This is a genomic window from Variovorax sp. AC194, from assembly GCF_979257995.1.
In genome coordinates, this window is sequence record NZ_OZ409823.1 from 3,535,546 (window position 1) to 3,592,367 (window position 56,822).

The following is a 56,822-nucleotide window of genomic DNA, read 5'->3' on the forward strand; positions in this document are numbered from 1 at the left end:
CTGACCAACGACGCCGGCCGCGGCGCACGCTTCGACCTGCGCGCGGTGCCGCTCGAGGAGTCGGGCATGGCGCCCAAGGAAATCTGGTGCAACGAAAGCCAGGAGCGCTACGTGCTGGCCATCGCGCCGGAATCGCTCGCGCAGTTCAAGGCCTTCTGCGAGCGCGAGCGCTGCCCGTTCTCGGTGGTCGGCGTGGCGACCGAAGAACGCCAGCTGCTGGTGGCCGATGAAGGCGCCGCGGTGCAGCCGGTGGATATGCCGATGGACGTGCTGCTCGGCAAGCCGCCCAAGATGCACCGCGACGTGAAGACCGTCGCACGCACCTTCAAGCCGCTCGACCTCACGGGCGTCGATCTGCAGAAGGCGGCCATCGAGGTGCTCGCGCATCCGACCGTGGCCTCCAAGCGCTTCCTCATCACCATCGGCGACCGCACCGTGGGCGGCATGAGCCACCGCGACCAGATGGTCGGCCCGTGGCAGGTGCCCGTGGCCGATTGCGCCGTGACGCTGGCCGACTACAAGGGCTTTGCCGGCGAGGCCATGAGCATGGGCGAGCGCACGCCGCTGGCCGCGCTCGATGCGCCGGCCTCGGGCCGCATGGCCGTGGCCGAGGCCATCACCAACCTGCTGGCCGCGCCGATCGAACTCTCGCGCGTCAAGCTCTCGGCCAACTGGATGGCCGCCTGCGGGGAGCCCGGCGAAGATGCCGCGCTGTACGAGACCGTCAAGGCCGTGGGCCTGGAACTGTGTCCGGCGCTGGGCGTGTCTATTCCGGTCGGCAAGGATTCGCTGTCGATGCGCACGCAGTGGAAGGACGGCGACGAGGCCAAGAAGGTCACCTCGCCCGTGAGCCTGATCGTCACCGCCTTCGCGTCGCTGGCCGACGTGCGCGGCACGCTCACGCCGCAGCTGGATGCCGAAGAAGCCGACACCACGCTCGTGCTGATCGACCTGGGCCGTGGCCAGCACCGGATGGCCGGCAGCATCCTTTCGCAGACGCTCGGCCAGAGCGGCGACACGGTGCCCGACCTGGACGACCCGGCGCAACTGGTCGCGCTGGTCAACGCCGTGAACGCCCTGCGCGCAGACGGCAAGATCCTCGCGATGCACGACCGCAGCGACGGCGGCCTGTTCGCCACCGCCTGCGAAATGGCCTTCGCCGGCCACGTCGGCGTGGCGCTCAACGTGGACATGCTGGTCACCGAAGGCGACGGCATCTCCGACAGCCGCATGGAAACCGGCGACGCCAAGAACTGGGCGCAGCAGGTGAGCGCGCGGCGCGAGGAGCTCACGCTCAAGGCGCTGTTCAACGAAGAACTCGGCATGGTGCTGCAGGTGCGCACGGCCGAGCGCAACGACGTGATGCAGGTGCTGCGCGCGCACGGCCTGAGCGCACACAGCCATTTCGTCGGCAAGACGCGCCCGGCCAGCTCGACCATGGATGCGGGCAAGGGCAAGCTCGAAGTCTGGCGCGATGCCAAGTCGGTGTTCAGCGCCTCGCTGCACGACCTGCATCAGGTCTGGGACTCGGTCAGCTGGAAGATCGCCCGCGAGCGCGACAACCCGGTCTGCGCCGACGCCGAGCACGCGGCGGCCGGCGAGCCCTCGGACCCGGGCGTGCATGTGTTTTTGCCGAACGCTCAGCCTGCGGCGCCGGCCATCCTGCAATCGCGCCCCAAGGTCGCGATCCTGCGGGAGCAGGGCGTCAACTCGCATGTCGAGATGGCTTATGCGTTCACCGAGGCGGGCTTCGAGGCCTACGACGTGCACATGACCGACCTGCAGACGGGCAGGGCGGACTTGGCCAATTTCAAGGGCGTGGTCGCCTGCGGCGGCTTCAGCTACGGCGACACGCTGGGCGCGGGCATCGGCTGGGCGCGCAGCATCACCTTCAACCCGAAGCTGGCCGCACAGTTCAAGGCCTTCTTCGGCCGCGAAGACACCTTCGGCCTCGGCGTATGCAACGGCTGCCAGATGTTCGCCGAGCTGGCCGACATCATTCCCGGCGCCGAAGCCTGGCCGCGCTTCACCACCAACCAGAGCGAGCGCTTCGAGGCGCGCCTGTCGATGGTCGAGGTGCTCGAATCGCCGAGCCTCTTCTTCGCAGGCATGGCCGGCAGCCGCCTGCCGATCGCGGTGGCGCACGGCGAGGGCTATGCGAACTTCAAGCATCGCGGCGACGCGGCCAAGGCCATCGCGGCGATGCGCTTCGTGGACAACCACGGCAACGCGACCGAGCAGTACCCGTTCAACCCGAACGGCAGCGCAGGCGGCTTGACCTCGGTGACGACGCCGGACGGCCGCTTCACCGCCGTGATGCCGCACCCCGAGCGCGTGTTCCGCAACATCCAGATGAGCTGGACGCCGGGCGACCGGAGCGAACTGAGCCCCTGGATGCAGATCTGGCGCAACGCGCGCCGCTGGGTGGGCTGACCCGGCCCACGGCCCATGCTGGACCTCGATCACCCGCAAAGCCGGCATGTGCTGGAGGCGGCGCGCATCGAGGACCTGGTCCGCAAGCTGCTCCTCGCATGGCGCGAGGATGCAGCCGTCGCTCCGCCGGCGCGCACGCAGATCCTGCAGACGCTGATCCCGCAGCTCGAAGCGCTCAATGCCGCGCACTTCGGCGCCTCGAAAAAGATCTACCGCACGCTCGACGCGTTGGGCCGCGCAGTGCAGGGCGCCGATGCCGACAAGGCGTGGCAGGCATTCACGGCGCTGGATGGGCCGGGCGACAACTTCGGCACCTGGGCCATCTAGAAAAGAGAAAAGACGCCCATGAAAAAAGCGGCCCATGGGCCGCTTTTTCTCTGGCTGGATCGACTTACTCGACTTTGGCCTTCGCGCGCAGTTCTTCCTGGTACTTCTGCAGGCGCTGTTGTTGCAGCTGCTGCGTGACCTGCGGCTTCACTTCTTCCAGCTTCGGCAGTTGCGCCTGGCGGATGTCGTCCACGCGGATGATGTGATAGCCGAACTGCGTCTTGATGGGCGCGGGGGTGGTCTCGCCCTTCTTGAGCTTGATCATCGCTTCGGAGAACTCGGGCACGAAGTTCGCCGGGTTGGCCCAGTCCAGGTCGCCGCCGTTGGCGCCCGATCCCGGGTCCTTGCTCTGCTTCTTGGCGATGTCTTCGAACTTGCCGCCCTTCTTCAGGTCGGCCAGGATCTTCTTGGCCTGGTCTTCGGTCTCCACCAAGATGTGGCGGGCCTTGTATTCCTTGCCGCCATTGGCCGCGACGAACTTGTCGTACTCGGCCTTCACGTCGGCGTCGGAGATCGGGTTGGTCTTGCGGTAGTTGTCGAACAGCGCGCGGATCAGGATGGCCTGGCGGGCGAGCTCGAGCTGGTTCTTGTAGTCCTCGTTGGCATCGAGGCCTTGCTTTTGCGCTTCCTGCATGAACACTTCGCGGGCCACGATTTCTTCGCGCAGCTGGCTTTGCATCTCGGGCGTCACCGGGCGGCCCGCGGCGGCCAGTTGCTGGGCCAGGACGTCCATGCGGGCCTTGGGCACCGGCTTGCCGTTCACGATGGCTGCGTTCTGCGCCAGAGCCGCCATGGGAATGGCACCGATCAGCGCTGCGGCCGCTACGGCCTGCAAGATGTGTTTTTTCATGGAATGAATATCAGGCTGGAGAGGAAATGCGCGTGTAGGAAAAGGCGCGTGAAGGAAAGCGGAGAGAGGCGAACAAGAAGGGGAGAGGAACGACGGCTGGGGCATCGCGGCGAAGGCCGCGTGCAACCCCATTCAACCAGTACGGACGACTCAGAGCACCTCGATGGCGATGGCGTGCAGACCCTGTGCGATAAAAACCTGGAGGGCATCATACACAAGCCGATGCCGCGCCACGCGGGGCTTGCCGTCGAACTTCGGGGAGGCGATGCGGACCCGGAAATGGGTGCCGTAACCCTCTGCATTGGCGCCTGCGTGACCGGCGTGCGCGGCGCTTTCGTCGATCACTTCGAGCTGCGTGGGGGCCAGCGCCTCGCGCAGCGCCGCTTCGAGCGCGGCCACGGTCGGAAGGGGAATGGTCGTGCTCGTCATGCGGTCGGCTTGTCTTCTTTCAGGTGCGGCGCGATGTACAGGCCCTGCGCCACCAGGAAGACGATCGGGAACACATAGCCCCAGAGCTTGAAGTTGACCCAGGCTTCGGTGGTGAAGTACGCCGCCACGTAGCCGTTGATGAGCGCCATGAAGAGGCAGTAGCCGATCCACGCCACGTTCAGGCGGCCCCAGATGCGGTCGGGCAGTTCCAGCTGCGAGCCCAGCAGCATCTTCAGGAAGTTCTTCTTCAGCGCCCAGAGCGCCACGGCCAGCGCGATCGCCATCGCGCCGTAGAGCACGGTGGGCTTCCACTTGATGAAGCGGTCGTCGTGCAGCACCAGCGTGAGCGTGCCGAACAGGAGGATCAGCACCAGCGTGGCCTTCTGCATCGCCTGGAGCTTGCGCTCCATCGCATAGATGATGGCCATCTGCACCACCGTGGCGGCCATCAGCACGCCGGTGGCGGTGTAGATGTCGCCGAGCTTGTAGGCGCCGAAGAACAGCAGGATCGGGAAGAAGTCGAGGATCAGTTTCATTTTTTCTGGAAATCGAGCGACGCCGAGTTCATGCAGTAGCGCAGGCCCGTTTCGGTGGGGCCGTCGAGGAACACGTGGCCCAGGTGGGCGCCGCAATTGGCGCAGACATTCTCGGTGCGCACCATGCCGTGCGAGCGGTCGACGATGTTCCTGATGGCGCCGGGCACCGCTTCTTCCGAGAAGCTGGGCCAGCCGCAGCCGGCGTCGAACTTGGTGCCCGACTCGAACAGCTTGGCGCCGCAGCACACGCAGTGGTAGGTGCCGTCGTCCCAGTGCGCTTCGTACTTGCCGGTGAAGGGGCGCTCGGTGGCGGCGTGGCGGGTCACCTCGAAGGCGGCCGGCTCGGCGCCTTTTTCAGCGAGGAGGGCCTTCCATTCGGCGTCGGTTTTTTCAACAGGAGTGGTCATGATGAGCAGCTGATTTCAATCGTGGAAGCCCAGTCGGGCGGGAAGCCGGCGTACGCGTCGGCGCCGGGATGTTCTTCACATGGGGTTTGGAGCAGCGTGAGCAAGGTTGCCACACCCGAGAAGTCCTTTTGCGCAGCCGCTTCGATGGCTTGCTGGCCCAGGTGGTTCCGCAGCACGTATTTCGGGTTCGATCGAAGCATCAACCTCCCGGCATCGGCCCGCACCGACTGCGCGTGGCGCTCTGAAAATGAGAGCAACCAGGCATCGAAGCCGGCGCGGTCCAGGAACAGGTCACGCACCGGTTCGGCATTGCGGTCGGCCATGTACTGCGAGAGGCGGCGCCAGAAGATCGTGTAGTCGACCTTGCCCGCGGCCAGCAGCTTGAGCACGCCTTCGATCAGCGCGCGGTCGCTCTCGGCCGCATCCGCCAGCCCGAGCTTGGCGCGCATGCGGGCCTCGAAGGCGTTCGGGAACACCGTCTTGTACGACTCCAGCGCGGCGACGGCGACTTCCTGGTCGCCGATCAGCGGCAGCAGCGCCTGCGCGAGACAAAAGAGGTTCCAGTACGCCACGTTCGGCTGCTGGTTGAAGGCGTAGCGGCCGCTGGTGTCGCTGTGGTTGCAGATGTGGCGCGGATCGAAGCCGTCGAGGAACTGGAACGGCCCGTAGTCGATGGTGAGCCCGAGGATGCTCATGTTGTCGGTGTTCATCACCCCATGGCAGAAGCCCACGGCCTGCCACTGCGCGAGCAGGGCGGCGGTGCGCTCGCTCACGGCTTCCAGAAACGCGGCGTACGCGTTGCCGTGGAAGCGCTCGGTGGTGCGGCAGGCCGGGTAGTAGCGGTCGATGACGTAGTCGGCGAGGGCGCGAAGTTCGTCTTCGCGCTGGTTGGCGGCGAAGTGCTCGAAATGGCCGAAGCGGATGAAGCTGGGCGCCACGCGGGCCACGACGGCGGCGCTCTCGGGCGCTTCGCGGTACACGCGGGCGTCGGAGCCGGTCACGCTGAGCGCGCGGGTGGTCGGAATGCCCAAGCCGTGCATGGCCTCGCTGCACAGGAATTCGCGGATGCTGGAGCGCAGCACCGAGCGGCCGTCGCCGCCGCGCGAGTAGGGCGTGCGGCCCGCGCCCTTGAGCTGCACCTCGAGCCCGCCTTCGGTCTCGCCCAGCATGATCGCCCGCCCGTCGCCGAGCTGGCCGGCCCACACGCCGAACTGGTGCCCGCTGTAGACGGTGGCAAAAGGATTGGTGCCGGCAATCGGCAGGCTGCCGGTCAGCGCCGCGAGCGTGGTGTCCGATTGCCGCCAATCGGCCGGCAACCCCAGCTCGCGCGCCACCGATTCGCTGTGGCCCACCCAGTACGGGTCGGGCAGGGGCGTGGGTCGCAGGTGGGTGAGAAAGGCGGGGCCGAGGGCCGCGAAACCGGGTTTCCAGCGCAATCCCAGGTCCGCGACGTCCGTGTCTTCAGCAAGCAGGCTCATGCGTCGATTGTCCGGCACCGGGCGTAACCCCTTGCCGCGCGGGCCATCGTCGCCCGGCGTGGCTCAGTGGGCGAGCGCGGGCGTGTCCCAGATCCGCGCCCGGTACTGCGCCGGCGGCAGGCCGAACCAGCGCTTGCAGGCCCGAAAGAAATTGCTGCTGTCGACGAAGCCGAGCATGTCCGCCACGTCGGTGAGCGTGTGGCGGTCTTCCGCCAGGTACTGCTGCGCGAGTTCGCGGCGGGTGCGGTCGAGCAGCGACTGGAACGACACCGACTCCTCCTGCAGCCGCCGCTGCAGCGTGCGTTCCGCAAGGCCCAGGCCCGCGGCCACGTCCTGCCGGCGCGGCTCGCCCTGCTGCAGGCGGCGCGCGATCTCGGCGCACACCAGGCTGCTGGTGGTGGTCTGGCCGAGCAAGGTCAGCTGGTCGTCCAGCAGGTGCTCCTGCATCTCGCCGAGCACGGGGTGGTGGGTGGGCAGCGGCATGGCCATGTCGGCGGCCGACAGCAGGAGGCGGTTGGCGGGCGCGTTGTAGCGGATCGGGCAGCCGAAGGCCTCGCGGTGCAGCCGGTCGTCGGCCGGCGCGGGGTAGACGAATTCCAGCGCCATCGGCTGCAGGTCGCGCCGCGTGAGCCACCGGCACTGCATGAGAACGGTCAGCAGCGCGTACTCCACGCGCTGGCGCGGAATGGGCAGGCTGCCGCCCGTGTGCGCCATCACCAGCCAGCAACCGCGCGCCTCGGGCTGCATCGCAAAGGCGGTCGCGTCCGAGATCACCGCCATGTAGCGCGTGAGCCGGGTGAGCGCTTCGCCCAGGTCCGCGCTGCACGACATGGCATGGCCGACCGTGCCCAGCTTGGTGTGCGTGGCGGCCAACTCGCGGTGCAGGCCCAGCGTGGGCTTGCCGGCGCGCGCCACGGCCAGTTGCCAGAGCACGGAGATCTCGTCGACTGGGATGCGTGCGTTCTGGCGGTGCAGCGAATCGGGGTCGAAGCCCGCGTCGCGCAAGAGCGAAGGCACGTCCAGGCCCTCGGCCTCGAACATCGAGAGCACGCCTTCGAGCCAGGCGGCCGAGCTGGTCCGCAGTTCCGGCTGCTGTGTGCAGCCCGGCCGGCGTTGCGGCCGGCGCTGTGCATGCGGCATGGAGGCTCCTGAAGTCATTGAATTGGCTCGCTTGCGATAGCGGGGGAAGCGCGGTCCGTTCCTAGAATTTTCTGGCGGGTCTGGCTGGCCGGAGTATGGCTGCCGGACACCGGTGCAGGAATTCCGATTAACCCGGTGTGGAGACAAACAATGAACAAGACAGAGACAACGGAAAACCAGGGCGCAAGCCGGCCCACGGCGGCCAAGGCCGTGGCCAGGGCCATGGCGGTGACGGCCTGTATCGCGCTTTCGGCGTGCGGCGGCGGCTCGGATTCCGGTTTTTCCTTCACACCGATCGTTCCCGCGCCGCCACCGCCGCCGGCCCCGCCACCCGCGCCTCCGGCCGACGGCCCCATGGTGCGCCAGACCACCGCCGGCAAGATCGAAGGCGTGGACGACAGCGCCAGGACGGGCACCCTGTTCTGGAAGGGCGTTCCGTTCGCCCAGGCGCCCGTCGGCGCCCTGCGCTGGGCGCCGCCCGCCGATCCGAAGGCCTGGGACGGCGTGCGCGCCGCGAGCCAGTTCGGCCGCAGCTGCGCCCAGGGCGGGCGCTATTTCAGCCCCGCGCCCGGCGACGCACCGTTTGGCCTCGGCAACCGCGAGGGCTTCGGCAAGCCGGTGGGCGACGAGGACTGCCTCACGCTCAACATCTGGCGCCCGGCCGGCGACGCCGGCAAGCTGCCGGTGATCGTCTACATCTACGGCGGCAGCAACATTTCGGGCTACACGGCCGACCCGGGCTACGACGGTGCCCAGCTCGCCAAGCGCGGCGACGCCGTCGTCGTGACGATCAACTACCGCCTGGGCGTGCTCGGCTGGCTCGACCTGCCGCAGCTCAAGACCGGCAACGCGAGCAACGACTCGGGCAACTTCGCGCTGCTCGACCAGATGCAGGCGCTGAAGTTCATCCAGTCCAACATCGGCGCCTTCGGCGGCGACGCGGGCAACGTCACGGTGATGGGGCAGTCGGCGGGCGCGGTCAATACCTGGGGGCTGGTCGTCTCGAGCGCGTCGGCGGGCCTGCTGCACAAGGCGGTGCCGCTGAGCGGCGGCATTTCCTTCGCGACGCGTGCCACCGCGCAGACCTATTCGAAGGCGCTGCTCAACGCGATCGCCATCGCCGAGGGCAAGGCCACCGACACCCCCTCGGCCAACGCCTGGGTCAGTTCGCAGACGGATGCGCAGATCGCGGCCTACCTGCGCGGCCTCCCGGCGGACCGGCTGCTGACCATCGTGCTCGCGAACCCGCAGCTGGGCAACGCGCCGGCGCCGATCGAGGACGGCGCCATCCTGCCGGTGAACTCGCGCGCCGAGGTCGATGCCGGCCGGTTCAACAAGGTGCCCATGCTGATCGGCAACACGCGCGACGAAGGCACGCTGTTCGCCAACCTGTTCGGCACCTTCACGGGGCAGGGCCTGGGCTTCAAGCCCACCGACTACGAGCGCTTCGGCCTGCAGTACAACTTCAACCCTGACGCGCCCGTGACGCTCACCGAGGCCGACCTGATCAACGCGCCCTACCTGCCGGTAGACAAGCCGCTGAATGGCTGGAAGGCGTCGTCGGATTTCGCGACCAACGCGATCTTCCTCAATGGCCTGCCCGCGCAGATCGACTCGGTGGCCAAGTACCTGCCGACCAGGACCTGGTACTACCGCTTCGACTGGAGCCAGCAGGTGGCGCCGTTCAACACCGTCTATGGCGCCACGCACGGGCTGGACACGGCGTTCATGTTCCACAACTTCGGCACCAGCATCTTCTCGTTCTCCTTCGGCGAAGCGAACCGGCCGGGGCGCGAGGCGCTGTCGGATGCGATGGTGGGGAGCCTGGCCGCGTTCGCGCGCAATGGCGATCCGAACCATCCGGGCCTGGGCGTGACCTGGCCCAACTGGCCGCGCAAGATCGTGCTGGACGCCAGCAAGACGCAACTGCAGAACAGCGCGCCTTGAGCACTGCGGGCGCATCGAGGCACATCACGGCGGCGGCGATGGCCGGTGCTGTGATGGCGAAGGTCATGTCACGCACGAGGTGCCTGCACGCTCCGGCGGGCGCCAGCTGTCGTCTTGACGACAGATCGGTCCTCCAAGACTGCGGGTTTCTGTCATTGTGCGAACGCACATAAATTGCGTGAATCGCCGTAGTCCGAGAAACCACTGAATTTTGTTGAAACAAGGAGCCTGTAGATGCTGGGTTTGATGCAAGACCAACCGCTTTTGATCTCGTCGCTGATCGAGTTCGTCGAGCGCCACAACGGCGACGGCGAGATCGTCTCGCGCCGTGTCGAAGGCGACATCCACCGCACCACCTGGGGCGGCATCGCATCGCGTGCCCGGCAGGTGGCCAATGCGTTGGACGGGGAGCAACTGCTCTTCAGCGACCGCATCGCCACGCTGGCCTGGAACGGCTACCGGCACCTGGAGCTGTACTACGGCGTGAGCGGCAGCGGCCGCGTGCTGCACACCATCAACCCGCGCCTGCACCCCGACCAGATCGCCTGGATCGCCAACCACGCCGAAGACCAGATCCTGTGCTTCGACCTCACGTTCCTGCCGCTGGTGCAGGCGGTGCACGCCAAGTGCCCCACGATCCGGAAATGGATTGCACTGTGTGATGCCGACAAGCTGCCGGCCGACAGCGGCATCCCCAACCTGGTGAGCTACGAAGGCTGGATGGGCGCGCAGCCGAACGCGTACGACTGGCCTACCTTCGACGAGAACTCCGCCTCGAGCATGTGCTACACGAGCGGCACCACGGGCAACCCGAAGGCCGCGCTCTACAGCCACCGCTCGACCATGCTGCACGCCTACGCCGCCGCCTTGCCCGACGTCATGCGCCTGTCGGCGCGCGACTCGGTGCTGCCGGTGGTGCCGATGTTCCACGTCAACGCCTGGGGCATTCCGTACTCGGCCGCGCTCGTGGGCTGCAAGCTCGTGTTCCCCGGTCCGGCGCTCGATGGCAAATCGGTGTTCGAACTGATCGAATCCGAAGGCGTGACCTTCGCGGCCGGCGTGCCCACCGTGTGGCAGATGATGCTGGGCCACATGCAGGCCGGTGGCCTGAAGTTCAGCAAGCTCAACCGCACCGTCATCGGCGGCTCGGCCTGCCCGCCGGCCATGATCACGGCGTTCCAGGAGAAGTTCGACGTCGAGGTGCTGCACGCCTGGGGCATGACCGAGATGAGCCCGCTGGGCACGCTCTGCACGCTCAAGAACAAGCACCTGTCGCTGCCGCCCGATGCGCAGTTGCAGATCCGCATGAAGCAGGGCCGCGCGATCTTCGGCGTGGACATGAAGATCGTCGACGGCGACGGCAACGAGCTGCCCTGGGACGGCAAGGCCTACGGCGACCTGCTGGTCAAGGGCCCCTGGATCGTCAAGGAATACTTCAAGGGCGAGGGCGGCGATCCGCTCATTCCCGATGCGCAGGGCCGCGGCTGGTTCCCCACCGGCGACGTCGCCACCATCGACGCCGAGGGGTACCTGCAGATCACCGACCGCAGCAAGGACGTGATCAAGTCCGGCGGCGAATGGATCAGCTCCATCGAGATCGAGAACATCGCCGTCGCGCACCCGGCCGTGGCCATGGCCGCCTGCATCGGCGTGTTCCATCCGAAGTGGGACGAGCGCCCGATCATCGCGGTCGTGAAGAAGCCCGGCGCCGAGGTCACGCGCGAGGAGCTGCTCAAGTTCTACGAGGGCAAGACCGCCAAGTGGCAGGTTCCCGACGACGTGGTCTTCGTCGAAGCCATTCCGATCGGCGCCACCGGAAAGATCCTTAAAACCAAGCTGCGCGAACTGCTCAAGGACTACAAGCTGCCCACGCTCTGACAACAGCCCCCGACACCACCGCACTGTCGCGCATGCGATAGGAAGACCGCTTCGGCGGGCTTCCTTCCGGGCAATCCCTGTGCGTGGAAAAAAGGGGCACTTGTACGCTGGCATCCCACCTCATTTACGCCTTTCATCCAGGAGACTCTTCATGCAATTTGCCCTCAAGTCGGTCGCTGCCTGTGCCCTGTTGGTGAGCGCCGCGGCCGCCTTCGCCCAGAAGGGCGAGACGGTCAAGGTCGCGTGGCTCGATCCGCTCTCGGGCCTGATGGCCGCGGTGGGCACCAACCAGCTCAAGACCACGCAGTTCCTGGCCGAAGAGTTCAACAAGAAGAATCTCTCGGGCGTGAAGTTCGAGATCATCGCGCTGGACAACAAGCTGAGCCCGCAGGAAACCACCGCCGCGCTGCGCTCGGCGCAGGACCAGGGCGCGCGCTACATCATGCAGGGCAACGGCTCGGGCCCGGCGCTGGCGATCATCGACGCCATCGAGAAGAACAACGCGCGCAATCCGGGCAAGGAGCTGCTGTACATGAACTACGCGGCGGTCGACCCCGACCTCACCAACAGCAAGTGCAGCTACTGGCACTTCCGCGTGGACGCCGACACCTCCATGAAGATGGAGGCGCTGACCACCTGGATGAAGGACCAGCCCGACATCAAGAAGGTCTACATCCTCGGGCAGAACTACGCGCACGGCGTGCAGGTGTCCAAGTTCACCAAGGAAGACCTGAAGGTCAAGCGCCCCGACATCCAGATCGTGGGCGACGACCTGCATCCGCTGGCCCAGGTGCGCGACTTCGCGCCGTACATCGCCAAGATCAAGGCCTCGGGTGCCGACACGGTCATCACCGGCAACTGGGGCTCGGACCTCTCGCTGCTCATCAAGGCGGCCAACGACTCGGGCCTGAACGTCAGGTTCCTCACGTATTACGCGCCGGGCGCCGGCACGCCGACGGCCATGGGTGCGACGTCCGACGGCAAGGTCTACACCGTGGCCTATGCCCACTACAACATGGGCGGCGAGATCCAGAAGCTGCTGGGCGGCTACAAGAAGAAGATGAACGACGACCTGACGCAGGCCTCGATCTACCACGTGTTCGCGCTGCTCGATGCGGCCTTCGCCCAGACCAAGTCGACCGACCCCGTGAAGGTGGCCGCCGCGCTCGAAGGCATGAAGATCAAGAGCTTCAACGGCGAGGTCGAGATGCGCAAGGCCGACCACCAGTTGCAGCAGGGCCTCTATATCTCGCGCTGGGAGAAGGCCAGCGCCAAGTACCCCTACGACGCCGAGAACACCGGCTACACGAACGTCCCCGTGAAGTACTACGAGTCGTATGTGGCGAGCACGCCGACGACCTGCCAGATGAAGCGCCCCTAGGCGTCTTTGTGAACGCATTTCCTACTCGCTGGTAGCAATGGTCTACCGGCGGGTAGCAATTGGAGAAATGCGCTGTCGCCTGCGCGATAGGAATGGGCCTTCGCGGCCACCCCCTTACGGGCATTCCCTGAGGGGAGGGGCTGCGAACGCTTGTACGCTCGTGCAAGGCTTTTTGATTCGGTTTGACCAGGAGAAATAGATCGTGAAGTTCGCTCTGAAAATCGCTACCGCAGCCATCCTTGCCGCGAGTGCCACCGGCGCTCTGGCCCAGAAGGGTGAGACCGTCAAGATCGCATGGCTGGACCCGCTCTCGGGTCTCATGGCCGCGGTGGGCACGAACCAGCTCAAGACCTTCCAGTTCCTGGCCGAAGAATTCAACAAGAAGAACGTGGCCGGCGTGAAGTTCGAGGTCATCGGCATCGACAACAAGCTGAGCCCCCAGGAAACCACCAGCGCGCTGCGCTCGGCCATGGACCAGGGCGCGCGCTACGTGGTGCAGGGCAACGGCTCGGGCCCGGCGCTGGCCATCATCGATGCGCTGGAAAAGCACAACGCCCGCAACCCGGGCAAGGAAGTGCTCTACATCAACTACGCGGCGGTCGATCCCGACCTCACCAACAGCAAGTGCAGCTACTGGCACTTCCGCCTGGATGCCGACACGTCCATGAAGATGGAGGCGCTCACCACCTTCATGAAGGACCAGACCGACATCAAGAAGGTCTACCTGATCAACCAGAATTACTCGCACGGCCAGCAGGTCTCCAAGTACGCCAAGGACAACCTCAAGAGCAAGCGCCCCGACGTGGAAATCGTCGGCGACGACCTGCACCCGCTCGCGCAAGTGCGCGACTTCGCGCCGTACATCGCCAAGATCAAGGCCTCGGGCGCCGACACCGTCATCACCGGCAACTGGGGCTCCGACCTTGCGCTTCTGATCAAGTCGGCCAACGACGCGGGCCTGAACGTCAAGTTCTACACCTACTACGCGGTGACCAACGGCACGCCGACCGCCATGGGCGCGGCCTCCGACGGCAAGGTCTACCAGGTGGGCTACAGCCACTACAACGCGCCGGGCCCGGTGCAGCCGCTGATGGGCGAATTCAAGAAGCGCTTCAACGACGACATGTACACCACCGACATCTACACGGTGTACGCGATGCTGAGCGAAGCGTTCGTGCGCACCAAGTCGACCGAGCCGGTGAAGGTCGCGGCCGCCATGGAAGGCATGAAGTTCAAGAGCTTCAACGGCGACGTGGAGATGCGCAAGGCCGACCACCAGCTGCAGCAGGGCCTGTGGATCACGCGCTGGCAGAAGGCCGACGCCAAGAACCCGTACAGCCCGGAGAACACCGGCTACACGCTGGCCCCGGTGAAGTACTACGAGCCCTACGTCTCGAGCACCCCGACGACGTGCCAGATGAAGCGACCCGGCGCCGCTTCCTGATCGAAGCCGCCACCTGACCGGTCGAGGCCCGACTTCAACACTCGGGCCTCTTTCTTTTTCACGCATCCGAAAGACCGATGAACGTCGAATTCTTCGTCATCTCGCTGCTCAACGGCGTGAGCTACGGCTTGCTGTTGTTCATGCTGAGCTCTGGCCTTACGCTGATCTTCAGCATGATGGGCGTGCTCAATTTCGCGCACGCGAGCTTCTACATGCTCGGCGCCTACATCGCCTACACGCTGTCGGGCATCGTGGGCTTCTGGCCGGCGCTGTTCCTTGCACCGCTGCTGGTGGGCATGCTGGGCGCGGGCTTCGAGCGCTACAGCCTGCGCCGGGTCCACAAGTTCGGCCACGTGCCCGAGCTTCTGGTGACCTTCGGTCTTTCCTACCTCATCCTGGAACTCGTGCAACTGGCCTGGGGCCGCTCGACCGTGCCCTACGGCCTGCCGACGCAGCTGCAGGGCCCGCTCTTCACGCTCTACGGCACGCAGTTCCCGAAGTCGCGCTCGTTCATCATGCTGGTGGCGGTGCTGATGCTGATCTCGGTGTGGCTGCTGCTCACGCGCACGCGCATCGGCCTGGTGATCCAGGCGGCATTGAAGCACCCCGACATGGTCGAGGCGCTGGGCCACAACGTGCCGCGCGTGTTCATGCTGGTGTTCGGCGGCGGCGCCGCGCTCGCGGGTCTCGCGGGCGTGATCGGCGGCAACACCTACGTCACCGAACCGGCGATGGCCGGCTCGGTCGGCACCATCATCTTCGTGGTGGTGGTGGTGGGCGGCATGGGCTCGCTGGCCGGGGCGTTCCTCGCGTCGCTGCTGATCGGCATCATCCAGACCTTCGCGGTGGCCATGGACCAGTCGCTGGCCACGGCGCTGCGCGCCATCGGCATGACCGTGACCGACCAGACCTTCGGCTACGAGCTGCTCAGGCTCACGATCTCGCAGGTCGCGCCGATCCTGCCGTACCTGTTCCTGGTGCTGATCCTCATCTTCCGGCCCAAGGGTCTTCTTGGAACCCGGGAGGACTGACCCCATGACCACTGCAACCACCCAGTACTACCGCTTCAAGCCCTGGAACATCGGGCGCTACCTGATCTGGACGCTGTTCGCCATCGTGCTGATCGTCTCGCCGCTGCTGTTCAAGAGCAGCCTGGCGCTCACGATGCTCTCGCAGATGGGCTACCTCATCATCATCTGCCTGAGCTACAACATCCTGCTGGGGCAGGGCGGCATGCTGAGCTTCGGCCACGCGGTGTACGTGGGCCTGGGCTCATTCCTGGCGATCCATGCGATGAACATGGGCGCCAAGGGCGGCATGCAGATTCCGCTGGTGCTCATTCCCCTGGTGGGTGGCCTGGCCGGCATGTTCTTCGCGATCTTGCTGGGTTTCGTGACCACCAAGAAATCGGGCACCACCTTCGCGATGATCACCATGGGCATCGGCGAACTGGTGGCCTCGATGGCGCTGATGTTCCCCAGCTTCTTCGGCGGCGAGGGCGGCATCACCACCGACCGCGTGTACGGCCCGACCTTCTTCGGCTTCAACTTCGGCTCGCAGATCCAGGTGTACTACCTGATCGCCGCGTACTGCTTCGTCTGCACCGCGCTCATGTATGCCTTCACGGGCACGCCGCTGGGCCGCATGCTGAACGCGGTGCGCGACAACCCGGAGCGCGTCGAATTCATCGGCTACAACACGCAGCGCGTGCGCTACTTCGCGTTCATCATCGCGGGCTTCTTCGCCGGCATCGGCGGGGGGCTGGCCTCGATCAACTTCGAGATCGTGAACGCGGCCGACAGCCTGAACGCCATCCGCTCGGGCGGCTACCTCTTGTTCACGTTCCTGGGCGGCGCGGTGTTCTTCTTCGGGCCGATCATCGGCGCGGTGCTGCTGGTGTTCGCATCGATCCTGCTGTCGGAACTCTCCAAGGCCTGGCAGCTGTACTTCGGCCTGGTGTTCGTGTTCATGGTGATGTTCGCCCCCGGCGGCATCGCCAGCCTGATCATGATGAACCTGCGCGTGGCCAAGTTCGGCAAGTTCGATCGCTTCTGGTGGCTGTACCTCGCGCTCGCCGTGGCGCTGGTTCCGGTCGTGGTCGGCGCGGCTGCGCTGATCGAGATGATCTATCACATCCAGCTCAACGCGGCGATGGGCCCGACGCTGAACTTCTTCGGCGTGGCGCTCGACACGACCGGCGTGGGCAGCTGGCTCGGCGCGGCGGTGATCCTGGTCATCGGCCTCGGTGCGCTGGAGGTGGCGCGACGCCGCTTCGTGCGTGTCTGGGGCCATGCGCAAGAAGAAATAGAAGCAGAAATCAAACGTCGGGAGGCGGCGTAAATGAGCGCGGTACACGGACAACATGCACTGGAACTGAAGGCGCTGCGAAAGAATTTCGGCAAGACCGAAATCATTCGCGGCGTGGACCTGGCGGTGAACGCCGGCGAACGCGTGGCCATCATCGGCCCGAACGGGGCGGGCAAGTCGACGCTCTTCAACCTCATCAGCGGTCGCCTCACGCCCACCAGCGGCGAGGTGCTGCTCAACGGCGAGCGCATCGACGGCAAGAAGCCCTACGAGATCAACCGGCTGGGGCTCTCGCGCAGCTTCCAGATCACCAACATCTTCCCCAAGCTGAGCGTGTTCGAGAACCTGCGCTGCGGTGTCCTCTGGAGCCTGGGCTACAAGTACACGTTCCTGCGCTTTCTCTCGAACCTGGACGATGCCAATGCGCGCACCGAGGAGCTCATCAAGCAGATCGGCCTGGAGCGCAAGCGCGACGTGCATGCGGTGAACCTCACCTATGCCGAGCAGCGCGCGCTGGAGATCGGCGTGACGATCGCGGGCGGCGCCGGCGTGATCCTGCTGGACGAGCCCACGGCCGGCATGAGCAAGACCGAGACCTCGCACTTCATCTCGCTCATCAAGCACGTGACGGTGGGCAAGACGCTGCTCACGGTGGAGCACGACATGGGCGTGGTCTTCGGCCTGGCCGACAAGATCGCGGTGGTGGTGTATGGCGAAGTCATCGCCTTCGACACGCCTGCTGCCGTTCGCGCGAACGCGCGCGTGCAAGAAGCCTATCTCGGGTCCTCGGTGGCCGACGCACAGGGGGCGGGACACTGATGCCCCCACATTCATCACTTCGTGTATTCATTGCCCCCCGAGGGGGCGAGGTCTCCCTTGGGGCGGCCCGGCGGGAAACCTGGACATGCTGAAGCTTCACGACATCCACGCCTACTACGGCAAGAGCCATGTGCTGCATGGCGTTTCGTTCGACGTCGGTCCCGGCGAAATCGTGGCGCTCCTGGGCCGCAACGGCTCGGGCCGCTCGACCACCGCCAAGGCCATCATGGGCCTGGTGCACGCCGAAGGCACGCTGCGCTGGAAGGACCAGGACATCCTGCGCAGGAAGGCCTACGAGATCGCCCACCTGGGCATCGGCTACGTGCCCGAGAACCGCGACATCTTTCCCAAGCTCACGGTGCACCAGAACCTGCTGCTGGGGCAGAAGGGCACGGGCAAGGGCAGCCGTTGGCAGTTCGACGACATGTACAACATGTTCCCGCGCCTGAAGGAGCGCCAGCACACCGAAGCGGGCGTGCTCTCGGGCGGCGAGCAGCAGATGCTCACGCTGTGCCGCACGCTCATGGGCGACCCCGACCTCATCATCATCGACGAGCCCACCGAAGGCCTTGCGCCCAAGATCGTCGAGCTGGTGGGGCAGTACCTGCGCACGCTCAAGGACAAGGGCATCTCGGTGCTCCTGATCGAGCAGAAGCTCACCATCGCGATGCAGATCTCGGACCGCGCGCTCGTGATGGGCCACGGCAGCATCGTGTTCGACGGCACGCCGGACAGCCTCCGTGCCGATGCCACCACTCGCAAAGAGTGGCTGGAAGTTTGATACTTGCGAGATCCGGGCATGCCCCGGATCCTCTTGTCCCGACAGCGACTGCGTGCCATTGTTGAGCCACGTTAAACGCCTAGAATCCCTCGAAAAAGAACACTCGTGCTTTTTCTTCTTTTTCTTCACACACCAAGGAACGCAGCATGACGGCTGAATACAAAGTGCTCGGCGATGTCGCCGTGATCACACTGACCAACCCTCCGGTCAACGGTCTCGGTTTCTCGACCCGCATCGGCATCACCGATGGCCTGGCCAAGGCCAATGCCGACGACGCCGTCAAGGCCATCGTCATCACCGGCGCCGGCAAGGCGTTCTCCGGCGGTGCGGACATCAAGGAATTCGGCACGCCCAAGGCGCTGCAAGAGCCCAACCTGCTGAGCGTGATCCTCACGCTCGAAGCCTCCCCCAAGCCCATCGTCGCAGCCATCCACTCCGTGTGCATGGGCGGCGGCCTGGAGCTCGCGCTCGGCTGCCACTACCGCGTGGCTGCACCGGGCACCAGCATCGCGCTGCCCGAAGTCAAGCTGGGCCTCATTCCCGGCGCCGGCGGCACGCAGCGCCTGCCGCGTGTGATCGGCGTGGAAACCGCCCTCAACATGATCGTGAGCGGCGAGCCTGTGAAGAGCGAACTGCTCGCGAGCCTGCCGGGCCAGAAGCTGTTCGACAAGCTGGCCGCATCGGCCGAGTCGGTGTTCGACGAGGCCGTGGCCTTCGCCAAGAGCGTGGCCGGCAAGACCGGTGAAGCGCTCCCGCTCGTGCGCAACCTGCCGTGCAAGCACCCGCAGGGCGACGCCTACTTCCAGTTCACCAAGAACATGGTGGGCGGCATGTCCAAGAACTATCCGGCGCCGCTCATGTGCATCGACGCGGTGCAGGCCGCCACGAAGATGAAGTTCGACCAGGGCATGGCCGAGGAGCGCCGCATCTTCACCGCACTGATGTTCACGCCCGAATCGCTGGCGCTGCGCCACCTCTTCATGGCCGAGCGCGCCGCGAGCAAGATTCCCGACGTGCCCGAAGACACGCCCAAGCGCGAGATCAAGTCGGTCGGCGTGATCGGCGCCGGCACCATGGGCGGCGGCATCTCGATGAACTTCCTGAACGCGGGCATCCCCGTGAAGATTCTCGAGATGAAGCAGGAGGCGCTGGACCGCGGCGTCGCCACCATCAAGAAGAACTACGAAGCACAGGTCAAGAAGGGCAAGCTCAAAGAGGACAAGTACGCGCAACGCATGGCGCTCCTGAGCACCACGCTGAGCTACGACGACCTGAAGGACGCCGACCTCATCATCGAGGCGGTGTTCGAGGAAATCGGCGTCAAGGAAAAGGTCTTCAAGGAACTGGACCGCGTGGCCAAGAAGGGCGCCATCCTGGCCTCCAACACCTCGACGCTGGACGTGGACAAGATCGCCTCGTTCACCGAGCGTCCGCAGGACGTGGTCGGCATGCACTTCTTCAGCCCGGCCAACGTGATGAAGCTGCTCGAAGTGGTGCGCGGCAAGGCCACCGCCAAGGATGTGCTCGCCACGGTCATGGCCATCGGCAAGAAGATCAAGAAGACCTCGGTGGTCTCGGGCGTGTGCGACGGCTTCATCGGCAACCGCATGATCGAGCAGTACTCGCGCCAGGCCGGCTTCCTGCTGGACGAAGGCGCGCTGCCGCAGCAGGTGGACAAGGCCATCGAGAAGTTCGGCTTCGCCATGGGCCCGTTCCGCATGGGCGACCTGGCCGGCAACGACATCGGCTGGGCGATTCGCAAGCGCCGCGCCACCGAGCGCGCCGACATGAAGTACAGCCGCACGGCCGACAAGCTCTGCGAGCTGGGCCGCTTCGGCCAGAAGACCGGGGCAGGGTGGTACGACTACCAGGCCGGCAAGCGCGATGCGATTCCCTCGGAGCTGGTCAACAAGATGATCGAGGACCACCGCAAGGAACTGGGCATCACGCCGCGCAAGATCTCCGACGAAGAGATCGTGCAACGCCTGGTGTATGCGCTCGTGAACGAAGGCGCGCACATCCTGGAAGACGGCATCGCCTCGAAGTCCGGCGACATCGACATGGTGTACCTCACGGGCTACGGCTTCCCGATCTGGCGCGGCGGCCCGATGCACTACGCATCGCAGGTGGGCCTGTACAACGTGGCCGAATCGATGAAGCGCTTTGCCAAGAACCCGCGCGACGACGCCGAGTTCTGGCAGCCCGCGCCACTGATCCAGAAGCTGGTGGCCGAAGGCAAGTCCTTCAGCTGAGACCGAACCGGGATCAAGACCGCCCATGTTGAAACGCATCTTCCTCGGGCTGCTGCTGGTGCTGCTGGCACTGGTGGCCGCCGTGGCGGTCAAGACCTGGACCACGCCATCGCAGCAACTGGCGGTGGCGCCCGCACCCAAGCTGGACATCGACCTGCAGGCAGCCGCCAGGCGGCTCTCCACGGCGATCACGTTCCGCACGGTGTCGGGCCTGGACGATCCGGCCGCCAACGCGGCCGAGTTCGACAAGCTGCACGCGTACCTCGAACAGCAATACCCGAAGGTCCACGCCACCCTCAAGAAGGAAGTGGTGGGCAACAAGGCGCTGCTCTACACATGGGCCGGCACCGACCCGTCGGCCAAGCCGGTCGCACTGATGGCGCACCAGGACATGGTGCCCATCGCCCCCGGCACCGAGAAGGCCTGGACGGTCGACCCCTTCGCGGGCGAGATCAAGGACGGCTTCGTCTGGGGCCGCGGCACGCTCGACAACAAGAGCAATCTTTTCGCGCAGATGGAAGCCATCGAGCTGCTCATCGGCGCCGGCTTCAAGCCCAGGCAGACCGTCTACCTCGTGATGGGCGACGACGAAGAGGTGAGCGGGCTGCGCGGCGCGCTGCCCATCGCCGAACTGCTCAAGTCGCGCAACGTGCGCCTGGACTGGGTGCTCGACGAAGGCCTGCTGGTGCTCGACGGCGTGCTGCCCGGCCTCTCGAAGCCCGCGGCGTTGATCGGCCTGGCCGAAAAGGGCTACGGCACCTTCTTCCTCTCGCTCGACACGGCCCCCGGCCATTCGTCGATGCCGCCGCAGCACAGCGCCATCGGCAGCATGAGCGCCGCGCTCGCCAGGCTCGAAGCCAACCCGATGCCCGGTGGCATCAAGGGCGTGGCCGGCCAGATGTTCGGCGCGCTCGCGCCGGAGATGAGCGGCGTGAACCGCGTGATGCTCTCCAACCTGTGGCTCACCGAGCCGCTGGTGCGCGGCCAGCTCGAGAAGAGCCCGAGCAGCAATGCCATGCTGCGCACGACGACCGCGCTCACCATCGTGCGCGCCGGCAACAAGGACAACGTGCTGCCCGGCCGCGCCGAGGCGGCCGTGAACTTCCGCATCCTGCCGGGCGACACCATCGACAGCGTCGAGGCGCACCTGCGCAAGGCCTTGGCCAACGACGACATCAAGATCAAGCGCTATCCCGGCAACTCCGAGCCGTCGCCTGTGTCGCCGACCGACAGCACCGGCTACCGCGCGATCCAGCAGGCCGTGCGCCAGACCTTTCCCGATGCCGTCGTGGCCCCGGGCCTCATGACCGCGGCGACCGACTCGCGCCACTTCAGCCTCGTGAGCGACGCCGTCTTCCGCTTCTCGCCGTTCCGCGTGAAGGGCGAGGACCTCGCGCGCTTTCACGGCAACAACGAACGCCTGGCCATCTCCAACTACGGCGAGATGATCGGCTTCTATCACCAGCTCCTGGGCAACACCAACGCTGCTCCGGCGCAATGACGACCACTCCTTCTTTTCCCTTCCATCTTCAAAGGACCTCACCATGACCAGCGCCGTCATTGTTTCCACCGCCCGCACGCCGCTCGCGAAGAGCTGGAAGGGTGCCTTCAACATGACGCACGGTGCCACGCTCGGCGGTCACGCGGTGCAGCACGCGATCTCGCGCGCCGGCATCGAAGCGGCCGATGTCGATGACGTCATCATGGGTTGCGCCACGCCCGAAGGCGCCACCGGCTCGAACATCGCGCGCCAGATCGCGCTGCGCGCCGGCTGCCCCGTCACCACCTCGGGCATGACGATCAACCGCTTCTGCTCCTCGGGCCTGCAGACCATCGCCACCGCCGCGCAGCGCATCATCGCGGGCGAAGGCGACGTGTACGTGGCCGGCGGCGTGGAGAGCATCTCGTGCGTGCAGAACGAAGCCAACAAGCACATGCTGGCCGACCCCTGGCTCGTGAAGCACAAGCCCGAGATCTACTGGAACATGCTGCAGACGGCCGAGCAGGTCGCCAAGCGCTACAACATCGGCCGCGATGCGATGGACGAATACGGCGCAGCCAGCCAGCAGAAGGCCACCGCCGCGCTCGAAGCCGGCCGCTTCAAGGACGAGATCGCCCCCATCACCGTGCTGGCCGGCGTGGCCGACCCGGTGCTGGGCCTGCGCACCAAGGAAGTCACCGTCGAGAACGACGAAGGCATCCGCCCCGGCACCACCAAGGAAGGCATCAGCGGCATCCGCTCGGCCATGCCCGGCGGGCTGATCTCGGCCGGCAATGCCAGCCAGTTCTCCGACGGCGGCGGCGCCTGCGTGGTGGTCGACGAGAAGTACGCGCAGCAAAAGGGCCTGAAGCCCCTGGGCCGTTTCCTCGGCTTCGCCGTGGCCGGCTGCGAGCCCGACGAGATGGGCATCGGCCCGGTCTTCGCCATTCCGAAGGTGCTCAAGCGCCTGGGCCTCACGGTCAACGACATCGACCTGTGGGAGCTGAACGAAGCCTTCGCGGTGCAGGTGATCTACTGCCGCGACAAGCTGGGCATTCCGGGCGACCGCCTGAACGTGGACGGCGGCGCCATCGCCGTGGGCCACCCCTACGGCGTGAGCGGCCAGCGCCTGACGGGCCACGCGCTCATCGAAGGCAAGCGCCGCGGCGCCAAGAAGGTGCTGGTCACGATGTGCATCGGCGGCGGCATGGGTGCCGCGGGCGTGTTCGAGGTTCTCTGACTCGCCCCCAGTCTGCGGCGCACTGAGTGTCGCCTTCGCCAACCCCCTTCCGGGGGCAACACCAGCGGCCCGGCTGAGCCGGTTCCGCGGTGTTTCACGAACGGGCCTGGCTTCGCCGGCCGATGAGCGCTGCCGGTGGAAGTCGGTGGCCTCCACATCAAGACCGATCATGAGCCTGCGTCCCACCCTCGATTTCCTGCTCTACGACTGGCTCGATGCCGAGTCGCTCAACAAAGCCGAGCGCTTCGCCGACCATTCGCGCGAAACCTTCGACGCGGTGCTCGACACCTGCGAGCGCATCGCGCGCGAGAAGTACGCGCCGTTCAACCGCACGGTCGACACGCAGGAGCCGCATTTCGACGGCGAGAAAGTCATCCTGCCCAAGGCCACGCACGATGCGCATAAGGCCTTCGTCGAATCGGGAATGATGAGCGCCGCGCAGGACTACGACATCGGCGGCATGCAACTGCCTTACACGCTGTCGGCCGCGGCCAACAGCTTCTTCGCGATGGCCTCGGTGAGCATCGGCTCCAACATGCTCACCAGCGGCAACGCCAACCTGCTGATGGTGCACGGCACCGAGATGCAGAAAGAGGTGTTCGCCAAGAACGAGTTCGCGGGCCGCTGGGCCGGCACCATGTGCCTGTCGGAGCCGCAGGCCGGCTCGTCGCTGAGCGACGTGGCCACGCGCGCGGTGCCCGATGGCGTGGACTTTCAAGACGACCCACTGGGCCCGCGTTACCGCCTCACCGGCAACAAGATGTGGATCTCGTCCGGCGACCACGAGCTGACCGAGAACATCGTGCACATCGTGCTGGCCAAGATCCCCGACGAGAACGGCAAGCTGGTGCCGGGCACGCGCGGCATTTCGCTGTTCATCGTGCCCAAGCGCATGGTCGACACCAAGGGCGAGCTGACCGGCGAGCGCAACGACGTGGCGCTGGCGGGCCTGAACCACAAGCTGGGCTGGCGCGGCACGACCAACACGCTCCTGAACTTCGGCGAGGGCAAGTACCCGGTCGACGGCAAGGCGGGCGCCGTGGGCTACCTCGTCGGCGCGCCGGGCAAGGGCCTGCACTGCATGTTCCACATGATGAACGAGGCCCGCATCGGCGTCGGCACAGCCGCGACCATGCTCGGCATGGCGGGCTACTACGCCTCGCTGGAGTACGCGAAGGGCCGGCCGCAGGGCCGCCTCGTGAAGAAGCCCGAGGCAGGCGCGGGCGGCCAGGTCGCGAAGGACTCGGCCAGCCCGCAGGTGCGCATCATCGAGCACGCCGACGTGCGCCGCATGCTGCTCGCGCAGAAGGCGTACTGCGAAGGCGCGCTGGCGCTGGAGCTGTATTGCGCCCGGCTGGTCGATACGCAGAAGACCGGCGACGCGCAAGCCGCCGACGACGCGCGCCTGCTGCTCGAAGTGCTCACGCCCATCGCCAAGAGCTGGCCCAGCGAGTGGTGCCTGGAAGCCAACTCGCTGGCGATCCAGGTGCACGGCGGCTACGGCTACACGCGCGATTTTCCGGTGGAGCAGTACTGGCGCGACAACCGCCTGAACATGATCCACGAGGGCACGCATGGCATCCAGGCGGCCGACCTTTTGGGCCGCAAGGTGCTGATGAAAAAGGGCCGCGGTATGCAGCTGCTGGCCGGCCGCATCACCGAGACCATCGGGCGCACGGCCAAGGTGCCCGCGCTCGCGGCGCATGCCAAGGCGCTCGCGGCCGCGCTGCAGCGCATCGGCAGCGCCACCGAGGCGGCTTGGTCCACCGGCGATCCGGCCGACGCGCTGGCCAACGCGGTGCCCTACATGCAGGCCTTCGGCCACACGGTGCTGGCCTGGCTCTGGCTGGACGTGGCGCGGCGCGCGCTCGAAATCGACGCGGACAAGGCGAGGGCGGTAACAGCTGGCAAGATCGGCGCCACGGACTACTTCTTCCACTACGAGCTGCCGAAAATCGGCGCCTGGCTCAACGTGGTCGAGAGCCGCGACCCGACCTGTACCGCTTTGCCCGAGGACGCTTTCTGACAATGGCCAACGCCACCCCCAACGAACCCACCCCTGTCAAACCACCGAAGCCGCACGCCCGGCTCGAAAAGTGGATCTGGATCCTGATCTACGGCGGCCTGTTCCTGGTGATCCTGGGGATCGCCACGGGCCGCACCGACACCGCGCTCGGCTGGTCGATGGCCGCGCCCGGCGGCGTGGTCGCGCTGGTGGGCGTCGTGCTCATCTACGTGCGTTCGCGCCTGAACGACAAGAAATAAGCCGAGAGAAGAAGAAGGCAAGACCATGCTCAAGCACATCGTGATGTGGAAGTTCAAGGAACACGCCGAGGGCGCCGACAAGGCGACCAATCTGCTCAAGGCCAAGGCGCTGCTCGATGCCTGCGCGAAGCTCTCGCCCGGCACGCACCGTTTCGAGGTGGCCATCGCCCAGCCCGGGCTGGAGGCCACCTACGACCTGGTGCTGTATTCGGAATTCACCGATGCCGCCGCGCTCGCGGCCTATGTGGACCATCCGCAGCACGTGGCGCTCAAGCCCTTCATCGGCGCCGTGCGCGAGGCGCGGCAGTGCATGGACTACGAAATCTGACCGCCCCGATCGACCTTCCAGAGAACACCGGAGACAACCCATGACCGCCCGCACGACCGCCCGCACCACCCAGCAACTCTTCGACCTCACCGGCAAGACCGCCCTCATCACCGGCGGCTCGCGCGGCCTGGGCCTGCAGATGGCCCACGCGCTCGGCGAGGCCGGCGCGAAGATCATGCTGAGCTCGCGCAAGGCCGACGACCTGGAGCAGGCCGCGGCCGAGCTGCAGGCCGCCGGCATCGACGCGCGCTGGATCGCCGCCGACTGCTCCAAGGAAGAAGACACCCGCCGCCTGGCCGACGAGACGCTGCAGCGCATGGGCGCGGTCGACATCCTCATCAACAACGCGGGCGCCAGCTGGGGCGCGCCGGCCGAGAGCCACCCGGTCGAGGCGTGGGACAAGGTGATGAACCTCAACGTGCGGGGCTACTTCATCCTGTCGCAGCAGATCGCCAACGGCTACATGATCCCGAAGAAGACGGGCCGCATCATCAACATCGCGTCGGTAGCCGGCCTGAACGGCAACCCGCCCGAGATGCAGACGCTGGCCTACAACACCTCCAAGACGGCGGTGATCGGCTTCACGCGCACGCTGGCGGCCGAATGGGGCAAGTACAACATCACGGTGAACGCAATCTGCCCCGGCTTCTTCATGACGAAGATGGCCGCCGGCCTGATCAACTCGCTGGGCGAAGAAAAAATGGCCGCCAAGGCGCCGCTCGGCCGCCTGGGCGACGACGAAGACCTGAAGGGCCTGACGCTGCTGTACGCGAGCGATGCCGGCAAGCACATCACCGGCCAGTGGCTGGCGGTGGACGGCGGCGTGAGCGTGGTCCTGGGCGCAGCGTAGAGTTCTCCCCCAGGCTGCGCGCACTTCGTGTCGCGCGCGCCTTCCCCCTCGCCGGGGGCGACACCGGCGGCCCGGCGAAGCCGGTTCCGCGGTGTCTCACGAATGGATTCAATGACCACTGACGCTTCTTCTCCTTCTTCCGACATCAACATCCGCTCGTACACGAGCCAGATTCCGTTCGCGCGCCACCTGGGCTTCGAGCTCACGAAGTTCGAGGGCGGCGAGTCCGAGATCCTCTACACCGCCAAGCCCGAGCACCTGAACACCTTCGACGTGACGCACGGCGGCGCCTGCATGACGCTGCTGGACATCACCATGGCGGCGGCCGCGCGCAGCGTGGCGCCCGAGACCGGCGTGGTCACCATCGAGATGAAGACCAGCTTCATGCAGCCTTCGGTCGGCCCGCTGCACGCGCGGGGCACGCTCATTCACCGCACCGCGACGCTGGCCTTCACCGAAGCCAAGATCTACGACGAACAGGAGCGCGTGTGCGCCCACGCCACCGGCACCTTCAAGTACGTGAAGCGGCGCCTGCCGACGGGCCCCGCGAGCGCGAACGAGATGCGGCCGCCTTCGACCGACTGACCGACTGAACGAATTCCCAGGAGACACACATGCCCACGAACAAGCAGATCCACCTCGACAACCGCCCGGATGGCGAAGCCGTTGCGAGCAACTTCAAGCTGGTGACCGCCGAGACGCCCGCGCTCGCCGACAACCAGGTGCTGGTGCGCCACCACTACATGAGCCTCGATCCGTACATGCGCGGCCGCATGAACGACGCCAAGAGCTACGCGCAGCCGCAGCCCGTGGGCCAGGTGTTCCAGGGCGGCACGGTCGGTGAAGTGGTCGAGAGCAAGCACCCCAAGTACGCCGTGGGCGACAAGGTCGTCGGCTTCGGCGGCTGGCAGGAATACAGCGTGGTCGACGGCTCGCAGCCCGGCGCGCTGAAGAAGGTGGACACCACGCACGTGCCGCTGTCGCACTACCTGGGCGCAGTCGGCATGCCGGGCGTCACGGCCTGGTACGGCCTCGTGAAGATCATTGCGCCCAAGGCCGGTGAAACGGTCGTCATCACGGCCGCGAGCGGCGCGGTCGGCAGCGCCTTCGGTGCGTTGGCCAAGGCGCGCGGCTGCCGCGTGGTGGGCATCGCGGGCGGTCCGGACAAGTGCAAGTACGTGACCGACGAACTGGGCTTCGACGCCTGCATCGACTACCGCCAGCACCCGGACGTGAAGACCATGAGCGCGGCACTGAAGGAAGCCTGCCCGAAGGGCATCGACGGCTACTTCGAGAACGTCGGCGGCTACATCTTCGATGCGGTGCTGCTGCGCACCAACGCCTTCGCGCGCGTGGCGCTGTGCGGGATGATCGCGGGCTACGACGGCGCGCCGCTGCCGCTCGCGAACCCGGCGCTGATCCTCATCAACCGCCTGAAGATCGAGGGCTTCATCGTCAGCGAGCACATGGAGGTGTGGCCCGAAGCGCTCGCCGAGCTCGGCACGCTCGTGGGCACGGGCAAGCTCAAGCCGCGCGAATCGGTCGCGCAGGGCATCGAATCCGCCCCCGAAGCCTTCCTGGGTTTGCTCAAGGGCAAGAATTTCGGCAAGCAGTTGGTCAAGCTCATCTGACCCCACCCGGATGAGCTGAACGTACGGCAAGGAGGCCGGTCATGGAAACCACGCACGAGGTGTTCAACCAGCCCGCACCGCTGGCGGACTACAACCTGTTCGAAACCAACCGGCCGCTGCGCGATGCGTTGAAGTTCAATGCGCCGCAGCTGCAGGTGGCGCCGTTGCAGGAGCTGGGCGTGACCATCGGCTCGGCCGAGATGCAGACGCATGCGCGCCTGGCCAATGTCCACACGCCCGAGCTGCACACGCACGACCGCTTCGGGCGGCGCATCGACGAGGTGGAGTTTCATCCGAGCTACCACGTGCTCATGTCGGCTGCGGTGGGCGCGGGCCTGCACGGCACGCCGTGGGCGGGCACCTCGGCCTCGCCGCATGTGCTGCGCGCGGCCGGCTTCATGCTCTTCACCGAGCTGGAGCCCTCGATGCTGTGTCCGATCTCGATGACCTACGCCGTCACGCCCGCGCTGCGCAGCAACGCGGCCGTGTACGCCGACTGGGGGCCCAAGCTCACGAGCCTCTGGTACGACCCGGCACTCAAGTCCTTCAAGGACAAGCCCGGCGTGACCATGGGCATGGGCATGACCGAGAAGCAGGGCGGCTCCGACGTGCGCGCGAACACCACGAAGGCCGTGCGCGATGGCAGCGACGCCTGGGGCGAGCGCTACGCGATCACCGGCCACAAGTGGTTCTTCTCGGCGCCGATGTGCGATGCCTTCCTGGTGCTCGCGCAGGCCGAGGCCGGGCTCAGTTGCTTCTTCCTGCCGCGCGTGCTGCCCGACGGCACGCGCAACGCCATCCACATCCAGCGCCTGAAGGACAAGCTCGGCAACAAGGCCAACGCGAGTTCCGAGGTCGAATTTCACGGCGCGAGCGCATGGCTCGTGGGCGAGGAGGGGCGCGGCATTCCGCAGATCCTGGAGATGGGCACGATGACCCGGCTCGACTGCGCCCTGGGCACCAGCGGCCTCATGCGGCAGGCGTTGAGCATCGCCATCAACCACGCATCGCAGCGCAACGCCTTCGGCAAGCCGCTGATCGCGCAGCCGCTCATGAAGAACGTGCTGGCCGACCTCGCGCTTGAGAGCGAAGCCTCCACGGCCCTGGCCATTCGACTGGCCCGCGCCTTCGACCACCCGGACGACGAACACGAGCGCCTGATGGCGCGACTGCTCACGCCGGTCGCCAAGTTCTGGATCTGCAAGCGCGGCAGCCATTTCGCGCAGGAGGCGATGGAGTGCCTGGGCGGCAACGGCTACGTGGAAGAGGGCGGCGAAGGCATCATGGCGCGCGTCTACCGCGAGATGCCGCTCAACTCGATCTGGGAAGGCGCGGGCAACATCATGGCGCTCGACCTGCTGCGGGGCCTGCGCAAGGGCGATGCCGTGGCGGCGCTGACGAAGGAACTGGCGCCCGCACGCGGCCAGCATGCGGCGCTCGACCGCCTGGCCGACGCGCTGCCCGCGCGCATCGAGGCGATGGCCTCCGAGGTGGAGGCGCGTCGTCTGGCACAGGACGTGGCGCTCGCCGTGCAGGCTTCGTTGCTGGCGCAGACGGCGCCGCCCGCGGTGGTCGGCGCGTTCTGCGCATCGCGCCTGGGCGGCGACTGGGGCAATGCCTTCGGCACGCTGGGCGCGGGCACCGATTTCGATTCGATCATCCAGCGGGCCAGTCCGCTATAGATATTCACGCCACCCCGCGAATCCGTTCGCACTGAGTCTGTCGAAGTGCCGCGCGCAGCTTCGACAGGCTCAGCCCGAACGGTGGTGGTGGATTCAGCCTCACGATTACAAGGAAACCGAAACCCATGGCCGACCTGATCCTCCACCACTACACCACCTCGCCGTTCTCGGAAAAGGTGCGGCTGATCCTCGGCGCCAAGAAGCTGCCGTGGAAGTCGGTCTTCATTCCGCCGATCATGCCCAAGCCCGACGTGGAGCTGCTCACCGGCGGCTACCGCAAGACGCCGTTCCTGCAGATCGGCGCCGACATGTACTGCGACAGCGCGCTCATCGCCGACGTGCTGGAGCACCTGCAGCCCGAGCCCACGCTGTACCCCGAGCCCGAGAAGGGCCTGTCGCGCATCCTCGCGCAGTGGGCCGACACCACGCTCTTCTGGGCCGCGATGGCCTGGAACCTGCAGCCCAAGGGCGCGGCCGAGGTGTTCGCCAAGGCGCCGCCCGAAGCCGCCAAGGCCTTCGGCGAAGACCGCGGCAAGATGAGCGCCGGCAACATGACGCGCCTGCGCCCGGCCGATGCCACCAGCGCCTACAAGTCGTACCTGCGGCGCCTCTCGGACATGCTGGACGACCGCCACTACCTCCTGGGCGAAGTGCCCAGCATCAGCGACTTCGCGGCCTACCACCCGCTCTGGTACACGCGCCGCATCGAGTCGGTGCGCACCATCCTCGATTTGACGCCCGCGGTGGTCGACTGGATGGACCGCATGGCCGCCATCGGCCACGGTGCACCCGAGAAGTACAGCGCCGACGAAGCCATTGCCGTGGCCAAGGCTGCGACGCCGCACACGCTGCTGACCGACAGCACCTTCCAGGACGACCATGGCATCGCGCTCGGCAGCGCGGTGACCATCCGCGCGGAGAGCTTCGGCCTGGAGGAAACGAACGGCACGCTGGTGGCCGCCACGCGCACGCACTACACGCTCGCGCGCAGCGAAGACCGCATCGGCACGGTGCACGTGCACTTTCCGCGCATCGGCTATGTGCTCAAAAAGGCGGAGGCCTGAAACGAGTTTGCGGTTGATCAACAAGAACCGTTCGGACTGAGCTTGTCGAAGTCTCGCGCGGCGCTTCGACAAGCTCAGCGTGAACGGATTGATATTTTTGAACGCGTTTCCCGTATGAGAGGCACGCGAGCGGGGCACCTTCGTGACTGCGCGCCGGCGCGTTCCGTATTTCAATAGCGCCTCCAACGTCGCAGACGTCGACATTCAACGCAAGAAGGACACCGGCAAATGATTCAGGACTTCAAGGGCAAGACCGCCGTTCTCACCGGCGCGGGCTCGGGCTTCGGCCTCGAATGCGCGCGCATCGGCGCTGCGCGCGGCATGAACCTCGTGCTGGTGGACGTGCAGCAGGACGCGCTGGACAAGGCCCGGGCCGAGATGGAAGCCGCCGGCGCGCAGGTGCTGGCCCGCAAGGTCGATGTGTCCGACGCCGCGCAGATGGAGGCGTTGGCCGCCGCCGTGAAGGAGCGCTTCGGCGCGCCGCACTTCGTGTTCAACAACGCCGGCGTGGGCGCGGGCGGGCTCGTGTGGGAGAACACCGTCTCCGACTGGGAATGGGTGCTGGGCGTGGACCTCTGGGGCGTGATCCACGGCGTGCGCCTGTTCACGCCGATGATGCTCGAGGCCGCAGCGAAAGACCCGAGCTACCGCGGCCACATCACCAACACCGCGAGCATGGCGGGCCTGCTCACGCCCCCCAACATGGGCATCTACAACGCCGCCAAGGCCGCGGTCGTGAGCCTTACCGAAACGCTGTACCAGGACCTGACGCTCGTAACCGACCAGATCGGCGCGAGTCTCCTGTGCCCTTACTTCGTGCCGACCGGCATCACGAGCAGCGAGCGCAACCGCCCGAATGCGCCCAAGGACAGCGAGCTCACCAAGAGCCAGCTGATCGGCCAGGCCATGAGCAACAAGGCGGTGAGCAGCGGCAAGATCACCGCGGCCGAGGTCGCGGCGAAGGTGTTCGACGCCATCAGCGACAACCAGTTCTACGTGTTCAGCCACCCCAAGGCGCTGGGCAACGTGAAGAGCCGCATGGAGAACATCGTGTCGATCACGAACCCGGCCGACCCGTTCCTGGAGCGCCCCGAGATCGGCCAGAAGCTGCGCGAGCAACTGCGCGCAGGCTGAGCTGCCTGCCGCCTACGCCGCCCCGGCGCGCCGCAATGCGGCCGCGACGAAGACGATCGCCGCGAGCGCCGACGATGCCGTGCGCACGGTGTTCCACATCGTCCAGGTCTTGAGATAGGTCTGCCAGAACGTGCCGCCGTCGATGGGCGACGTGGCCGCGAGCTGGTTGTTCAGCGGCACGTTGAGCACCATCGTCACACCGAAACAGCCGACCACGTAGAGCAGGCTCGCGAGCAGCACCAGTTGCGAGTCCAGCTGCGAGATCGAGAACAGCGACCAGCCGCCGAGCACGATGCCCAGCACCGCGCTGCCCATGAAGAGGAGCATGAAGCTCGGCGTGATCACCGTGACGTTGATCGCGTTCATCGCGTTGATGCCTTCGCTGTTCTGCACGCGCGCGAGTGCCGGCATCACGAACGAAGAGAACGCGTAGAAGATGCCGGCGACCATCGCCGTGGAAAAGGCGCTCGCCAGGATTAGCACCGTCGCCGTCTTGCCCATCATCACTTCGCTCCCCACACGCCGGTCGGGGCCGTGCGCGCCACGTAATCCGCGAAGGTGCGGGGAGGGCGGCCCAGCGCCTGTTCCACGCCGTGCGCGATGGGCAGGTTGCGCCCGTCCAGCACGGTGGTGAAGAGATAGACGACGAGCCAGCAGAGGTCTTTGGGCAGCCCCGCTTCCGCCAAGAGCTTGGCGTAGTCGTCCATCGGGATGATGTGGCAATCGATCCGGCGATTCGTCGCGCGCGCGATCTGCGCGATGGCCTCGGGAAAGGTGAAGGCCTGCGAGCCGGTCAGCTCGTAGAGCTTGCGGCTGTGGCGGCTGTCGACCAGCGCTTCGGCCGCGATGTCTGCGATGTCGTCGGCATCGATGAAGGGCTCCGCGGCGAGCCCTTCGGGCAGCGTGATCGCGCCCGCGACGATCTCGTCGAGAAAGTAGTTTTCGCTGAAGTTCTGGAAGAACCAGCTCGCGCGCACGATGGTCCAGTCGAGCGCGGTGGCCTGCAGGGCGCGCTCGGCGTCCTGCGCTTCGGGCTCGCCGCGGCCCGACAGCAGCACGATCTTTTGAACGCTGGCTTTGGCGGCAGCGTCGTAGAACGCGGTCACCGTGTCGACGGCACCCGGCACGCACAGGTCCGGCTGGCAGGCGACGTAGACGGCGCGAACGCCCTCGAGCGCGGCCGTCCAGGTGGCGCGGTCTTCCCAGTCGAACGGCGGTTGCGCGGCGCGCGAGCCGACGCGCACGGCGTGCCCGGCGGCGCGCAGCCGTTCCAGAACGCGCCCGCCCGTCTTGCCGTTCGCGCCGAGTACCAAAATGGGATGCGCATCATCCCGGGTGCTGCTGCTGATTGCCATTTTCGAACTCCTTGAGATAATGTGAGTAATGCTCACGTAAAAAATGATAGTTACTCACATTTTGAATGTCAACCCCGGGATGAAGCCATGACACGCAGTGCACCTTTGCCATCGCAGGTTGCCGTCGCCGAGGCGCCTTCGGCCAGGAAGAGCCCCATCCAGGAGCGCAGCAAGGCGCGCGTGGAGCGCATCCTCGAGGCGGCAGCCGAGCTGATCGTGCGCGGCGGCAGCGACCAGCTCAAGATGAGCGAGGTCGCCGCATCGGCCGGCATCTCGATCGGCTCGCTCTACCAGTATTTCCCCGAGAAGGCGGCGCTGATCCGCATGCTGGCCGAGCGCATCAATGCCGCGAGCCGCGAGTGCATCCGCGAGGGCCTGAAGGACGTGGTCGATCTCGCGAGCCTGCAGTCGTCCTTCGCCGCGCTGGTGGACGTGTACTACAGGATCGTCAACGAGCGCCCCGTCATGCGCGACATCTGGAGCGGCATGCAGGCCGACAAGCAGTTGCTGGCCCTGCAGATCGCGGAAAGCCGTGCCTGCGGGCAGATGCTGGCCGACGCAATGTTCAAGGTGCACAGGGTGCGCGGCCGTGCCGACACCAAACGGGTGGAGCAGGCGGCCTTCCTGATCTGGGAGATGGGCGAGGCGACGATCCGCCTGGCCATCGCGGTCGAGGCGGCCGAAGGCGCGGCGCTGGTGGCCGCCTACAAGCGCATGGCGCTTCGCGAGATCACCGATCCGCTCGCTTGATCACTCGGCTGCGGCCTGCGATTCGATCCACTCCCACACCGCCCGGATCGCCGGCTCGTTCTCCCGCCCGTTCGCGGTCGCGAGAAAGTAGCTTCCCGTATCGAGCGCCGGCCCGAAGGGCCGCACCAGCGCGCCGCTGCGAAGCTCCTCGGCCGCGAGCGTGAGGCTCAGCAGCGCGACGCCATGGCCCGCCAGCGCGGCGAGCATCGCGTGCGTCTCGTCCGAGAACGACAGGCCCGCGGCCTTCGCCGAACGTCCGCGCGGCTGTGCGATGCCCGCTTCGCGAAACCAGCGCGACCACAGCGCCGGCGCCAGCGCGTTCGGCTGCCAGTCGCAATGGATCAACTGGTGCCTGGGCAGATCGCCCTTGCGGCGCAGGCCCAGCATCGGGCTGCACAAGGGCGCATAGCGCTCGGGCATCAGTTCGCTCGATACCAGCCCCGGCCAGTTGCCGCTGCCCGAGCGCACTGCGATGTCCGCATCGCCGCGCGAAAGATCGACCACCGTGTCGCCCGCGTGCAGCCGCAGCTCGATGCCGGGGCAGGCCTTGCGAAAGGCCGTCATGCGCGGCAGCACCCAGCGCGCCGCAAAGGCCGTGTTGGTGGTGAGCGTGACGGACTGCGAAGCCGCAGGCCGGCGCAGCCGCTCGACACCCGCTTCGAGCGCATCGAAGCCCATGCACAGATCGTCGAAGAGCCGCTGGCCCGCGGGCGTCAGCGCGAGCTGCCGCGTGAGCCGGCGAAACAGCGGCTGCCCCAGCGTGTCTTCGAGCGCTCGCACCTGGTGGCTGATCGCCGAGGGCGTGACCGAGAGTTCGGCCGCCGCGCGCTGGAAGCTCAGGTGTGCGGCCGCCGCCTCGAAAGCCCGCAGCGAGAGCAGGGGCGGCAGGCGGCGTGAGGGGCGGACAGATGAGCCAGTCTCTTGCATGACGGGAGAAATGATCGTTTGTGAATGGCCGGGCGTATCCCTAGATTCGAGGCCTGTGCAGTCATTCTGACGGCGCAACACAGCGTACATCAACTCATCCATCCACGGAGCGAATTCCATGACCCTCAACCTGCTTCACATCGACGCCAGCGCCCGCCCGGGCATCTCGGGCACCGACCCGCACGGCTCGCACACGCGGCGCCTCTCGGCACGCTTTGTCGAACGCTGGCGCAAGACGCGGCCCGGCGACCGCATCGATCACCTCGACGTCGGCCAGCACCCGCCCGCCTTTGTCGACAGCCGCTGGATCCACGCCGCCTTCACCGCGCCGGCCGACCGCGAGCCCTGGATGGCCGACGTGCTCGCCGAAAGCGACCGCCTCGTCGATCAGCTCCTGGCCGCCGACCTGATCGTGGTGGGCCTGCCGATGTACAACTTCAGCGTCCCCGCGCAGTTCAAGGCCTACATCGACAACATCGTGCGCGTGGGCCGCACCTTCGGCTTCGACCGTGCGCGCGGCGCGGTGCCGTACTGGCCGATGCTCGCGGACGCCGGCAAGCGCATGGTGCTGCTCGGCGCGCGCGGCGACCATGGCTACGACAAGGGCGGGCGCATCGCGCACCTGAACCACGCGGAGGACACGGTGCGCTCGGTGTTCGGCTACATCGGCATCACCGACGTGCGCGAGGCGGCGGTGGAGTGCGACGAATTCGGCGGCGAGCAGCTCGCGCAGTCGATGCGCAAGGCCGAGGCGGCTGTGGATCGCCTCGTGGACGAACTCAGCGGTACGACAGCACCGGGCCGTGAACCGGTGGTCTCTTTCCAGGCTTCGCCACGAACGGTAACCGCCTGAGCGACCGCCCGGCGGGGCTTGGTCACGCCGCGTCGATGCGCGGCAATCCCAGCACATGGTTCGCGTGCCTGCCTTCGCCGAGCACGAAGTCGGCGCTCCCGCGAACCACGAAGCCATGCTTCTCGTAGAACCGGCAAGCGCGCAGGTTCCGCACGTTGACCAGCAGCCACAGCCCATCGTTGCCCGCGCGTGCCGCCTGCAGTAGCGCAGACCCCACGCCGCGCCGCGTGAACGGCTCCTGCACATACAGCGTGCAGAGTTCGGAGTCGGCTTCAGGCACCAACGGCTGCGGCACGCCGGAGCGCACGAGTGCATAGCCGGCGAGGCGTTCGTCCACCTCGGCAACGTGCAGCGAAACATCGGGCGCATCCAGCAGCGCGAGGAATTTCTCGGGCGTGAACTCCGACAGCACATAGCGCGCGAACAGGTCGCTCACGCCTTCGGTGTAGGTGGCGAGCCAGACCTGGATCGACAGGGCGGCCAGGGCGTGCGCGTCGGTTGCGCGCGCGAGACGGATGGAGACTGGAGGAGGAAGGGGGCGTTCCACGGCGGCTCTTTCTTCGGGCGCCCGATTCTGTCAGGAAGCAGTCCGCGCGCGACGGCCGCGCGCGTCCTTTGCAGCGTGCGCTACAGCGGGCCGACGCCCGCCTCGCTCAGGCGATCACCGGTGCCGCCATGCCCGAGCCCGTCGCGGCGACCGTGATGGTCTTGCCGACCGACGCCGTGTACGCAGGCTCTTTCACGCTCGAGACGAACACGTACTCGGCCTTGACCTGCGCGGCCGTCAACGTCACGAGCATGTAGCCGCGGCGCGAGGTGTCGCAGTAGTTCACGTCATCGATCAGGCCCAGGCCGGCGCCGATCGCGGCGTTGCCCAGTTGCGGCACCAGGGCGCTGCCGTCGATCGAGCTGCCGGCGGTGCCCAGCCCGACCGACTCGAAGCCCGTGGACGTGACCGAGGTGCCCGCGAACTCGATGCCGACCTTCTCGTTGGCGAGCGTGGTGAGGTTGGCGAACCAGCCGTCGTGCGAGTCGCCCGACAGCGTGACCAGCCGCTTGCCCTGCGTCTTTACGGCCTGCAGGATCGCGTCGCGCTGGGCGGGATAGCCGTCCCACGAATCGAGGTTGTAGGGCAGCCGCGGGTTGCTCGTCGTGCTGAGCAGCGCGGCCTGGGTCGGCGTCAGCGCGCCCGCACCGGCGGCGGCCAGCGTGGCCTTGGCGGTGAGGAACGCGGTGATGGCTGCCGGTGCGCCGGCCGGGTTGCTGGTGAAGGTCGTCAGCACCGAGGCCGGGAACCACATGCGCGCCATGATGGTCTGGTTGCCCAGCACCTGCCATGTCGCGGTCGATGCGTTCATGCCGGCGGTGAGCCAGTTCTGCTGCTCCACGCTCATCATCTGGCGCGAGGCATCGGGGCGCACGCCGCCCGCGGAGGGCGCAAGGCCCGCGAGGTAGCGCGCGATGCCGCCGTCCGCATCGCCGAAGTTGTCGTACTGGCGATCGCGGCCCTCGATGCGCGTGTCCAGCATGTGCAGCGTGAAGATGCTGCCGAAGTCGAAGCGGCGGTAGATCTTCAGCGGATTGGCGGTGTCGGGCGTGCGGATCGGCATCCACTCGTGATAGACCTTGGCCGCGATGTTCTTGCGCGTGACCCAGTCGCCCTGCGTGGCGGGGTTGTGGTTCTCGGCGCCGTTCACGTAGCTGTTGTTGGCGAACTCGTGGTCGTCCCACACCGTGATCCACGGCATGCGCGCGTGCGCTGCCTGCAGGTTGAGGTCGGACTTGTAGAGCGCGTGGCGCGTGCGGTAGTCGTTCGCCGTGACGATGTCGTTCGCGGGGCTGGCGATGCGGTTGCCCGGAATGCTGCTGTTGCCGTACTTCGCCGGGTCGGAGCCGTATTCGTAGATGTAGTCGCCCAGGTGCAGGGCGTACTGGGCATCGGTCTTGGCGGCCGCGTCGTAGGCGTGGAAGTAGCCCTCGGAGTACAGCGCGCAGGAGAACACGGCGAACTTGACCGAGGCCACGCCGCCGGCGGGCAGCGTGCGCGTCGTGCCGATGGTGGAGGTCGCGCCGGTCGCGTCGCGAAAGCGGTAGAAGTAGGTGTTGCCCGCGGCAAGGCCGGTGGCGTCTACCTTGGCGGCAAAGGATGCGGAGGCAGTCGCGATGACGCTGCCCTTGCTCACGATCTGCGCGAAGGCCGCGTCGGTGGCCACGTCCCAGGTGAGGGGAACGTCGGCCTCGCTGTCGGGCACCTTGGCGTGGGTCCAGAGGATGACGCGGTCTGCCAGTGGATCGCCGCTGGCGACACCGAACGCGAAGGCGGCGGGCGCCGGCGCCTGTGCGGGCGCCGGTGCTGGTGCGGGAGCAGGCGGAAGAATGGGCAGGAAGCCCGGGCCGCCGCCGCCACCGCCGCCGCACGCGGCCAGCGAGCCCACGGCGGTCAGGGCGATCGCGCTGGAAGAAGACTTGACGAGGAACTCGAGAAAGTCACGCCGACGGCGGTTGGCGGCCTCGCGGGGATCGATGTCGTCTGCGGGCGGGCGCGGCGAATTGGCGGAGGTCATTGCATTCGTCCATGTGTGGGGTGGACGGATTGAATGCAGGAGGCATGACGCGGGTGTGACGCGCGGCCCGCCGCTAGGCTGCCTGCAGGTTCACGCGGAACTTGCTCGGCGTGGCACCCGCTGCCTTGCGCATGAGCCGCCTCAAGGCTGTCGCGTCTTCGTACCCGACTTGCGCGGCCACCTGGTCGATGGTCATCCGGCTCGTTTCGATCAGCATGCGCGCGCGCGAGAGTCGCACGCTCTGCACGAGCGCGAGCGGACCGAGGCCCGTCGCGGCGCGCACGTGGCGCGCTAGCGTGCGCTGCGACATCGCGAACTCGCCGGCCAGGGCCGCGACGCTCGGTGGACGCGGCAGCGACGCCTCGATGCGCTGCGTGAGCCGCCGGATCAGCTCGCTGCCGTTGGCCATCATCGAGGGCACGACGAACGGCGCCTGCGCCTCGCGGCCGTCGATCAGCAGCACCTTGCCGACGGCATCGGCCAACGGTGCGCCGAAGCGCGTGCGCAGCAGGTGGAGCATGAGGTCCGACTGGGCGAACGCAGCGCCGGCCGTGCTGACCGGGCCATCGGCGCAGACCATGCGGTGGGCATCGACGTTGCAGCGCGGCTCGATGCGTCGCAGTTCCGGCGCGAGCCACCAGGTGGTGGTGGCGCGCCGGTCCTGCAGCACGCCGGCGGCTTGCAAGAGGAACACGGCGGAACAGGAGGCTGCCACGGCGCCGCCACGCGCGGCATGGCGTCGCACGGCGGCGATGGCGCGGGTGGCGCAGTCGTCGGCCAGCCGGACTGCGAGGTCCGCGGGGCGGTCCACGCCGAGGCCCGGGACGATCCATGTCGAGGCGTCGGCGCGCGAGCGGACGGGGATCGCGGCGGTCTCGATCTGCAGGCCGCTGCTCAGCGGCACGAAGCCGCCGTCGGGCGACACCACGCGCCAGGTCGGCCGGGGCATCTTCAACGCAGGTGCCAGACCGGCCGCGGCCTCCAGCACGTCCAGGGTGATCGAGACGCTGGTGGCGAAGGCTTTGGGGAGCACGAGGACGGTGAAATCTCGCATGGCTGAAACCGCTCGATAAACGTCTAAATGGACACTGTCAGTCTAGCGCCTGGCCACGTGTAATAGCTGCTCCGATCCACACGAAGACCCGCAGGAGCCAAGATGCCGACGACACGCAACCTGAACGAAACCGACCCGCTCGAAGACTTCGAGCGCCGCGAGATCACGCTGGACGACGCGACGAAGAAGGTCTACATCGCCGGCGCCGGACCGGCGGTGATCGTCATGACAGAGATGCCGGGCATCAGCCCGCATGTCGCGCGCTTCGCCCGCTGGGTGCGCGATGCGGGCTTCACCGTGTACATGCCGTCGCTCTTCGGCCGCGATGGCGCGGTGGCGGATGCGGAGGAGGGCAAGGCGGTCTTCCAGCATGCCTGCGTGAGCGCCGAATTCCGCGCCTTCGCGGGCAACAAGTCCAGCCCGGTGACGCAGTGGCTGCGTGCGCTCGCCCGGCTGGCACACAAGGAGTGCGGCGGACCGGGCGTTGGCGCCATCGGCATGTGCTTCACCGGCAACTTCGCGCTCACGATGATGCTGGAGCCTTCGGTGCTCGCGCCGGTGCTGTCGCAGCCGGCATTGCCGCTGGACAATCCGGCCGGCATCGAGATCTCGCCGGAGGAAATCGCCGCGGTGAAGCAGCGCCTCGATCGCGAGGACCTGACCGTCATGGCCTACCGCTTCGAAGGCGACAAGTTCTGCACCGCGCAGCGCTTCGCCGCTTATGCCGAAGCGCTCGGTACCCGCTTCGTTGCGCGGGTGCTGCCCGATAGCGCGGCCAACCGGCAGTCGCTGCCGTCGTTCTTCGAGCAGGTGGTCGCGAGCCCGCACAGCGTGGTGACGGCCCACCTCATCGACGAGGCGGGCCAGCCGACGATCGCGGCCCGCGACGAGATCCTTTCGTTTTTCGCGCGCCGGCTGGTGTCGAAGTAACCGAAGGAATCAGGCCTGCGCCGAAGCGCAATCGGCCACGGGGCGGCCGGCTTCGCGCCGGTCGAGCGAACGGCTCCAGAGCGCGATCGCCAGGCCCACGAGCGTGAGCAGCGCGGCCACCCAGCCGAGGGCGCGCAGCCCCGGGCCGTGGTCGATCACCACGCCGCCGACCCACGCGCCGAGCGCGTTGCCGAGGTTGAAGGCCGCGATGTTGAGGCTCGACGCGAGGTTCTGTCCCGCGCCCGAAGCCTTCTCCAGCACCCGCAGCTGCATCGGCGCCACGGTGGCGAACGAGGCCACGCCCAGCAACCCGACGAAGACCACCGCGGTGAACGGCGTGCCGATGGTGAACTGCATCGCGCCGAGCACCACCGCGAGCGCCACCAGCGTGCCGAGCACCGCGGCCATCGGCGCGCGGTCGGCCAGCTTGCCGCCCAGGATGTTGCCGACCGCGAGGCCGCCGCCGAACACCAAGAGGATCGGCGACACGGCCGATTCCGAAAGCCCGGTGATCTGCGTGAGCAGCGGCTGGATGTAGGTGAACACCACGAACACGCCGGCAAAGCCCAGCACCGTCATCGCCAGCCCCAGCAGCACCTGCGGGCGGGCCAGCACGGCCAGCTCTTCGCGCAGCGGCGCGGGCTTGGCTTCGCCCTTCACGCGCGGCACGAACACGGCGAGCACCACGAGCGCCAGCACGCCGATCAGCGTGACCGCCCAGAAGGCCGAGCGCCAGCCGAACTGCAGGCCCAGCCACGCGCCGGCCGGCACGCCGAGCAGCGTGGCGGCGGTGAGGCCGGTGAACATGATCGCGATGGCCGAGGCGCGGCGCTCGGGCGCGACAAGGCCGGTGGCCACCACCGAGCCGACGCCGAAGAAGGTGCCGTGCGCGAGCGAGGTGACCACGCGCGCGGCCATCAGCATCTCGTAGTTGGGCGCCAGCGCGCAGGCCAGGTTGCCGAGCGTGAAGATCGCCATCAGCGCGAGCAGCACCGTCTTGCGCGGCAGCTTGCGCGTGGCGATGGTGAGCACGGGCGCGCCGACCGCGACGCCGAGCGCGTAGCCCGAGATCAGGAGGCCGGCCATCGTGATGGAGACATGAAGGTCCGTCGACACCTGCATCAGCAGGCCCATGATGACGAACTCGGTGGTGCCGATCCCGAAGGCACCGGCGGTGAGGGCGAGTAGAGCGATTGGCATGATGACCTGTACTGTGAAGACATTCCGGGTCTGTGACTAGAATGCCGCCGCTACACGCACTTGTGAACTGAAGTCACAGAAAAGGACCGCATGCCACGCCTCGACGTCAACCGCTCCGGTGAAATGGAAGCCTTCGTGCAGGTGGTCGAATCCGGCGGTTTCTCCGCGGCGGCGCGCCTGCTGGACATGACGCCCTCGGCCATCAGCAAGCTGGTGGCGCGGCTCGAACTGCGGCTGGGCATCCAGCTCGTGCACCGCTCCACCCGCAAGCTGCAGCTCACGCCCGAGGGGCTGCATTTCTACGAGCGCAGCACCCGCGTGCTGGCCGACATGGACGAGGCCGAGCGCTGCGCCGCCGCCGGCGCGGCGCCGCGCGGGCGGGTGAGCATCAACGCGAGCGTCTCGTTCGGGCATCACAAGCTCGTGCCATTGGTGCCGCGCCTCCTGGAGATGCATCCGGAGATCACGCTGGACATCGCGCTGACCGACCGCATCGTCGACCTGATGGACGAGCGCGCGGACATCGCGATCCGCTGGGGCCAGCTGCCGGCGTCCGACCTGGTGGCGCGGCGCCTGGGCGAAACGAACCAGGCCATCGTGGCCTCGCCCGCGTACCTCAAGAAATACGGTACGCCGCACACGCCGCAAGAGCTGGAGGCGCACAACCGGCTCGGCTGGAGCTATCGGCGCAACACGCCCGACTGGCCGCTGCGCGTCGATGGCCGGATGGTCTCGATCCCGGTGGCGGGCCCGGTGCGCGCGGGCGATGGCGAGACGCTGCGGCAACTCGCCATTGCGGGGGCGGGTGTGGCGCGGCTGTCGCTGTATCACATCCAGCACGATATCGACGCGGGGCGGCTGGTGCCGCTGCTGGAGGAGTTCAACCCCGGCGAGGCCGAGCCGATCCACGCGGTGTACATCGGCAAGGCCGGCACGCTGCCCGCGCGGGTGCGGGCTGTGCTCGACTTTCTGGTGGCCTGCTCGGGCGTGGGAGACGGGCGCTACACGCGCAAGCGGACCGCGCCGATGCCGGGGAATTCGGCCGTCACCTGATCGCCGCGGCGGCAGGGCAGCACGCCGACCCACGAGCCGGTGGTGACGACCGTGCCGGCGCGCGCGGTCTGGCCATGGCGCGTGATGTGGCGCAGCCAGATCGGCAGCAGCCACGCTGGATCGGCCAGCGGATGGGTGCCTTCGCGCACGACGACTTCGGCGCCGCCGATGCGTGTTTCGCAGCGCTGCGAGGCCCAATCGACAGCGGCATACGGTTGCCATTCGCCGAGCACGAGTGCGCCATGAACTTGCGAATCGGCCAGGCGCAGCAGGGCGGGCGTGGAGGCGAGGTCTTGCCAGCGCGAATCGACGATCTCGATGGAGACGGCCATCGCGTCGATGAGCGAAGCCGCGTTGTCGTGATCGAGTTGGGCGGCCTGCTCGGGTGTCACGTCCTGGCCGAGCCGCAGCGCGATTTCGGATTCGATGCCCGGCGTGTGGAACACGAGGTCGTCGAAATTCGCCGGGCTCTGGCGCACGCCGGCCGGTGGCAGCGGCGCATGCGTGAGCGTCACACTGCGCGAGCCGCCGCCGGATTTCCAGTGGCCGGGCACGGCGCCGTCGTCGCCGAACCAGTCGAGTGCGGCGGCCACGGCGTCCTGCACTTCGTAGGCCTGGGCAGCGTCTTGCAGCGCATCGGTCCAGGGGGCGGCGTCGAGGGTGCGGTTGCTGCGGCGTGCGGCGATCAATGCGTCGGCGAGGGCGGTCATTTGTGGGTTCATTTTTTGGATTTTGTCAGTTGCTCTGTTCAGGGCGGGTGCGAAGGCCACCGGGTACTCCCCTCCGCGAATGTCCCCCGGCTTCGCCTCCTCGCTGATTTCGCTGCGGGGAGCACCCGATGCCCTTCGCACTGGAGCACGCTGCTGGTTTGCGGCCGATCAACAAGTGCTCTGAGACGAGCGCGCCGATGGGGTGCCTTGCGCAGCGAAATCAAGGAGGAGGGCGAAGCCCGGGGGACATTCGCTTCGCCGTGTACCCCGTCGGCGTGATCGTCGCCCCGAAACAGAGACCTCAGGTCTCCACGTGCACGTTGCCGTCCTTGACGACCTTCGCCCACTTGGCGATTTCGGTGCTGATGAACTGCTTGAACTTGTCCTGCGACCCGCCGCCGTCTTCGGCGCCATAGGTGTCCATGCGCTCCTGCACATCGGGCATCGCGAGCACGGTGTTCACGTCGCGATTCACCTTCTGCGCGATCGCCGGCGGCAGCTTGCCCGGGCCGACAAGGCCGTACCAGGTGGTGGCCTCGAAACCTGCGAAGCCTTGCTCCTGCATCGTCGGCACGTTGGGGTGGCCTTTGGCGCGCTTGGTGCGCGTCTGGGCGACGGCGATCACGCGGCCGTTCTTCACGTGCGGCGTGGCGGCGGTCATCGTCTCGAAGCTGTACTGGATCTGTCCGCCCATCAGGTCCGCGAGCAACGGGCCGCTGCCCTTGTACGGCACGTGCAGCGCATCGACGCCGCCCTGCAGCTTGAACATCTCCAGCGCCAGGTGCTGCGCGGAGCCCGCGCCGGCCGAGCCGAAGCTCACCGTGCCGGGTGCGGCCTTGCAGGCAGCGACGATGTCTTTCACGCTCAGCGCCTTCTGCCCCGGGTTCGCGATCAGCAGGTTGGGCGTGACGCCCACGAGCACGATCGGCACGAAGTCGCGCTCCACGTTGTAGCGCAGCTTGGGCTGCAGGCTCGGCGCGAGCGCGTGGCTGTTGATGTGCGCCATCAGCAGCGTGCTGCCGTCGCTGGGCTGCTGGGCCACGTAGTCGGCCGCGAGCACGCCGGCGACGCCGCCCTTGTTCTCGACGATGACCTGCTGGCCCCACATGATCGTGAGCTTCTGCGCGACCACGCGCGCGAGCGCATCGGTGCCGCCGCCCGGTGGGAAACCCACCACGATGCGCACGGGCCCCGTGGGCCACTCCTGCGCGAAGAGCCGGGGCACGCCCAGCGCGGCGGCCGCGGCGCCGGCGGCTTGAATGAGGGAACGTCTTTGCATCATCTTTGTCTCCGTGGTGTTGGGGGTCCGATGCGTGCCGGCTTGGGAAGACCGGCAAGGTGAAAGGCCGCCGCGTCGTTCAAGCGACGCGTTGCGGCCGGTGTGTGCTGCAGGCCTACGCGGCTTTTTGCAAGCCGACGGGCGCTGCCGCGTGGTTGGCGAAATGGTCCATCGCCGCCTGCACGCCACTGCCCGCGAGCTTGATGCCCGAGAGCTTCATGCCCATCTCGACGCCCGCGACCATGGCCACGAGGGTCAGGTCGTTGCTGTCGCCCAGATGGCCCATGCGGAACATGCGGCCCTTGAGCTTGCCCAGGCCCGTGCCGAGCGAGAGGTCGAAGCGCTGGTGGATCAGGCGGCGCAGCGCATCGGCATCGACGCCCTCGGGCGTGATCACGCCGGTGAGCACGGGCGAGTAGACGGCCGGGTCCGCGCACTGGATCGGCAGGCCCCAGGCGTTGACCGCGGCGCGCACGCCGGCGCCCCAGCGCTGGTGGCGCGCGAACACGTTGTCCAGGCCCTCGCCGAGGATCATGTCGAGCGATTCCGACAGGCCGTAGAGCAGGTTGGTGTTCGGCGTGTAGGGCCAGTAGCCGTCCTTGTTCATCTCGACGATCTCGTCCCAGGCCCAGAAGGCGCGTGGGAGCTTGGCGGTCTTCGAGACTTCGAGTGCGCGCGGCGAGAGCGCGTTGAAGCTGATGCCCGGCGGCAGCATCAGGCCCTTCTGCGAGCCGCTGATGGTCACGTCCACGCCCCATTCGTCGTGCCGGAAATCGGCGCTCGCCAGGCCCGAGATGCTGTCCACCATCAGGAGGGCGGGGTGGCCGGCCGCGTCGATGGCCTTGCGCACGGCGGCGATGTCGGAGGTGACGCCGGTGGAGGTCTCGTTGTGCACCACGCACACGGCCTTGATCTTCTTCTCGGTGTCCTTGCGAAGGCGCGCCTCGATGAGCTCGGCCTGCACGCCGCGGCGCCAGCCCGGCGCATTCGGCAGGTGCTCGTCGGTGCCCGAGAGCGCGAGGAATTCGGTGGAGAGGCCCAGGCGCGTGGCCATCTTCTGCCAGAGCGAGGCGAAGTGGCCCGTCTCGTACATGAGCACGTGATCGCCCGGGCTCAGCGTGTTGGCGAGCGCGGCCTCCCAGGCGCCGGTGCCCGAGGCGGGGTAGATGGCGACCGGGTGCTTCGTCTTGAAGATCTGCTTGATGCCGCCGAGCACCTTCAAACCGAGCGTGCCGAACTCGGGCCCGCGGTGGTCGATGGTGGGAAGGCTCATGGCCCGCAGGATGCGGTCGGGCACGGGGCTGGGCCCGGGAATCTGGAGGAAATGGCGGCCGGTGGGATGGATGTCGAGTTGCAGCATGGACTGTCCTTTCGCTTTCAGTTTTGCATTCAAAATGCTTTTTTGTTTGATGGTTTACCCTTAATCGTTAGGGTTGTAGGTCCTATTTTTTGCATTCAAAATGCATTCAAAGGGAAACCCCATGACCGCTGAAATCATCGAGATCTCCAGGCTCGCGCTGCATGACCAGGTGGCCGCGCGCCTTCGCACCATGCTGGTGGAAGGGCACATCGCACCGGGCGCCAAGCTCAACGAGCGGGAGCTCTGCCTGCAACTGCGCGTCTCGCGCACGCCGCTGCGCGAAGCCATCAAGCTGCTCGCGGCCGAAGGGTTGGTGGACCTCTTGCCCAACCGCGGCGCGGTCGCGGTGAAGCTCACCGAGGCCGACGTGCTCGACACCTTCGAGGTGCTCGCGATGCTCGAGGGCATGTCGGGCGAACTGGCTGCCAAGCGCATCACCGACGAGGCCCTGGCCGAGGTGCGCGCGCTGCACTACGAGATGCTGGCCTGCTTCTCGCGGCGCGATCTCTCGGGCTACTACCGGCTGAACGCGCGCATCCACACGGCCATCAACGAGGCCGCGGGCAACCCGGTGCTCGCGGGCACCTACCGCTCGATCAACGCGCGCGTGCAGTCGCTGCGGTTTCGCACCAACCAGAACGAGGCCAAGTGGAAGCACGCGGTCGACGAGCACGAACAGATGATCCAGGCGCTGGCCGCACGCGATGCGCAGGCGATGCGCAAGGTGCTCATCGCGCACGTGCTGCGCAAGCGCGACACCGTGCTGGAGCTCTTGCGCGCCGGCGAGATCTATCCCCAAGCCAATAAAGCGAGCTGACTCCACTATGCGCATCGATCCCGCCAGCCACATGCAGCCAGCCGGAACCGTTCTTCCGCCCAACGACACCTGCGAATTGCTCTCGCGCCGGCTGCGCGCCGAGACGCAAGGCGAGGTGCTGTTCGACGACGGCTCGCGCGGGCGCTACGCCACCGATGCGTCGATCTACCAGATCACGCCGGTCGGCGCGTTCGTGCCGACCAACGACAAGGACATCGCGACCGCCATCGACATCGCGCGCGACCTGAAGGTGCCGGTGCTCGCGCGCGGCGGCGGCACGAGCCAGTGCGGCCAGACCACGGGCGCGGCGCTGGTGATCGACAACAGCAAGCATTTCCGCCGCGTGCTCGAGGTGAATGCAGAGGAGGGCACGGCGACTGTCGAACCCGGCCTCGTGCTCGATCACCTGAACGCGAAGCTCAAGCCGCTCGGGCTCTGGTACCCGGTCGACGTCTCGACCAGCGCACAGGCCACGCTGGGCGGCATGGCGGGCAACAACTCCTGTGGTTCCCGCTCCATCGCCTACGGGAACATGGTGCACAACGTGCTGGGCGCGAGCGCGTGGCTGTCGAACGGCGAGCTGGTGGAGTTCGGCCCGGTGGGCACGATGGGCGTGCGCGCGGCCGGCATCGCGCAGTTCGTGCGCGGCCTGGCGCGCCAGCACCGCGACGCGATGGCGGAGAACTGGCCCAAGGTGATGCGCCGCGTGGCCGGCTACAACCTGGACATCTTCGACAACCAGAGCGAGAAGCCGTACACGGCCGACGGCAGCGTGAACCTCGCGCACCTGCTCATCGGCTCCGAAGGCACGCTCGCGTACACCAAGAGCCTGAAGCTCAAGCTCGCGCCGTTGCCGCGCGCAAAGGTGCTGGGCATCGTGAACTTCCCGACCTTCCATGCGGCCATGGATGCGGCGCAGCACATCGTGAAGCTCGGGCCGACGGCAGTGGAACTGGTCGATCGCACGATGATCGAGCTGAGCCTTGCGAACCCCGCCTTCAAGCCGACGGTGGAGACCGCGCTCATCGGCAAGCCCGCGGCGATCCTGCTGGTGGAGTTCTCTGGCGCCGACAAGGCCGCATTGCTCCCGCAGCTCAAACAACTTGTCGAACTGATGGGCGACCTGGGCCTGCCCGGCAGCGTGGTCGAGATGCCCGACGACGCACGCCAGAAGAACCTGTGGGAAGTGCGCAAGGCCGGCCTCAACATCATGATGAGCCTGAAGGGCGACGGCAAGCCGGTGAGCTTCATCGAGGACTGCGCGGTGCCGCTCGAACACCTGGCCGAATACACCGACGCGCTGACCGAAGTGTTCGCGAGACACGGCAGCCGCGGCACCTGGTACGCGCACGCGTCGGTCGGCACGCTGCACGTGCGGCCGATCCTCGATATGCGGGCCGACGGTGCCGCCAAGATGCGCGCCATCGCCGAGGAGGCCAGCGCGCTGGTGCGCAAGTACAAGGGCGCGTTCAGCGGCGAGCATGGCGATGGCCTCTGCCGCGGCGAGTGGATCGAATGGCAGTTCGGGCCGGCCATCAACGAGGCGTTCCGCGCGATCAAGCGCAAGCTCGACCCGATCGACCTGTTCAACCCCGGCAAGATCATCGATCCGCCGCGCATGGACGACGGCTCGCTGTTCCGCTTCGCGCCGCCCACGGCGCCCAAGCCCTACCGCCGCATCGAACTCAAGCCGGTGCTCGACTGGTCGGCCTGGAACGTCAACGCCGACCCCGTGACCGAGGTGACCACCGCGCCCGGCACCGGCGGCGACAGCACCGGGGGCCTGGCCAAGGCCGTGGAGATGTGCAACAACAACGGCCATTGCCGCAAATTCGATGCCGGCACCATGTGCCCCAGCTACCGCGTGACGCGCGACGAACAGCACTTGACGCGCGGCCGCGCCAACACGCTGCGCCTCGCGCTCTCGGGCCAACTCGGCGCCGACGCTTTCACGAGCGAGGCGATGCACGAGACCATGGATCTGTGCGTCGGCTGCAAGGGCTGCAAGCGCGATTGCCCGACGGGCGTGGACATGGCGAAGATGAAGATCGAGTTTCTCGATCACTACAAGAAGCGCCACGGCCACACGCTGAAAGACAAGCTCGTGGCCTACATGCCCGACTACGCGTACCGCGCGAGCCGCATGCCGTGGCTCCTGAACCTGCGCAACAGCGTGCCCGGCGCGGCGTGGCTCGGCGAAAAGCTGCTGGGCTTTTCGGCGAAGCGTTCGCTGCCCGAATGGCGCAGCGACACCTTCTGGCGCGCCAAGGGCAACGAGCCGGGCCTCTTCGCGGACCAGGCCTCGGTGCTGTCGGTGGCGGCGCGCGGGGGCAAGGCCGCGGTGCTCTTCGTCGACACCTTCAACGGCACCTTCGAGAGCGAGAACGCATTCGCGGCCGCGCGCGTGCTCGAAGCCGCGGGCTATGTGCTGCACACGGTCGAAAAAAGTGGTGGAAAGGGCGGCGGCCACCATTGCTGCGGCCGCACCTTCCTCGCGAGCGGCATGGTGGACGAGGCGAAGGTGCGTGCCGAAGCATTGATCGATGCGCTGCTGCCGCTCGCGCAAGCCGGCATTCCCATCGTCGGCCTGGAGCCTTCATGCCTGCTCACGCTGCGCGACGAGACGCTGGTGATGGGCTTCGGCGAGAAGGCGCAGACCGTGGCGAAGCAGGCGCTGCTGTTCGAGGAATTCATCGCGCGCGAAATCAAGGCCGGCCGCTTCGCGCTGGCGCTCGAGCCCTCCGCGGCGCCGATCCTCCTGCACGGCCATTGCCACCAGAAGGCCTTCGGCGCGGTGAGCCCGATCATGGAGGTGCTCAAGCTCATTCCCGGTGCCGAGCCCGAGCTGATCGAAAGCTCCTGCTGCGGCATGGCCGGCAGCTTCGGCTACGAGGCGAGCCACTTCGATGTCTCGATGCAGATGGCCGAGGCGAGCCTGCTGCCGGCCATCCGCGCCAAGCCCGATGCGGTGGTGGTGGCCGATGGCACCAGCTGCCGCCACCAGATCGGCGACGGGGCGCAGCGCGAGGCGGTGCACGTGGCGGTGCTGCTGGCGCGGCACCTGCTGAAGCCTGATCCCGTGACACGGTAAACCGGCCGGCCCGCGGGCAGGATCGCGCGGGCTGCCGCAGAATGGGCGCGCCACCCCGATCCGATGACGACCACGTTCACTTCCTCCACCGTGCCCGCGCAGCCCACGCTGCGCCTTGCGTTCGCGCTGTCGATGGGCGCGGCCGTGTCGCTCGGCATCACGCGTTTCGCCTACGCCTTGCTGTTGCCGCCGATGCGCGCCGACCTCGGCTGGAGCTACGCGCTGGCCGGCGGCATGAACACCGCCAACGCAGTCGGCTACCTCGTCGGCGCGCTCGTGACGCCGGCGCTGATGCGGCGCTTCGGCGTGATGCGGCTCCTCGTCGTCGGTGCGGTGCTGGCCAGCGTGTTCATGGCGGGCAGCGGCTTCGTGACCGACGCGCCGGCCTTGCTGCTGCAGCGCTTGCTGGCCGGCGTGGCCAGCGCGTGGGTGTTCGTGGCGGGCGGGTTGCTGGCCGCGCGGCTCGGTGAAGCGGATGCGCGAAGCGGCGCCGCGCGAAGCGGGCTGCTGCTGGGCATCTACTACGGCGGCACGGGCTTCGGCATCCTGTTGTCGGCGCTGCTCGTGCCGCAGGTGCTGCGCTGGGCGTCGGACGTGCCGCACGGATGGACCTGGGCGTGGTGGGCATTGGCGCTCGCGAGCGGCGTTGCGACCTGCCTGTTGGGCTGGGCCGCGCGCGCGATGCCCGATCCGCCGGCCGCGGCAATGCCATCGGCCACCAGCGCGATGCAGTCCGCGACCGAGCCAGGGGCCGTGCGCCAGTTCGGCTGGGCGCTCGCGGGCTACGCGCTGTTCGGCATGGGCTACATCGGCTACATGACCTTCGTGATCGCGCTGCTGCGGGAGCAGGGCGCCAGCGCCGGCTTCGTCACCGTGTTCTATGCCTTGCTGGGCATCGCCTGCGTGGCCTCGTCGCGCCTGTGGGCCGGGCTGCTCGACCGCTACCGCGGCGGCCAGCCGCAGGCGCTGCTGAACGGGCTGCTGGGCGTGGCCACGCTGCTGCCGGTGCTCAGTCCCTCGGCGCCGGTCGCGCTGGCCTCGGGCGTGCTCTTCGGCGGGGTGTTCCTGTCGGTGGTGGCCTCGACCACCGCGCTGGTGCGCCACAACCTGCCGCCGGCACGCTGGGCGCAGGGCATCAGCCTGTTCACCATCGTCTTCGCGCTCGGGCAGATCGTCGGGCCGACGGTGACGGGCTGGATCTCGGACGGCCCCGGCGGCCTCGCGCGCGGGCTGGTGGCTTCGGCGATCGCGCTGTGGCTCGCTGCGGTGCTGGCATCGCGCCAGCATGCGCTCAAGGAGATCGAATGACGGAGCAAGACGACACGACCGGCTTCGCGCTGTTCGACACCCCCATCGGCATGTGCGCGCTGGCGTGGGGGCCGCTTGGCCTCGTCGGTGTGCAACTGCCCGCCGACGAGGGCGAGCCGGCCACGCGGGCGCGCATGCGCCACCGCTTTCCGGACCTGCGCGAAGGCCCGCCGAACGACATGGCGCAACACGCCATCGCCGCGATCCAGGGCCTGCTGCAGGGCGTGCACGACGACCTGAATCACATCGTGCTCGACATGCGCGGCGTGTCGGAGTTTCACCAGCGCATCTACGCCATCGCGCGAAGCATTCCGCCGGGGCAGACGCGCACCTACGGCGAGATTGCGGAAGAACTCGGCGACAAGGGCCTGTCGCGCGCCGTCGGGCAGGCCATGGGCCACAACCCCTTCGCGCCCGTGGTGCCGTGCCATCGCGTGCTGGCCGCGGGCAACAAGCCGGGCGGCTTTTCGGCAGGCGGCGGCGCGCTGACCAAGCTGCGCATGCTCGGCATCGAGGACGCGCGGCCGAACGGGATGGCCTCGCTGTTCTGAGCCGGCTCAGGCAACAGCCGCGGGCAGCCTATGGAGCGTCGCGATGCGCGACGCGAAGATGATCACCGCCTGCAACGCGAACCCCGCGAGCGCAAGCAGCAGGCAGGCCGGCTCGCCCCACGCGGCGCCCACGACGCCACCCAGCGCGGCGCCGATGGGCCGGGCGCCCGAATTGATCGTGAGGAACACTGCCGACACGCGGCCCAGCATCGTCGAGGGCACGACGCTCTGCCGCAGCGTGGTGGACGTGATCACCCAGACCATCGGCCCCGCGCCGAAGAGAAAGAACGACAGCGCGGCCAGCGAAGCCAGGGGAAAGACCAGCGTCGCCGCCATCACGCCCGCCGCGATCACCGCCACGGCGGGGCCGACCTGGATGGCGCGGCCGAAGGGCAGGCGCGCCACCACGCGCGACGTCAGCAGCGCACCCACCACCATTCCCGCGCCATACATCGCCAGCGTGAAGCCCACGGATTGCGCACCGAGCCCGAGCACCCGCACCGCATAGGGCACATACCCGGCCTGCAGCACGAACCACGAGATGTTGAAGACCGCGCCGGTGATCGCCATCGGCCGCAGCAACTCGTGCTGCCAGACGAAGCGGGCGCCGTCCTTCACTTCGAGCAGCGGATGGCGCGGCGCGGCAGGCGAACGCGGCGCTTCGGTCAGCCGCAGCAGCAGTGCGACGGCCGCCACGGACAGCACGGCCGCCAGCACGAAGGCCGCCGAAGCGCCGGCCCATGCGACCAGCGCGCCCGCGAGTGCGGGGCCGGCGGTGAATGCCGCGCTGCGTGCGAGTTCGAGCCTTCCGTTGGCCAGTGCCAGCGCTTCACGGGGCACGAGCGCGGGCACCAGGGCCGGCGCCGCGACGCTGAAACCCACGGTGCCCACGGCTCCCAGAAACCCGAGCACCGCGAGCCACGCGATGCTGAGCTTCGACGCGAACACCATGGCAAGGAGCATCAGCAGCGACACCGCGCGCAATCCCTCGGCCCACACCATCAACCGCTGGCGCGACATGCGATCGGCCAGCAGCCCGAGCGGCATCGAGACCAGCAGGAAGGGCAGCGTCTGCACTGCCGCGAGAAAACCGATCTCGCCGGGCCCGGCGCCGAGCATGAGCACCGCGACCAGCGGCACGGCGGCAAGGCTCAACTGCTCGGCGGACTGGGCCGCGAGGTTGGACCACGCGAGATTCTGGAAGGAGCGGGGAAGGGCGTAAGACATGCGATGAAGCTCGAGTAGAAAAGCCGATCGTCCGGCGCCATCCCTTCTTGCGCTGGCCATTTGCGGACGTGAAAGCGGACGTGAAAGCGGACGTGAAAGCGGACCCGAACGCGCCGCGGTCATCGCCGCGTTTTCGGCTTTGCGTCGGTATCTTTCGCGGTGATCGCCGCCATCACGAAGTCGATGAAGGCCCGCACCTTCGCCGCCGGCAGGTGGCGCGACGGGTACAGCGCGTAGAGCGGAAATCGCTCGTCGGGCCAGTCGGGAAAGAGGTCCACGAACTCGCCGCTGTCCAGCTGTGACTGGATGCCCACCGCCTTGATCTGCGCCACGCCGACGCCCGCGAGCGCGGTCGCGAGGATGGTGCCCGCATCGGTCAGCAGCAGGCGCCCGATGGTGGGCACCTTGACCAGCTTGCGCCCGCGCTGGAACTCCCATGCATAGGGCTGGCCCGTGACCGGATTGCGCACCTGCAGGCACGCGTGGCCGACGAGGTCCGCCGGCTTTGCGGGGCGGCCGTGCCGTTTCAGGTAACCCGGCGTGGCGACGGTGACGATGCGCGTGTCCATGAGCTTGCGCGCGACCAGCGAGGACGAAGGCGGTTCGCCGAAACGCACCGCGATATCGAAGCCCTCGGCCACCAGGTCGCCGAGCTGGTCGCGTGCGACGAGTTCGAGCGACAGCTCGGGGTACAGGTCGAGAAAGCGCGGGAGGTGCGGCGCGAGCAGAAGGCGCGAGGTGAAGGCATCGGTGTTCACGCGCAGGCGACCGCGCACCGCGCCGGACGACCCCGTGGCGATCGTCACCGCATCTTCGATGCCGAGCACCAGCGGATTGACGTTGGCGTAGAGCAGCCGGCCTTCGTCCGTGAGGCTGAGCGAGCGCGTCGTGCGATCGAACAGGCGCACGCCGATGCGCGCCTCCAGCCGCGCGATGGCGCGGCTGACACCCGAAGGCGTGAGGCCCAGCGCGTTGGCCGCGCTCGCAAAGCTGCCGCCTTCGACGACGGCGGCCAGCACGCCCACGTTGGAGAGGAGTCGTCCGTCGAGTGCCATTTTTTCATTCGTGATCGGGTGTCATGAATGATATGCCACTGGGTCGCTTTACTCAAAGGCGCGCTGTTCCTACATTCGTTCCATTGCATTCATTCACTGGAACAAAGGAAATTCTCATGTACGCAATCACCGGTATCACGGGCAATGTCGGCGGTGCCGTCGCACGCACCTTGCTGGCACAAGGAAAGCCCGTTCGCGCGGTCGTTCGCGATGCGGCCAAGGGCAAGGCCTGGGCAGACCTCGGCTGCGAAGTCGCCATCGCCGAGATGGAAGATGCAGGGGCGCTCGCGCGCGCTTTCGCCGGCGCCGAAGGCGTCTTCGTTTTGCCGCCGCCGAACTTCGACCCCACGCCCGGTTTTCCGGAGGCGAGGGTCGTCATCGATGCGGTGCGCCAAGCGCTCGTCGCTGCGCAACCCGCGCGTGTGATCTGCCTCTCGACCGTCGGCGCGCAGGCCACGCAGTCGAACCTGCTGAGCCAGCGCACCTTGATGGAAGAAGCATTGGCAACGCTGCCACTGCCCGTCACGTTCCTGCGGCCCGCATGGTTCCTCGACAACCTGGCCTGGGACATCGCGCCGGCGCGGGAGCAGGGCGTTCTCTCCAGTTTCCTGCAGCCGCTGGACAGGGCCGTGCCGATGGTGGCGGCGGCCGATGTCGGACGGGTCGCGGCCGAACTGTTGATGCAAGAGGGCGCCATCGAACGCATCGTCGAACTAGAAGGCCCCGAGCGCGTGAGCCCGAACGCGATCGCCGCGGCGCTCTCGCAGGCGCTCGGCCGGCCGGTGCATGCGCAAGCAGTGCCGCGCGAAACCTGGGGCGCGCTTTTCCGCGCGCAAGGAACGAAGGACCCGATGCCGCGCATCCAGATGCTCGACGGATTCAACGAGGGATGGATCACGTTCGAGGGCACCGATGCGGCCGTGCGGAAGGGCAAGGTCGGCATTGCGCAAGTGATCGAATCGCTTGCCGGCTGAGGCTCGGTTACAGCTATCCCCCGATAGATTTCCTATCTATATCTTTTAAGCCTGCATCGCGGGTACCCAATGCCCACAAAGAGGCCTAGAGTCCTCGCGTCCTAAGCTTCGGATGAGTTCTTCGTGCTCACCCGCGCCTTCGAGCCGGGTGGGCCCAGCCCCCCACCTCCACTCGCTTTTTAGGGAGTTCCCCGGCACGCGTTGCACAGCGGCGCTGCACTCCTTTGAAAGCTGAGGTGGTGAGATGAACAAGTGTTTCCGGACGGTTTGGAATGAAGCGCTTCGCGCGTGGGTGGCGGTACCTGAACATGCCTCCACAGGAGGCGCGCCAGGAGCAGGCGGCGCTTCTTCAAGTCGCAGACGCCCTCCCTCGGACGATGCGGCCACGCCAAGCCGGGGGGACTTGGCGCTTTTGCTCATGCGTATCGCGGTTGCATCGGCCGTCGTCGTCGCAATGCCTTCCGCGCTGGCCAGCACCGTGGGCATCGGCTCGGGCAGCGTGGCGGGCGGTTCTGCGTGCGGTGCCGATGGCGTCGGCCCCGACGGAGTCACCAAGTACACCTACAAGGCTGCCACCGACGGGAGCGGCGGCTTCGCATCGGTGATGGGCTGCGCGGCACAAGGCAACGGCATGTTCGGCGCCACCGTTCTTGGCGCGTTCTCCAATGCCTCCGGCGATGCCGCCACCGCTGTCGGACTGGGAGCGAATGCAGCCAGATTCGCGTTTGCCGGCGGATACCAGGCATTTGCAGGCAATGAGGCGGTCGCGCTCGGGTTCAACGCCGCAGGCACCCAACTTGGCGCGGTGGCCATCGGTCGCGCAGCCAGCGCTCGCAGCACGTTTGCCATTGCGATGGGCGCCGACAGCACGGCGCTCGGAACCTCGTCGATCGCATTGGGCTCGCAGGCCAATGCAGTCTTCGCCAACGACATTGCAGTCGGTACCGGCGCGTTCGCGAAGGGCAATACGGCTGGCGATGGGCCAGCCACGGCCTTCGGCCGGGGCGCGAGAGCCACCGCGGTCGGCTCGACGGCTTTCGGTGCGGCCGCGAACGCGGCGGGCGCCATCTCCATCGCGTTCGGCTACAACGCGATCGCAACCGGGCAATACGGCGCCGCATTGGGAACGTCGGCTATAGCGGGTGGCGGCCAGAGCGTCGCGATGGGCGCATTTGCCAACGCCGCGGGATCTTCCGCCATCGCCATCGGCGAGTCGGCCACGGCGCAGGATGCTTCGGGCATTGCGATCGGGCGCCAGGCAAGTGCCGTCGGTGCGTTCGGCGTGGCCATGGGAGACGGCGCGCAGAGCGGCGACACCGGCGCAAACGTGGCGATCGGCGCGGGCGCCACGGCCAACAGCGCGACCACCGATGGCGGCGCGGTCGCCATCGGCTCCGGGCAGCAGGCCACGGGCAACGGCGCCGTGGCCATCGGCGACCCCAACACGGCGACCGGCACCGGCGCCGTCGCGCTGGGCGCAGAGAACACCGCGGCCGGCAGCGCCGACGGCACCGTCGCGGCCAACGGGCCGGTGGCCCTGGGCAATGCCAACAATGCGATCGGGCAGGGCGCTGTCGCGTTGGGCCATTCGAACAACGCGATCGGCCAGGCCGCGCTCGCGTTCGGAAGCGGCTCCAGCGCCACCGCGGCGGGCGCCGTGGCGCTGGGCCAGACCGCGACC

General features: G+C 67.4%; 49 protein-coding genes and 1 pseudogene (2 of these 50 only partly in view). 32 read left to right on the forward strand and 18 right to left on the reverse strand.

What is annotated here, in order from left to right:
* Both purL and ACZYRS_RS16945 read left to right on the forward strand, forming a co-directional pair.
* Window positions 1–2,433, forward strand: partial view of a phosphoribosylformylglycinamidine synthase gene (gene purL / locus ACZYRS_RS16940; RefSeq protein ID WP_463420166.1) — the 3' portion only. Its footprint begins 1,575 nt before the window's first position; 2,433 of the gene's 4,008 nt are visible here — the last part of the coding sequence; its start codon lies beyond the left edge, outside the window; its stop codon occupies window positions 2,431–2,433.
* Window positions 2,434–2,448: 15 nt separating this feature from the next.
* Window positions 2,449–2,760: a hypothetical protein gene (locus tag ACZYRS_RS16945; RefSeq protein ID WP_463420167.1), complete on the forward strand. Its 312-nt coding sequence runs from the start codon at window positions 2,449–2,451 to the stop codon at window positions 2,758–2,760.
* Between the two features lie 64 nt (window positions 2,761–2,824).
* Here ACZYRS_RS16945 and ACZYRS_RS16950 read toward each other — a convergent pair whose 3' ends face one another.
* From ACZYRS_RS16950 to ACZYRS_RS16975, 6 genes are all read right to left on the reverse strand, one after another.
* A complete protein-coding gene (locus ACZYRS_RS16950; protein WP_198788541.1) occupies window positions 2,825–3,610 on the reverse strand; it encodes a peptidylprolyl isomerase in 786 nt (261 codons plus the stop codon).
* Between the two features lie 150 nt (window positions 3,611–3,760).
* On the reverse strand, window positions 3,761–4,039 hold the full coding sequence (locus tag ACZYRS_RS16955) for a BolA family protein (protein WP_463420168.1): 279 nt from the start codon (window positions 4,037–4,039) through the stop codon (window positions 3,761–3,763).
* Window positions 4,036–4,575, reverse strand: a complete 540-nt coding sequence (locus tag ACZYRS_RS16960; RefSeq protein ID WP_093432924.1) for a septation protein A — start codon at window positions 4,573–4,575, stop codon at window positions 4,036–4,038. Before ACZYRS_RS16960 ends, ACZYRS_RS16955 begins: the two co-directional genes overlap by 4 nt.
* Window positions 4,572–4,982 (reverse strand): peptide-methionine (R)-S-oxide reductase MsrB, encoded by a 411-nt coding sequence (gene msrB / locus ACZYRS_RS16965; RefSeq protein WP_463420169.1) that lies wholly within the window; start codon window positions 4,980–4,982, stop codon window positions 4,572–4,574. The genes ACZYRS_RS16960 and msrB overlap by 4 nt, the downstream gene beginning before the upstream one ends.
* Window positions 4,979–6,460 (reverse strand): protein adenylyltransferase SelO, encoded by a 1,482-nt coding sequence (locus ACZYRS_RS16970; RefSeq protein WP_463420170.1) that lies wholly within the window; start codon window positions 6,458–6,460, stop codon window positions 4,979–4,981. Before ACZYRS_RS16970 ends, msrB begins: the two co-directional genes overlap by 4 nt.
* 63 nt (window positions 6,461–6,523) lie before the next feature.
* Complete coding sequence (locus tag ACZYRS_RS16975; RefSeq protein WP_463420171.1) at window positions 6,524–7,600, reverse strand: AraC family transcriptional regulator; 1,077 nt, start codon at window positions 7,598–7,600, stop codon at window positions 6,524–6,526.
* A 150-nt stretch (window positions 7,601–7,750) separates the two neighbouring features.
* On the opposite strand from ACZYRS_RS16975, the gene ACZYRS_RS16980 reads away from it, so the two are divergent.
* From ACZYRS_RS16980 to ACZYRS_RS17075, 20 genes are all read left to right on the forward strand, one after another.
* Complete coding sequence (locus tag ACZYRS_RS16980) at window positions 7,751–9,547, forward strand: carboxylesterase/lipase family protein (RefSeq protein WP_463420172.1); 1,797 nt, start codon at window positions 7,751–7,753, stop codon at window positions 9,545–9,547.
* A 234-nt stretch (window positions 9,548–9,781) separates the two neighbouring features.
* Complete coding sequence (locus ACZYRS_RS16985; protein WP_198788545.1) at window positions 9,782–11,425, forward strand: 3-(methylthio)propionyl-CoA ligase; 1,644 nt, start codon at window positions 9,782–9,784, stop codon at window positions 11,423–11,425.
* A 151-nt stretch (window positions 11,426–11,576) separates the two neighbouring features.
* Window positions 11,577–12,806 (forward strand): branched-chain amino acid ABC transporter substrate-binding protein, encoded by a 1,230-nt coding sequence (locus ACZYRS_RS16990; protein WP_198788546.1) that lies wholly within the window; start codon window positions 11,577–11,579, stop codon window positions 12,804–12,806.
* A gap of 202 nt (window positions 12,807–13,008) precedes the next feature.
* A complete protein-coding gene (locus ACZYRS_RS16995) occupies window positions 13,009–14,250 on the forward strand; it encodes a branched-chain amino acid ABC transporter substrate-binding protein (RefSeq protein ID WP_463420173.1) in 1,242 nt (413 codons plus the stop codon).
* Between the two features lie 77 nt (window positions 14,251–14,327).
* On the forward strand, window positions 14,328–15,281 hold the full coding sequence (locus ACZYRS_RS17000) for a branched-chain amino acid ABC transporter permease (RefSeq protein WP_198783675.1): 954 nt from the start codon (window positions 14,328–14,330) through the stop codon (window positions 15,279–15,281).
* A 4-nt stretch (window positions 15,282–15,285) separates the two neighbouring features.
* Window positions 15,286–16,590, forward strand: a complete 1,305-nt coding sequence (locus ACZYRS_RS17005) for a branched-chain amino acid ABC transporter permease (RefSeq protein WP_463420174.1) — start codon at window positions 15,286–15,288, stop codon at window positions 16,588–16,590.
* Entirely contained in the window at window positions 16,591–17,376 is a 786-nt protein-coding gene (locus ACZYRS_RS17010; protein WP_198783677.1) for an ABC transporter ATP-binding protein, read from the forward strand.
* Between the two features lie 85 nt (window positions 17,377–17,461).
* The gene (locus ACZYRS_RS17015) at window positions 17,462–18,157 is read left to right on the forward strand and encodes an ABC transporter ATP-binding protein (protein WP_198783678.1); all 696 of its coding nucleotides are present in this window, start codon (window positions 17,462–17,464) and stop codon (window positions 18,155–18,157) included.
* Window positions 18,158–18,303: 146 nt separating this feature from the next.
* Window positions 18,304–20,409, forward strand: a complete 2,106-nt coding sequence (locus ACZYRS_RS17020; RefSeq protein ID WP_198783679.1) for a 3-hydroxyacyl-CoA dehydrogenase NAD-binding domain-containing protein — start codon at window positions 18,304–18,306, stop codon at window positions 20,407–20,409.
* 25 nt (window positions 20,410–20,434) lie between these two features.
* Window positions 20,435–21,910, forward strand: a complete 1,476-nt coding sequence (locus ACZYRS_RS17025) for a M20 family peptidase (RefSeq protein WP_463420175.1) — start codon at window positions 20,435–20,437, stop codon at window positions 21,908–21,910.
* Window positions 21,911–21,953: 43 nt separating this feature from the next.
* Window positions 21,954–23,129, forward strand: a complete 1,176-nt coding sequence (locus tag ACZYRS_RS17030) for an acetyl-CoA C-acyltransferase (protein ID WP_463420176.1) — start codon at window positions 21,954–21,956, stop codon at window positions 23,127–23,129.
* Window positions 23,130–23,298: 169 nt separating this feature from the next.
* Window positions 23,299–25,155, forward strand: coding sequence for an acyl-CoA dehydrogenase (locus ACZYRS_RS17035; protein WP_463420177.1), 1,857 nt, complete (start codon window positions 23,299–23,301; stop codon window positions 25,153–25,155).
* A gap of 2 nt (window positions 25,156–25,157) precedes the next feature.
* Window positions 25,158–25,394, forward strand: coding sequence for a hypothetical protein (locus tag ACZYRS_RS17040; RefSeq protein ID WP_463420178.1), 237 nt, complete (start codon window positions 25,158–25,160; stop codon window positions 25,392–25,394).
* A 25-nt stretch (window positions 25,395–25,419) separates the two neighbouring features.
* Entirely contained in the window at window positions 25,420–25,722 is a 303-nt protein-coding gene (locus ACZYRS_RS17045) for a Dabb family protein (RefSeq protein WP_198783684.1), read from the forward strand.
* 40 nt (window positions 25,723–25,762) lie between these two features.
* Window positions 25,763–26,572, forward strand: coding sequence for an SDR family oxidoreductase (locus ACZYRS_RS17050; RefSeq protein WP_463420179.1), 810 nt, complete (start codon window positions 25,763–25,765; stop codon window positions 26,570–26,572).
* Between the two features lie 111 nt (window positions 26,573–26,683).
* Window positions 26,684–27,157, forward strand: a complete 474-nt coding sequence (locus tag ACZYRS_RS17055; protein ID WP_198783686.1) for a PaaI family thioesterase — start codon at window positions 26,684–26,686, stop codon at window positions 27,155–27,157.
* Window positions 27,158–27,186: 29 nt separating this feature from the next.
* Window positions 27,187–28,203: an NADP-dependent oxidoreductase gene (locus ACZYRS_RS17060; RefSeq protein WP_463420180.1), complete on the forward strand. Its 1,017-nt coding sequence runs from the start codon at window positions 27,187–27,189 to the stop codon at window positions 28,201–28,203.
* A 41-nt stretch (window positions 28,204–28,244) separates the two neighbouring features.
* Window positions 28,245–29,885, forward strand: coding sequence for an isovaleryl-CoA dehydrogenase (locus ACZYRS_RS17065; RefSeq protein WP_463420181.1), 1,641 nt, complete (start codon window positions 28,245–28,247; stop codon window positions 29,883–29,885).
* A 125-nt stretch (window positions 29,886–30,010) separates the two neighbouring features.
* Complete coding sequence (locus ACZYRS_RS17070) at window positions 30,011–30,949, forward strand: glutathione S-transferase family protein (RefSeq protein ID WP_463420182.1); 939 nt, start codon at window positions 30,011–30,013, stop codon at window positions 30,947–30,949.
* 228 nt (window positions 30,950–31,177) lie between these two features.
* Window positions 31,178–32,083 (forward strand): SDR family oxidoreductase, encoded by a 906-nt coding sequence (locus ACZYRS_RS17075; RefSeq protein WP_463420183.1) that lies wholly within the window; start codon window positions 31,178–31,180, stop codon window positions 32,081–32,083.
* Between the two features lie 12 nt (window positions 32,084–32,095).
* Here ACZYRS_RS17075 and ACZYRS_RS17080 read toward each other — a convergent pair whose 3' ends face one another.
* Entirely contained in the window at window positions 32,096–32,587 is a 492-nt protein-coding gene (locus tag ACZYRS_RS17080; protein WP_463420184.1) for an anthrone oxygenase family protein, read from the reverse strand.
* Complete coding sequence (locus ACZYRS_RS17085; RefSeq protein WP_463420185.1) at window positions 32,587–33,438, reverse strand: NAD(P)H-binding protein; 852 nt, start codon at window positions 33,436–33,438, stop codon at window positions 32,587–32,589. Before ACZYRS_RS17085 ends, ACZYRS_RS17080 begins: the two co-directional genes overlap by 1 nt.
* 87 nt (window positions 33,439–33,525) lie before the next feature.
* Between ACZYRS_RS17085 and ACZYRS_RS17090 the strand changes: the two genes are divergently transcribed.
* Window positions 33,526–34,188 carry a TetR/AcrR family transcriptional regulator gene (locus ACZYRS_RS17090; protein ID WP_463420186.1) on the forward strand — a complete coding sequence of 221 codons (663 nt, stop codon included), beginning with the start codon at window positions 33,526–33,528 and terminating at the stop codon, window positions 34,186–34,188.
* Here ACZYRS_RS17090 and ACZYRS_RS17095 read toward each other — a convergent pair whose 3' ends face one another.
* The gene (locus ACZYRS_RS17095) at window positions 34,189–35,115 is read right to left on the reverse strand and encodes a LysR substrate-binding domain-containing protein (RefSeq protein ID WP_463420187.1); all 927 of its coding nucleotides are present in this window, start codon (window positions 35,113–35,115) and stop codon (window positions 34,189–34,191) included. It lies immediately after the preceding gene.
* Window positions 35,116–35,233: 118 nt separating this feature from the next.
* Here ACZYRS_RS17095 and ACZYRS_RS17100 point away from each other — a divergent pair, with 118 nt between their 5' ends.
* Complete coding sequence (locus ACZYRS_RS17100; RefSeq protein WP_463420188.1) at window positions 35,234–35,968, forward strand: FMN-dependent NADH-azoreductase; 735 nt, start codon at window positions 35,234–35,236, stop codon at window positions 35,966–35,968.
* 22 nt (window positions 35,969–35,990) lie between these two features.
* Here the strand turns inward: ACZYRS_RS17100 and ACZYRS_RS17105 are convergent, their stop codons facing one another.
* The 3 genes from ACZYRS_RS17105 to ACZYRS_RS17115 all read right to left on the reverse strand — a co-directional run bounded on the left by ACZYRS_RS17105 (window position 35,991) and on the right by ACZYRS_RS17115 (window position 39,586).
* Window positions 35,991–36,515 carry an N-acetyltransferase family protein gene (locus ACZYRS_RS17105; RefSeq protein ID WP_463420189.1) on the reverse strand — a complete coding sequence of 175 codons (525 nt, stop codon included), beginning with the start codon at window positions 36,513–36,515 and terminating at the stop codon, window positions 35,991–35,993.
* A gap of 106 nt (window positions 36,516–36,621) precedes the next feature.
* Window positions 36,622–38,532, reverse strand: a complete 1,911-nt coding sequence (locus tag ACZYRS_RS17110; RefSeq protein ID WP_463420190.1) for an alkaline phosphatase D family protein — start codon at window positions 38,530–38,532, stop codon at window positions 36,622–36,624.
* Between the two features lie 73 nt (window positions 38,533–38,605).
* The gene (locus ACZYRS_RS17115) at window positions 38,606–39,586 is read right to left on the reverse strand and encodes a GlxA family transcriptional regulator (RefSeq protein WP_463420191.1); all 981 of its coding nucleotides are present in this window, start codon (window positions 39,584–39,586) and stop codon (window positions 38,606–38,608) included.
* 102 nt (window positions 39,587–39,688) lie between these two features.
* Between ACZYRS_RS17115 and ACZYRS_RS17120 the strand changes: the two genes are divergently transcribed.
* On the forward strand, window positions 39,689–40,516 hold the full coding sequence (locus ACZYRS_RS17120; protein WP_463420192.1) for a dienelactone hydrolase family protein: 828 nt from the start codon (window positions 39,689–39,691) through the stop codon (window positions 40,514–40,516).
* A gap of 9 nt (window positions 40,517–40,525) precedes the next feature.
* Here the strand turns inward: ACZYRS_RS17120 and ACZYRS_RS17125 are convergent, their stop codons facing one another.
* A complete protein-coding gene (locus ACZYRS_RS17125) occupies window positions 40,526–41,716 on the reverse strand; it encodes an MFS transporter (protein ID WP_463420193.1) in 1,191 nt (396 codons plus the stop codon).
* Between the two features lie 90 nt (window positions 41,717–41,806).
* Between ACZYRS_RS17125 and ACZYRS_RS17130 the strand changes: the two genes are divergently transcribed.
* Window positions 41,807–42,769 (forward strand): LysR family transcriptional regulator, encoded by a 963-nt coding sequence (locus tag ACZYRS_RS17130; protein WP_463420194.1) that lies wholly within the window; start codon window positions 41,807–41,809, stop codon window positions 42,767–42,769.
* Here ACZYRS_RS17130 and ACZYRS_RS17135 read toward each other — a convergent pair.
* From ACZYRS_RS17135 to ACZYRS_RS17145, 3 genes are all read right to left on the reverse strand, one after another.
* The gene (locus ACZYRS_RS17135) at window positions 42,718–43,479 is read right to left on the reverse strand and encodes a 2-keto-4-pentenoate hydratase (RefSeq protein ID WP_463420195.1); all 762 of its coding nucleotides are present in this window, start codon (window positions 43,477–43,479) and stop codon (window positions 42,718–42,720) included. The two genes, ACZYRS_RS17130 and ACZYRS_RS17135, sit on opposite strands and share 52 nt — an antisense overlap.
* A 301-nt stretch (window positions 43,480–43,780) precedes the next feature.
* Window positions 43,781–44,758 carry a Bug family tripartite tricarboxylate transporter substrate binding protein gene (locus tag ACZYRS_RS17140; protein WP_463420196.1) on the reverse strand — a complete coding sequence of 326 codons (978 nt, stop codon included), beginning with the start codon at window positions 44,756–44,758 and terminating at the stop codon, window positions 43,781–43,783.
* Window positions 44,759–44,873: 115 nt separating this feature from the next.
* The gene (locus tag ACZYRS_RS17145; protein WP_463420197.1) at window positions 44,874–46,118 is read right to left on the reverse strand and encodes a pyridoxal-phosphate-dependent aminotransferase family protein; all 1,245 of its coding nucleotides are present in this window, start codon (window positions 46,116–46,118) and stop codon (window positions 44,874–44,876) included.
* 121 nt (window positions 46,119–46,239) lie between these two features.
* On the opposite strand from ACZYRS_RS17145, the gene ACZYRS_RS17150 reads away from it, so the two are divergent.
* The 4 genes from ACZYRS_RS17150 (at window position 46,240) to ACZYRS_RS17165 (ending at window position 51,885) form a co-directional block, all read left to right on the forward strand.
* Window positions 46,240–46,935 carry a GntR family transcriptional regulator gene (locus tag ACZYRS_RS17150; RefSeq protein ID WP_463420198.1) on the forward strand — a complete coding sequence of 232 codons (696 nt, stop codon included), beginning with the start codon at window positions 46,240–46,242 and terminating at the stop codon, window positions 46,933–46,935.
* 7 nt (window positions 46,936–46,942) lie between these two features.
* Window positions 46,943–50,026 (forward strand): FAD-binding and (Fe-S)-binding domain-containing protein, encoded by a 3,084-nt coding sequence (locus ACZYRS_RS17155; protein ID WP_463420199.1) that lies wholly within the window; start codon window positions 46,943–46,945, stop codon window positions 50,024–50,026.
* 63 nt (window positions 50,027–50,089) lie between these two features.
* Window positions 50,090–51,334, forward strand: coding sequence for a YbfB/YjiJ family MFS transporter (locus ACZYRS_RS17160; protein ID WP_463420200.1), 1,245 nt, complete (start codon window positions 50,090–50,092; stop codon window positions 51,332–51,334).
* On the forward strand, window positions 51,331–51,885 hold the full coding sequence (locus tag ACZYRS_RS17165) for a methylated-DNA--[protein]-cysteine S-methyltransferase (RefSeq protein ID WP_198783720.1): 555 nt from the start codon (window positions 51,331–51,333) through the stop codon (window positions 51,883–51,885). The genes ACZYRS_RS17160 and ACZYRS_RS17165 overlap by 4 nt, the downstream gene beginning before the upstream one ends.
* A 6-nt stretch (window positions 51,886–51,891) precedes the next feature.
* On the opposite strand, the gene ACZYRS_RS17170 is transcribed toward ACZYRS_RS17165, so the two are convergent.
* A complete protein-coding gene (locus ACZYRS_RS17170) occupies window positions 51,892–53,112 on the reverse strand; it encodes an MFS transporter (protein ID WP_463420201.1) in 1,221 nt (406 codons plus the stop codon).
* A 119-nt stretch (window positions 53,113–53,231) separates the two neighbouring features.
* Window positions 53,232–54,167, reverse strand: coding sequence for a LysR family transcriptional regulator (locus tag ACZYRS_RS17175; protein WP_463420202.1), 936 nt, complete (start codon window positions 54,165–54,167; stop codon window positions 53,232–53,234).
* A 116-nt stretch (window positions 54,168–54,283) separates the two neighbouring features.
* Between ACZYRS_RS17175 and ACZYRS_RS17180 the strand changes: the two genes are divergently transcribed.
* A complete protein-coding gene (locus ACZYRS_RS17180; RefSeq protein ID WP_463420203.1) occupies window positions 54,284–55,141 on the forward strand; it encodes an NmrA family NAD(P)-binding protein in 858 nt (285 codons plus the stop codon).
* A gap of 244 nt (window positions 55,142–55,385) precedes the next feature.
* Window positions 55,386–56,822: pseudogene (locus ACZYRS_RS17185) on the forward strand (ESPR-type extended signal peptide-containing protein); its annotated part runs 609 nt beyond the window's last position; the annotation flags it as partial.

Bases quoted from the DNA above. Each gene is read 5' to 3' on its own strand.
- ACZYRS_RS16990 (WP_198788546.1), top strand. From the start codon at position 11,577: ATGCAATTTGCCCTCAAGTCGGTCGCTGCCTGTGCCCTGTTGGTGAGC.
- ACZYRS_RS17115 (WP_463420191.1), bottom strand. From the start codon at position 39,586: ATGCGAGATTTCACCGTCCTCGTGCTCCCCAAAGCCTTCGCCACCAGC.
- ACZYRS_RS17050 (WP_463420179.1), top strand. From the start codon at position 25,763: ATGACCGCCCGCACGACCGCCCGCACCACCCAGCAACTCTTCGACCTC.
- ACZYRS_RS17175 (WP_463420202.1), bottom strand. From the start codon at position 54,167: ATGGCACTCGACGGACGACTCCTCTCCAACGTGGGCGTGCTGGCCGCC.
- ACZYRS_RS17020 (WP_198783679.1), top strand. From the start codon at position 18,304: ATGACGGCTGAATACAAAGTGCTCGGCGATGTCGCCGTGATCACACTG.
- ACZYRS_RS17040 (WP_463420178.1), top strand. From the start codon at position 25,158: ATGGCCAACGCCACCCCCAACGAACCCACCCCTGTCAAACCACCGAAG.
- ACZYRS_RS17130 (WP_463420194.1), top strand. From the start codon at position 41,807: ATGCCACGCCTCGACGTCAACCGCTCCGGTGAAATGGAAGCCTTCGTG.
- ACZYRS_RS17100 (WP_463420188.1), top strand. From the start codon at position 35,234: ATGACCCTCAACCTGCTTCACATCGACGCCAGCGCCCGCCCGGGCATC.
- ACZYRS_RS17165 (WP_198783720.1), top strand. From the start codon at position 51,331: ATGACGGAGCAAGACGACACGACCGGCTTCGCGCTGTTCGACACCCCC.
- ACZYRS_RS17055 (WP_198783686.1), top strand. From the start codon at position 26,684: ATGACCACTGACGCTTCTTCTCCTTCTTCCGACATCAACATCCGCTCG.
- ACZYRS_RS17070 (WP_463420182.1), top strand. From the start codon at position 30,011: ATGGCCGACCTGATCCTCCACCACTACACCACCTCGCCGTTCTCGGAA.
- ACZYRS_RS17030 (WP_463420176.1), top strand. From the start codon at position 21,954: ATGACCAGCGCCGTCATTGTTTCCACCGCCCGCACGCCGCTCGCGAAG.
- ACZYRS_RS17065 (WP_463420181.1), top strand. From the start codon at position 28,245: ATGGAAACCACGCACGAGGTGTTCAACCAGCCCGCACCGCTGGCGGAC.
- ACZYRS_RS17120 (WP_463420192.1), top strand. From the start codon at position 39,689: ATGCCGACGACACGCAACCTGAACGAAACCGACCCGCTCGAAGACTTC.
- ACZYRS_RS16985 (WP_198788545.1), top strand. From the start codon at position 9,782: ATGCTGGGTTTGATGCAAGACCAACCGCTTTTGATCTCGTCGCTGATC.
- ACZYRS_RS16960 (WP_093432924.1), bottom strand. From the start codon at position 4,575: ATGAAACTGATCCTCGACTTCTTCCCGATCCTGCTGTTCTTCGGCGCC.
- ACZYRS_RS16980 (WP_463420172.1), top strand. From the start codon at position 7,751: ATGAACAAGACAGAGACAACGGAAAACCAGGGCGCAAGCCGGCCCACG.
- ACZYRS_RS17150 (WP_463420198.1), top strand. From the start codon at position 46,240: ATGACCGCTGAAATCATCGAGATCTCCAGGCTCGCGCTGCATGACCAG.
- ACZYRS_RS17095 (WP_463420187.1), bottom strand. From the start codon at position 35,115: ATGCAAGAGACTGGCTCATCTGTCCGCCCCTCACGCCGCCTGCCGCCC.
- ACZYRS_RS17005 (WP_463420174.1), top strand. From the start codon at position 15,286: ATGACCACTGCAACCACCCAGTACTACCGCTTCAAGCCCTGGAACATC.
- ACZYRS_RS17110 (WP_463420190.1), bottom strand. From the start codon at position 38,532: ATGACCTCCGCCAATTCGCCGCGCCCGCCCGCAGACGACATCGATCCC.
- ACZYRS_RS17125 (WP_463420193.1), bottom strand. From the start codon at position 41,716: ATGCCAATCGCTCTACTCGCCCTCACCGCCGGTGCCTTCGGGATCGGC.
- ACZYRS_RS17000 (WP_198783675.1), top strand. From the start codon at position 14,328: ATGAACGTCGAATTCTTCGTCATCTCGCTGCTCAACGGCGTGAGCTAC.
- ACZYRS_RS17135 (WP_463420195.1), bottom strand. From the start codon at position 43,479: ATGACCGCCCTCGCCGACGCATTGATCGCCGCACGCCGCAGCAACCGC.
- ACZYRS_RS16945 (WP_463420167.1), top strand. From the start codon at position 2,449: ATGCTGGACCTCGATCACCCGCAAAGCCGGCATGTGCTGGAGGCGGCG.
- ACZYRS_RS17180 (WP_463420203.1), top strand. From the start codon at position 54,284: ATGTACGCAATCACCGGTATCACGGGCAATGTCGGCGGTGCCGTCGCA.
- ACZYRS_RS17045 (WP_198783684.1), top strand. From the start codon at position 25,420: ATGCTCAAGCACATCGTGATGTGGAAGTTCAAGGAACACGCCGAGGGC.
- ACZYRS_RS17035 (WP_463420177.1), top strand. From the start codon at position 23,299: ATGAGCCTGCGTCCCACCCTCGATTTCCTGCTCTACGACTGGCTCGAT.
- ACZYRS_RS16970 (WP_463420170.1), bottom strand. From the start codon at position 6,460: ATGAGCCTGCTTGCTGAAGACACGGACGTCGCGGACCTGGGATTGCGC.
- ACZYRS_RS17080 (WP_463420184.1), bottom strand. From the start codon at position 32,587: ATGATGGGCAAGACGGCGACGGTGCTAATCCTGGCGAGCGCCTTTTCC.
- ACZYRS_RS16950 (WP_198788541.1), bottom strand. From the start codon at position 3,610: ATGAAAAAACACATCTTGCAGGCCGTAGCGGCCGCAGCGCTGATCGGT.
- msrB (WP_463420169.1), bottom strand. From the start codon at position 4,982: ATGACCACTCCTGTTGAAAAAACCGACGCCGAATGGAAGGCCCTCCTC.
- ACZYRS_RS17160 (WP_463420200.1), top strand. From the start codon at position 50,090: ATGACGACCACGTTCACTTCCTCCACCGTGCCCGCGCAGCCCACGCTG.
- ACZYRS_RS17075 (WP_463420183.1), top strand. From the start codon at position 31,178: ATGATTCAGGACTTCAAGGGCAAGACCGCCGTTCTCACCGGCGCGGGC.
- ACZYRS_RS17090 (WP_463420186.1), top strand. From the start codon at position 33,526: ATGACACGCAGTGCACCTTTGCCATCGCAGGTTGCCGTCGCCGAGGCG.
- ACZYRS_RS17140 (WP_463420196.1), bottom strand. From the start codon at position 44,758: ATGCAAAGACGTTCCCTCATTCAAGCCGCCGGCGCCGCGGCCGCCGCG.
- ACZYRS_RS16975 (WP_463420171.1), bottom strand. From the start codon at position 7,600: ATGCCGCATGCACAGCGCCGGCCGCAACGCCGGCCGGGCTGCACACAG.
- ACZYRS_RS16955 (WP_463420168.1), bottom strand. From the start codon at position 4,039: ATGACGAGCACGACCATTCCCCTTCCGACCGTGGCCGCGCTCGAAGCG.
- ACZYRS_RS17145 (WP_463420197.1), bottom strand. From the start codon at position 46,118: ATGCTGCAACTCGACATCCATCCCACCGGCCGCCATTTCCTCCAGATT.
- ACZYRS_RS17015 (WP_198783678.1), top strand. From the start codon at position 17,462: ATGCTGAAGCTTCACGACATCCACGCCTACTACGGCAAGAGCCATGTG.
- ACZYRS_RS17085 (WP_463420185.1), bottom strand. From the start codon at position 33,438: ATGGCAATCAGCAGCAGCACCCGGGATGATGCGCATCCCATTTTGGTA.
- ACZYRS_RS17155 (WP_463420199.1), top strand. From the start codon at position 46,943: ATGCGCATCGATCCCGCCAGCCACATGCAGCCAGCCGGAACCGTTCTT.
- ACZYRS_RS17010 (WP_198783677.1), top strand. From the start codon at position 16,591: ATGAGCGCGGTACACGGACAACATGCACTGGAACTGAAGGCGCTGCGA.
- ACZYRS_RS17025 (WP_463420175.1), top strand. From the start codon at position 20,435: ATGTTGAAACGCATCTTCCTCGGGCTGCTGCTGGTGCTGCTGGCACTG.
- ACZYRS_RS17170 (WP_463420201.1), bottom strand. From the start codon at position 53,112: ATGTCTTACGCCCTTCCCCGCTCCTTCCAGAATCTCGCGTGGTCCAAC.
- ACZYRS_RS17060 (WP_463420180.1), top strand. From the start codon at position 27,187: ATGCCCACGAACAAGCAGATCCACCTCGACAACCGCCCGGATGGCGAA.